The organism is Mesonia aquimarina (assembly GCF_003667275.1).
Taxonomy (GTDB): Bacteria; Bacteroidota; Bacteroidia; order Flavobacteriales; family Flavobacteriaceae; genus Mesonia; species Mesonia aquimarina.
Window position 1 is genome coordinate 1 of the sequence record NZ_RCNV01000003.1, and the last position, 57,671, is coordinate 57,671.

49 protein-coding genes and 1 pseudogene (1 of these 50 running past the window's edge) are annotated in these 57,671 nt (G+C 32.5%); 29 read left to right on the plus strand and 21 right to left on the minus strand.

Annotation, left to right across the window (positions count from 1 at the left end; all coding sequences use genetic code 11):
- Both D9R05_RS15685 and D9R05_RS15690 read right to left on the minus strand, forming a co-directional pair.
- Positions 1–502: pseudogene (locus D9R05_RS15685) on the minus strand (DUF11 domain-containing protein); the annotation flags it as partial.
- Positions 445–6,144, minus strand: coding sequence for a PKD domain-containing protein (locus tag D9R05_RS15690; protein WP_121666229.1), 5,700 nt, complete (start codon positions 6,142–6,144; stop codon positions 445–447). The gene D9R05_RS15690 and the pseudogene D9R05_RS15685, both read right to left, overlap by 58 nt.
- A 332-nt stretch (positions 6,145–6,476) precedes the next feature.
- Here D9R05_RS15690 and asnB point away from each other — a divergent pair, with 332 nt between their 5' ends.
- Both asnB and D9R05_RS05410 read left to right on the plus strand, forming a co-directional pair.
- Positions 6,477–8,165 (plus strand): asparagine synthase B, encoded by a 1,689-nt coding sequence (gene asnB / locus D9R05_RS05405; protein WP_121666230.1) that lies wholly within the window; start codon positions 6,477–6,479, stop codon positions 8,163–8,165.
- Between the two features lie 131 nt (positions 8,166–8,296).
- Complete coding sequence (locus D9R05_RS05410) at positions 8,297–8,830, plus strand: hypothetical protein (protein WP_121666231.1); 534 nt, start codon at positions 8,297–8,299, stop codon at positions 8,828–8,830.
- Here the strand turns inward: D9R05_RS05410 and D9R05_RS05415 are convergent.
- The 5 genes from D9R05_RS05415 to D9R05_RS05435 form a co-directional block, all read right to left on the minus strand.
- Positions 8,815–9,657, minus strand: a complete 843-nt coding sequence (locus D9R05_RS05415) for a CvfB family protein (RefSeq protein WP_121666232.1) — start codon at positions 9,655–9,657, stop codon at positions 8,815–8,817. The two genes, D9R05_RS05410 and D9R05_RS05415, sit on opposite strands and share 16 nt — an antisense overlap.
- Positions 9,658–9,801: 144 nt before the next feature.
- On the minus strand, positions 9,802–10,140 hold the full coding sequence (locus D9R05_RS05420) for a DUF2853 family protein (protein ID WP_121666233.1): 339 nt from the start codon (positions 10,138–10,140) through the stop codon (positions 9,802–9,804).
- A 117-nt stretch (positions 10,141–10,257) separates the two neighbouring features.
- Positions 10,258–11,997 (minus strand): 2-succinyl-5-enolpyruvyl-6-hydroxy-3-cyclohexene-1-carboxylic-acid synthase, encoded by a 1,740-nt coding sequence (gene menD / locus D9R05_RS05425; protein ID WP_121666234.1) that lies wholly within the window; start codon positions 11,995–11,997, stop codon positions 10,258–10,260.
- A 291-nt stretch (positions 11,998–12,288) separates the two neighbouring features.
- Positions 12,289–13,407, minus strand: a complete 1,119-nt coding sequence (locus tag D9R05_RS05430; protein ID WP_121666235.1) for a chorismate-binding protein — start codon at positions 13,405–13,407, stop codon at positions 12,289–12,291.
- Positions 13,408–13,833 carry a PaaI family thioesterase gene (locus tag D9R05_RS05435; RefSeq protein ID WP_121666236.1) on the minus strand — a complete coding sequence of 142 codons (426 nt, stop codon included), beginning with the start codon at positions 13,831–13,833 and terminating at the stop codon, positions 13,408–13,410.
- Between the two features lie 74 nt (positions 13,834–13,907).
- On the opposite strand from D9R05_RS05435, the gene D9R05_RS05440 reads away from it, so the two are divergent.
- Entirely contained in the window at positions 13,908–14,558 is a 651-nt protein-coding gene (locus D9R05_RS05440) for an alpha/beta hydrolase (RefSeq protein WP_121666237.1), read from the plus strand.
- A gap of 187 nt (positions 14,559–14,745) precedes the next feature.
- Here the strand turns inward: D9R05_RS05440 and mazG are convergent, their stop codons facing one another.
- The 5 genes from mazG to ruvX form a co-directional block, all read right to left on the minus strand.
- Positions 14,746–15,519 carry a nucleoside triphosphate pyrophosphohydrolase gene (mazG, locus tag D9R05_RS05445; RefSeq protein ID WP_121666238.1) on the minus strand — a complete coding sequence of 258 codons (774 nt, stop codon included), beginning with the start codon at positions 15,517–15,519 and terminating at the stop codon, positions 14,746–14,748.
- A gap of 264 nt (positions 15,520–15,783) precedes the next feature.
- Entirely contained in the window at positions 15,784–16,215 is a 432-nt protein-coding gene (locus tag D9R05_RS05450) for a DUF5606 family protein (RefSeq protein WP_121666239.1), read from the minus strand.
- Positions 16,216–16,269: 54 nt separating this feature from the next.
- Positions 16,270–16,860, minus strand: coding sequence for a peptide deformylase (def, locus tag D9R05_RS05455; protein ID WP_121666240.1), 591 nt, complete (start codon positions 16,858–16,860; stop codon positions 16,270–16,272).
- 66 nt (positions 16,861–16,926) lie between these two features.
- Positions 16,927–17,277 carry a four helix bundle protein gene (locus D9R05_RS05460; protein ID WP_121666241.1) on the minus strand — a complete coding sequence of 117 codons (351 nt, stop codon included), beginning with the start codon at positions 17,275–17,277 and terminating at the stop codon, positions 16,927–16,929.
- A 30-nt stretch (positions 17,278–17,307) separates the two neighbouring features.
- A complete protein-coding gene (gene ruvX / locus D9R05_RS05465) occupies positions 17,308–17,715 on the minus strand; it encodes a Holliday junction resolvase RuvX (RefSeq protein WP_121666242.1) in 408 nt (135 codons plus the stop codon).
- Between the two features lie 86 nt (positions 17,716–17,801).
- On the opposite strand from ruvX, the gene D9R05_RS05470 reads away from it, so the two are divergent.
- Genes D9R05_RS05470 through D9R05_RS05480 form a run of 3 tightly spaced genes read left to right on the plus strand, consistent with a single transcriptional unit; the run spans position 17,802 to position 20,604 of the window.
- Entirely contained in the window at positions 17,802–18,617 is an 816-nt protein-coding gene (locus D9R05_RS05470) for a 2,3,4,5-tetrahydropyridine-2,6-dicarboxylate N-succinyltransferase (protein WP_121666243.1), read from the plus strand.
- A gap of 4 nt (positions 18,618–18,621) precedes the next feature.
- Positions 18,622–19,698: a glycosyltransferase family 9 protein gene (locus D9R05_RS05475; protein WP_121666244.1), complete on the plus strand. Its 1,077-nt coding sequence runs from the start codon at positions 18,622–18,624 to the stop codon at positions 19,696–19,698.
- Between the two features lie 42 nt (positions 19,699–19,740).
- The gene (locus D9R05_RS05480; protein WP_121666501.1) at positions 19,741–20,604 is read left to right on the plus strand and encodes an ATP-grasp fold amidoligase family protein; all 864 of its coding nucleotides are present in this window, start codon (positions 19,741–19,743) and stop codon (positions 20,602–20,604) included.
- Here D9R05_RS05480 and D9R05_RS05485 read toward each other — a convergent pair.
- Positions 20,594–21,430, minus strand: a complete 837-nt coding sequence (locus tag D9R05_RS05485) for a glycosyltransferase family 2 protein (protein ID WP_121666245.1) — start codon at positions 21,428–21,430, stop codon at positions 20,594–20,596. The two genes, D9R05_RS05480 and D9R05_RS05485, sit on opposite strands and share 11 nt — an antisense overlap.
- A gap of 199 nt (positions 21,431–21,629) precedes the next feature.
- Here D9R05_RS05485 and D9R05_RS05490 point away from each other — a divergent pair, with 199 nt between their 5' ends.
- On the plus strand, positions 21,630–22,385 hold the full coding sequence (locus tag D9R05_RS05490) for a glycosyltransferase family 2 protein (RefSeq protein WP_121666246.1): 756 nt from the start codon (positions 21,630–21,632) through the stop codon (positions 22,383–22,385).
- Here the strand turns inward: D9R05_RS05490 and D9R05_RS05495 are convergent.
- Entirely contained in the window at positions 22,365–23,000 is a 636-nt protein-coding gene (locus D9R05_RS05495) for a Yip1 family protein (protein WP_121666247.1), read from the minus strand. The genes D9R05_RS05490 and D9R05_RS05495 overlap by 21 nt on opposite strands.
- On the minus strand, positions 22,988–23,746 hold the full coding sequence (locus D9R05_RS05500; RefSeq protein WP_121666248.1) for a lipopolysaccharide kinase InaA family protein: 759 nt from the start codon (positions 23,744–23,746) through the stop codon (positions 22,988–22,990). The genes D9R05_RS05495 and D9R05_RS05500 overlap by 13 nt, the downstream gene beginning before the upstream one ends.
- A 101-nt stretch (positions 23,747–23,847) precedes the next feature.
- Here D9R05_RS05500 and D9R05_RS05505 point away from each other — a divergent pair, with 101 nt between their 5' ends.
- Positions 23,848–24,996 (plus strand): CDP-glycerol glycerophosphotransferase family protein, encoded by a 1,149-nt coding sequence (locus D9R05_RS05505; RefSeq protein ID WP_121666249.1) that lies wholly within the window; start codon positions 23,848–23,850, stop codon positions 24,994–24,996.
- Positions 24,997–24,998: 2 nt separating this feature from the next.
- On the opposite strand, the gene D9R05_RS05510 is transcribed toward D9R05_RS05505, so the two are convergent.
- Positions 24,999–25,826 (minus strand): glycosyltransferase family 2 protein, encoded by an 828-nt coding sequence (locus tag D9R05_RS05510; RefSeq protein ID WP_240462941.1) that lies wholly within the window; start codon positions 25,824–25,826, stop codon positions 24,999–25,001.
- Positions 25,827–25,922: 96 nt separating this feature from the next.
- On the opposite strand from D9R05_RS05510, the gene D9R05_RS05515 reads away from it, so the two are divergent.
- The 6 genes from D9R05_RS05515 to D9R05_RS05540 all read left to right on the plus strand — a co-directional run bounded on the left by D9R05_RS05515 (position 25,923) and on the right by D9R05_RS05540 (position 31,582).
- Complete coding sequence (locus D9R05_RS05515; RefSeq protein ID WP_121666250.1) at positions 25,923–26,831, plus strand: polysaccharide pyruvyl transferase family protein; 909 nt, start codon at positions 25,923–25,925, stop codon at positions 26,829–26,831.
- A gap of 1 nt (position 26,832) precedes the next feature.
- Positions 26,833–27,393 carry an L-threonylcarbamoyladenylate synthase gene (locus D9R05_RS05520; RefSeq protein WP_121666251.1) on the plus strand — a complete coding sequence of 187 codons (561 nt, stop codon included), beginning with the start codon at positions 26,833–26,835 and terminating at the stop codon, positions 27,391–27,393.
- A gap of 1 nt (position 27,394) precedes the next feature.
- Positions 27,395–28,825: a CCA tRNA nucleotidyltransferase gene (locus tag D9R05_RS05525; protein ID WP_121666252.1), complete on the plus strand. Its 1,431-nt coding sequence runs from the start codon at positions 27,395–27,397 to the stop codon at positions 28,823–28,825.
- A 12-nt stretch (positions 28,826–28,837) separates the two neighbouring features.
- Complete coding sequence (locus D9R05_RS05530; protein ID WP_121666253.1) at positions 28,838–29,860, plus strand: COX15/CtaA family protein; 1,023 nt, start codon at positions 28,838–28,840, stop codon at positions 29,858–29,860.
- 29 nt (positions 29,861–29,889) lie between these two features.
- Positions 29,890–30,405 carry an IS1096 element passenger TnpR family protein gene (locus D9R05_RS05535; protein WP_121666503.1) on the plus strand — a complete coding sequence of 172 codons (516 nt, stop codon included), beginning with the start codon at positions 29,890–29,892 and terminating at the stop codon, positions 30,403–30,405.
- Between the two features lie 118 nt (positions 30,406–30,523).
- The gene (locus D9R05_RS05540; protein ID WP_121666254.1) at positions 30,524–31,582 is read left to right on the plus strand and encodes a nucleoid-associated protein; all 1,059 of its coding nucleotides are present in this window, start codon (positions 30,524–30,526) and stop codon (positions 31,580–31,582) included.
- A 239-nt stretch (positions 31,583–31,821) separates the two neighbouring features.
- Here the strand turns inward: D9R05_RS05540 and D9R05_RS05550 are convergent, their stop codons facing one another.
- Positions 31,822–32,889, minus strand: coding sequence for a hypothetical protein (locus D9R05_RS05550; protein ID WP_121666256.1), 1,068 nt, complete (start codon positions 32,887–32,889; stop codon positions 31,822–31,824).
- Between the two features lie 92 nt (positions 32,890–32,981).
- Here D9R05_RS05550 and D9R05_RS05555 point away from each other — a divergent pair, with 92 nt between their 5' ends.
- The 6 genes from D9R05_RS05555 to uvrB all read left to right on the plus strand — a co-directional run bounded on the left by D9R05_RS05555 (position 32,982) and on the right by uvrB (position 44,773).
- Positions 32,982–33,890, plus strand: a complete 909-nt coding sequence (locus D9R05_RS05555) for an ABC transporter ATP-binding protein (protein WP_121666257.1) — start codon at positions 32,982–32,984, stop codon at positions 33,888–33,890.
- A 3-nt stretch (positions 33,891–33,893) separates the two neighbouring features.
- Entirely contained in the window at positions 33,894–34,733 is an 840-nt protein-coding gene (locus tag D9R05_RS05560) for an ABC transporter permease (RefSeq protein WP_121666258.1), read from the plus strand.
- A gap of 34 nt (positions 34,734–34,767) precedes the next feature.
- Positions 34,768–37,629: a T9SS type B sorting domain-containing protein gene (locus D9R05_RS05565; RefSeq protein ID WP_121666259.1), complete on the plus strand. Its 2,862-nt coding sequence runs from the start codon at positions 34,768–34,770 to the stop codon at positions 37,627–37,629.
- Between the two features lie 43 nt (positions 37,630–37,672).
- A complete protein-coding gene (locus tag D9R05_RS05570) occupies positions 37,673–40,072 on the plus strand; it encodes a gliding motility-associated C-terminal domain-containing protein (RefSeq protein ID WP_121666260.1) in 2,400 nt (799 codons plus the stop codon).
- A 165-nt stretch (positions 40,073–40,237) separates the two neighbouring features.
- Complete coding sequence (locus tag D9R05_RS05575; protein WP_121666261.1) at positions 40,238–42,646, plus strand: T9SS type B sorting domain-containing protein; 2,409 nt, start codon at positions 40,238–40,240, stop codon at positions 42,644–42,646.
- Between the two features lie 120 nt (positions 42,647–42,766).
- Complete coding sequence (uvrB, locus tag D9R05_RS05580; RefSeq protein ID WP_121666262.1) at positions 42,767–44,773, plus strand: excinuclease ABC subunit UvrB; 2,007 nt, start codon at positions 42,767–42,769, stop codon at positions 44,771–44,773.
- 52 nt (positions 44,774–44,825) lie between these two features.
- On the opposite strand, the gene D9R05_RS05585 is transcribed toward uvrB, so the two are convergent.
- A complete protein-coding gene (locus D9R05_RS05585; RefSeq protein ID WP_121666263.1) occupies positions 44,826–45,269 on the minus strand; it encodes an Hsp20/alpha crystallin family protein in 444 nt (147 codons plus the stop codon).
- 201 nt (positions 45,270–45,470) lie between these two features.
- Here D9R05_RS05585 and D9R05_RS05590 point away from each other — a divergent pair, with 201 nt between their 5' ends.
- Genes D9R05_RS05590 through D9R05_RS05605 form a run of 4 tightly spaced genes read left to right on the plus strand, consistent with a single transcriptional unit; the run spans position 45,471 to position 48,023 of the window.
- Positions 45,471–46,766 (plus strand): DUF2254 domain-containing protein, encoded by a 1,296-nt coding sequence (locus D9R05_RS05590; RefSeq protein ID WP_121666264.1) that lies wholly within the window; start codon positions 45,471–45,473, stop codon positions 46,764–46,766.
- Positions 46,767–46,804: 38 nt separating this feature from the next.
- On the plus strand, positions 46,805–47,062 hold the full coding sequence (locus tag D9R05_RS05595; RefSeq protein ID WP_121666504.1) for a DUF1456 family protein: 258 nt from the start codon (positions 46,805–46,807) through the stop codon (positions 47,060–47,062).
- Between the two features lie 6 nt (positions 47,063–47,068).
- Positions 47,069–47,761 (plus strand): phosphoadenylyl-sulfate reductase, encoded by a 693-nt coding sequence (locus D9R05_RS05600; RefSeq protein WP_121666265.1) that lies wholly within the window; start codon positions 47,069–47,071, stop codon positions 47,759–47,761.
- A gap of 19 nt (positions 47,762–47,780) precedes the next feature.
- Positions 47,781–48,023: a PLD nuclease N-terminal domain-containing protein gene (locus tag D9R05_RS05605; RefSeq protein WP_121666266.1), complete on the plus strand. Its 243-nt coding sequence runs from the start codon at positions 47,781–47,783 to the stop codon at positions 48,021–48,023.
- 73 nt (positions 48,024–48,096) lie between these two features.
- On the opposite strand, the gene sucC is transcribed toward D9R05_RS05605, so the two are convergent.
- Complete coding sequence (gene sucC / locus D9R05_RS05610) at positions 48,097–49,290, minus strand: ADP-forming succinate--CoA ligase subunit beta (RefSeq protein ID WP_121666267.1); 1,194 nt, start codon at positions 49,288–49,290, stop codon at positions 48,097–48,099.
- Positions 49,291–49,440: 150 nt separating this feature from the next.
- Here sucC and D9R05_RS05615 point away from each other — a divergent pair, with 150 nt between their 5' ends.
- The 3 genes from D9R05_RS05615 (at position 49,441) to yidC (ending at position 53,353) form a co-directional block, all read left to right on the plus strand.
- Complete coding sequence (locus tag D9R05_RS05615) at positions 49,441–49,680, plus strand: DUF3820 family protein (protein ID WP_121666268.1); 240 nt, start codon at positions 49,441–49,443, stop codon at positions 49,678–49,680.
- A gap of 103 nt (positions 49,681–49,783) precedes the next feature.
- Complete coding sequence (locus D9R05_RS05620; protein WP_121666269.1) at positions 49,784–51,409, plus strand: CTP synthase; 1,626 nt, start codon at positions 49,784–49,786, stop codon at positions 51,407–51,409.
- Positions 51,410–51,496: 87 nt separating this feature from the next.
- On the plus strand, positions 51,497–53,353 hold the full coding sequence (gene yidC, locus D9R05_RS05625) for a membrane protein insertase YidC (RefSeq protein ID WP_121666270.1): 1,857 nt from the start codon (positions 51,497–51,499) through the stop codon (positions 53,351–53,353).
- 77 nt (positions 53,354–53,430) lie between these two features.
- Here yidC and D9R05_RS05630 read toward each other — a convergent pair whose 3' ends face one another.
- Positions 53,431–54,456 (minus strand): BamA/TamA family outer membrane protein, encoded by a 1,026-nt coding sequence (locus tag D9R05_RS05630; RefSeq protein WP_205589272.1) that lies wholly within the window; start codon positions 54,454–54,456, stop codon positions 53,431–53,433.
- A gap of 360 nt (positions 54,457–54,816) precedes the next feature.
- The gene (locus tag D9R05_RS05635; protein ID WP_162984911.1) at positions 54,817–56,235 is read right to left on the minus strand and encodes a fasciclin domain-containing protein; all 1,419 of its coding nucleotides are present in this window, start codon (positions 56,233–56,235) and stop codon (positions 54,817–54,819) included.
- 60 nt (positions 56,236–56,295) lie between these two features.
- Between D9R05_RS05635 and D9R05_RS05640 the strand changes: the two genes are divergently transcribed.
- Entirely contained in the window at positions 56,296–56,973 is a 678-nt protein-coding gene (locus D9R05_RS05640; protein ID WP_121666272.1) for a toxin-antitoxin system YwqK family antitoxin, read from the plus strand.
- Between the two features lie 65 nt (positions 56,974–57,038).
- Positions 57,039–57,671: the 5' portion of a tRNA 2-thiouridine(34) synthase MnmA gene (mnmA, locus tag D9R05_RS05645; protein ID WP_121666506.1), read on the plus strand. Its footprint extends 561 nt past the window's final position; 633 of the gene's 1,194 nt are visible here — the first part of the coding sequence; its start codon is at positions 57,039–57,041; its stop codon lies beyond the right edge, outside the window.

The window sequence follows — 57,671 nt, forward strand, 5'->3', positions numbered from 1 at the left end:
CTGTAACGGTCAACTGCAAGCTTTCTGTAACGCCACTACCCACTGTTCCTACCGTCCAAATACCACTCGACTGATCGTAGTTCCCTAAGGTCGCACTCGATAATAAATAACTGTAACCACTCGGTAAAATATCTTCTACCAATACACCACTAGCAGCTTGAGGACCAACATTGCTTACACTAATGGAAAACGTGATCTGACTACCGATTAAAGGCGTAGTATTGCCTCCCACTACACTTTTACTTAACTCTAAATCTGCTGATGGAGCGATCGGAGTCGTACTTGCACTGGCATAATCATCCTCACTCGCATCACCATTGTCCGGGGTACTGTCTGGATCTGCCAAATCACTCGCACTTACCTCCGCTATGTTTGTATAATTGCCAGAAGTTTCAACTAAAACATCAATCAGCAATGTTTCAGAGCTTGTTGCTGCTAAAGTTCCTACATTCCAAATCCCTGTATTTTCATCGTATGTCCCTGCTGAGGAACTAAATAAAATAAAATAAAATCATATCCATCAGGTAATAAATCAGTTACTTCTACACCTGTAACATTTATTAAGGAAGAATTTGTTATTGTTATTTCAAAGGTTACTTCCGTACCTATAACAGGCGAAGTATCCCCGTCTACTACTATTTTAGTCAACGATAAATCAACAGATGGAGAAATAAAGGTAACTAATGCACTATCTTCATCATCTTCACTTTGATCCCCATCATCATTATCAGGAGTACTATCTACATCTAATAAATCACTTGATATAATTTGTGCTGTGTTTAAATAATTTCCTGTAGAATTTATTATAGCATCAAAAGTGATACTTAAAGAACTTCCACTTCCTATAGTTAAATTAGACCATAATATTGTACTACTAGCTGTATCATAACTACCTGAATTAGAAACTGAACCAGGAACTAATGAATAACCAGAAGGTAAATAATCTTCTATTGAGACACCAGTAGCATTACCTGAGCCCAGATTGTCAACTGTTAAAGTAAAAGTAACCTGATCTCCAGTAGTTCCTGAAACAGGTGAAACCGTTTTTAATAATTCTAAATCAACTGTTTCTAGTGTAACTGAGGCATTATCTTCATCATCCTCACTTTGATCTCCATCGTCATTATCTGGAGTACTATCAGGATCCGTTTGATCTACTTCTATTATTTCTGCTATATTAAAATAATCTCCCGATGAATTTACTGTTGCTGTTATGGTTAAAGAAACAGAATTTCCATTAGCTAAATTATTAATAGTCCAGTTTCCAGTGGAACTATCATAAGTACCACCTCCATTATCACTTTGATAAGTATATCCGCTAGGTAATTGATCTAATACAGAAATATTACTTGCATCATCCGGACCTGCATTAATTACTTCTAACGTAAACACTACAGTATCACCAATACTCACTAAACTAGGACTAACTGTCTTACTTAAACTTAAATCAGCTTGCTGAATTGTAACTGCAGCACTATCTTCATCATCTTCACTTTGATCTCCATCATCGTTATTTGGAGTACTGTCTAAATCTACTTGATCTGACTCTATTATTTGTGCGGTATTAATATAACTTCCCGTTGAATTTACAACCGCATCAAAAGTCAATGTTATAGAATTTCCATTATTAATATTTAAATTAGACCATGTTATTGATAAGTCACCTATGTTATAAACACCATTATTACTTACCGATCCTGGTACTAAGGTAAAACCATCAGGTATTTCATCTTTAACAGAAACACCTGTTGCATCTGTACCGCCAGCTTCAGCGTCATTATTAAAAACATCTATTGAAAAGGTAACTACATCTCCTACATTAACCGAAGAAGAAGACACAGTTTTAATTAATTCTAAATCTGAAATAGATTTAATTTCAATGATTACAACATCTGTATCACTTATACAATTACCATTTGATATCTCCCATTGAAAAGTATAAATTCCTGTCGTTGTTCCTGAAACTTGAGTTGTGGGATCTGTTTCATCAGCAAAAGCAACAGTTGTTGGCCCAGATAATTGGTTCCATTCTCCTTTTCCTATAGTTGGCATATTTCCCGCTAAAATAACGGGAGAAAATTCTGATAGAACTTGATTAGGTCCAGCGTCTGCTAAAGAAGGCTCATCAAAAACTTCAATTTGCATTGTATCCTGAGATGAACAGCCGTCATCATTAACTGTAGTTGCTGTCCATGTAAATTCATACACACCAGAGATTAAACCAAATACCGTCGTGTTTTCATCATTAGGCGAAGCTATATTTGCCGTATTGGGACCAGAAGTCTGCATCCAAGTACCTAAACCATCACTTAGCGGAACAGCTGCCAACGTAGTTTGCGTTTCATCGCACAATTCCTGATTCGGCCCCGCATCTGCATTAGAAGGAGGATCATCATTAAAAGTAATAGAAACTGTATCTATAGAAGGTTCACACAACGATGGATTTGTAAATGGCCCATTTGATACCGTCCAAGTTAATATGTAAGTTCCTAGTGTAGTTATATTAGATAAAGTAGTTTGAGGATTATTAGGATTATCAATTACTACATTTCCTCCTGAAGGGTCATCGCTTGGAGTAGCAAAAGACCAAGTTCCTATTCCCGCTGTAGGTGCTACGGCATTTGTTTGGTATGTTAATTGGCAAGCTACATTATCATCTGCTCCTGCATCTGCAATACTTGGAGCTTCAAAAACTGTTACTCGAACTACATCTGATAAATCTCGACAAGAATCACTTGAAAAAACCCATTCAAAAACATATAAACCAGGAACATCTAAACCTGAAACTTGAGTGTTTTCGTTATTTACATTATTAATATTAGCATTGCTTCCCGATGGTTCATATAAAATTTGCCATTCTGCATTATCTACATCTACAGGTGGTGAATTTCCATCTAAAGTAATTGTTCCTCCTACATCATCTGTACAAATTATTTGATCTGGTCCAGCATTTGGGTTTATACTCGCTCCAGAATTAATTGTTATTTCAACTACATCAGAAGTTGATGAACAATTATTACCTGAAGAAAACATAAAGGCATCTGTTGTATATGTAAACTCATATGTATTTCCCGGAACAACAGTTGCATTTGCAATATAATTATTGGACGGTGATTGTGTTATGGTTACACCAGTAGTCGAACCAGCTGTTTGTGTCCAAGTTCCAGTTGAGTTTTCGTTACCTATTAATTGAACATTCTCTACATCACAATAAGTTTGATCATTACCTGCTGTTGCCGGCGCCCAAACCTCAACCTGCATTTCATCAAAAGACGGTGAACAAAGCGGATTACCTTTACTTGTAATAGTCCATCTAAATGTATAAGTACCCGAAACCAAGCCTGAAATACTTGTATTAGGATCTGTTGTATCTAAAATTTCTGGAACATTAGGAGCTCCTGAAACTACTGTCCATTTCCCTGTTTCTATATTAGAGTTATAAGAATTTCCGTTCAATGTTGTCGTTGTAGCATTACAGACTTCTTGATCTATATTGGCATCTGCAGTAATTGGAGGAATTCCTACGATAATTCTAACCTCATCTGTTGCAGATGAACAATCGCCAGATTCTACCAACCATTCGAAAATATAAACCCCACTATATAAAAAATCAACTGTAGCATCAGGATCATTAAGGTCACTAAAAGTATAGCCCCCCACACCTGAAACTAAAGACCAGGTTCCTGTAGATCCGGTAGATAACGTTGCATTCATTATTATTTGATCTCCACAAATAGTTTGATCTGGACCTGCATTTGCTGTTGCATCATTTGCAATAGTAACAAGTACATCATCTGAAGTTGGCGTAGTACATCCAGCTGCTATATTTCTTGCAATTGTCCAAGTAAAGAGATATTCACCGTCGCTTGGTACTGTTGCTGTGGTATTTGGATCATTAACATTTATAAAAGTAACTCCAGTACTAGGAGTCACCGTCCACGTCCCAGTTTCAATGAGTGTAGAAGCATTACCTGATAAATTAACTGTAGTTGTTCCAGAAGGTAAACACTGATCTGTACCTGCGTCTGCAACTGTTGGGCTGTTATTATTATTTGTAGTAATAGTAATATCATCTTGCGTTGGTACACTACAACCTGATGAACCTGGAAATGTATAATCAATCGTCCACCGTAATGTATAGTTACTGGAAGCTTGCGAAAAACCTGTTGCTAATGCATTTGGATCATTAACATCAGAAAAGGTAATAGTTGTTGGCCCTGAAACTTGCGACCATTCTCCAAATTCTCCAGCTTGAGGTACATTTGCATTTAAATTTACAGGGGCATCTATACAAACAGTTTGATCTGACCCAGCATTTGCCGAAGTAATTGATGAAGACGAAACATTAATTTGAACGGTATCTATAGAGATTGGACATTTTGTACCTGCACCTTTTGTAATATACTGAAACACATAGCTCCCTGAAATTAGACCAGTAGCAGTGGTATTTTGTTGAAAAGGATTTGTAATAGTTGCGTTATTGGGCCCACTAAGCTGACTCCATACAGCACCTCCTGAAGAGGTTGAAACTCCTGATAAAGTTCCTGTTGTAACTCCACAAGCCAAATTTTCGTCTGATCCTGCATTAGAAGGGGTTGCTGCATCTGATACAAAAACCGTAATACTATCAAATCCATTAGAGCATCCAGCGGGTAAAGAACCATTTTCTACTCTTGCAAAATTAATTACATAAATACCTCCAACAGTTAAATCTATATTTAATTCATTACCAACATTCATAATTCCTGTAGGAAATGGACCTAAAGGTGAACTAGCTGGACCGCTCAAAATTTTATACTTATTGGATCCGCTTCCTGTAGTTTCTAATGGAATTGTAAAATTAGTTTGATTACATTCTCCAAAAAAGTTATTCCCTTGATTTGCAACAATTGTTCTATTTGTAGATTTATATTCTACTGTGTAGTCTTTAGAAAATGAACAGCCTGTATTTGCATTTTCTAACGTATAACGAAATGTATAAGGATCATTTGAATTACTCAAGTTTGTAATTAAAGTCGAGGAATTATTTGGTGTTTGTATAGAACCAGGAGGTAAAGTCCCTCCTCCGATCTGTGTCCATTCAACTGTTTCTCCTGCAAATGAAGGCGCATCGCCCGTTAAAGTCACTTGAGTAATACTGGTATCGCATAAAAAAATGTTTTCATCTCCTCCCAAAGTTGTAACATCCTGAGTCGCTGCTGGAACATTAACAGTTATTTCGTCTGAACCTGAAGCACAAGGACCTGTAACCGTCCATCTAAAAACATAAGAACCTTCTTCTAAATTAGATACATTTGTATTATTACTACTCGAATTATTTATAGTTGGTGTACTAGGACCGCTTACAAACTCCCATACGCCTATTTGTCCATTTAACCCACACCCTCCGTACGTTCCATTTAAGGAAGTAGATTGCGTTGTAGTGTAACAGTTTCCTAAATTAATATCATTTCCAGCACTAACTGGAGTTACTCCACCATAATTTGTAATATCTATTTCTGAACTTGAACTACAAAATTCTCCAGGAGCATATTCTGCACTTTCAATTACCCAAGCTATTGTAGTAGTGCCACAACTTGTAGGCGGTAAATCTAATGTTGTTACTGAAGAATTAGGTAAATCTATAGTTAAACCTGCATCATTAGACGATACGATTTCCCAATGACCCACTTCTCCAGAATTTTGAGGCGTGTTACCTGAAACTACAATCCCTCCAGATGTATCAGAACAAGAAGAAACATCAACCCCAGCGTCTGCCATGGTAATAGGTTCTACTACCACTGTTTTATCCTGAAAAGTTTCAACTCCATCGCCACAAATAGCAGAATATCTAAAAACATAGGTATTACCACCTATATAACCCGAAACTGTAGTTGTCGGAGAATTTGGTGAATCTATAATTACACTGGGGCCAGAAATTTGTGACCATTCTACATCCCCTATTATTGGAGATGGATTATTACCATCTAAAATTAAATCATCATTTTGACAGATATTTATATTCAATACACCTGCATTAACAACACAGTTTTGAGCTTGCGATTGTACTGAAAAAAATAATAATACTGATAAAAAGAGAAACAGAAAACGTTTTCCTCTAATAAAAAATAAAAAATTATAGGTTGGTAGGTAGTGGTTATCCATATAGTAAAAGGAATTATCTCATTACACTTTACTTTAAAAACTTTAACAATAACATCTAAATTATTATATAAAATTGATATATTAAGTTAAATTTAATAAAAATTAATATCATTATAACATCAAACATATGTTAATATTAAAAATTAATATCATTTAATTAACATTTTAATAACATAAAAAATTATTGAGAATTACCAGTTCCCCATAATTACACTATATCTATTTTTTTAATCATTTAAACTAAAAAGCAATAGTTTTTTTAGAAATAAATTATTATTTAACGAATATTACTCCAGTATTTAAGAAATAATATAATCTAAAAACTTAGAGCTGTGTGTGGAATTGTTTGTGCCTTTGATTTAAAAGAAGAAGAAAAGCTTTTAAGACCTAAACTATTAAAGCTTTCAAAAAAAATTAGACATCGTGGTCCTGACTGGAGTGGTATTTTTAGTAATAAAAAAGCGATTCTAGCGCACGAAAGATTAGCTATTGTAGATCCCGCTTCTGGTAAGCAACCTCTTCTCAATGAAAATAAAAATTTAGTTCTTGCAGCAAACGGGGAAATCTATAATCATAATGAGTTAAGAAAACATATTCGCAGAAATTATTCCTTTCAGACAAAATCTGACTGCGAAATAATTTTAGCACTATATGAAGAAAAAGGTACAGATTTTTTAGATGACTTAAATGGAATATTTGGTTTTGCACTATATGATATTGAAAAAGATGATTACATCATTGCACGTGACCACATGGGAATTATCCCTCTTTATATTGGCTGGGATAAAAATGGAACTTTTTATGTGGCATCAGAATTAAAAGCACTTGAAGGTACTTGCACTAAAATAGAACTTTTTCCTCCTGGACATTATATGACTAAAAATTCTGATGGTTTTGTACGCTGTTACAAACGAGATTGGATGGATTATGAAAATATTAAAAATAATGAAACTAATATAGAGGAGCTTCAGCAAGCCTTGGAAGCTTCAGTAAAAAGACAATTAATGTCTGATGTTCCTTATGGAGTTTTACTTTCTGGAGGGCTGGATTCTTCAATCACTTCAGCTATTGCAAAAATATACTCACAAAAAAGAATAGAGGAAAACAACAATAGTGATGCTTGGTGGCCACAATTACACTCTTTTGCTATTGGCTTGGAAGGATCGCCAGATTTAGCAGCAGCAGAAAAAGTTGCTAAGCATTTAAAAACTATTCATCACGAAATTAAATTTACAATTCAAGAAGGTATAGATGCTATTAGAGATGTTATTTACCATTTAGAAACCTACGATGTAACTACTATTCGAGCTTCTACACCAATGTATTTAATGGCGCGCGTTATTAAATCCATGGGTATTAAAATGGTTTTAAGTGGTGAAGGTAGCGACGAGATTTTTGGCGGATATTTATACTTTCATAAAGCTCCAAGTGCTGAAGAGTTTCATAAAGAAACCGTAAGAAAACTCGATAAATTGCATATGTATGATTGTCTGAGAGCTAATAAATCTCTAGCTGCTTGGGGAATTGAAGGACGTGTTCCATTTCTTGATAAAGAATTTATGGATGTCGCTATGCGATTGAATCCAAAAGATAAAATGATTACTCCAGAACGCATGGAAAAATGGGTTTTACGCAAAGCTTTTGAAAACTATCTACCGGAAAGTGTAGCGTGGAGACAAAAGGAACAATTTTCGGATGGTGTTGGTTATAGTTGGATTGACACTTTAAAAGAAATGGTGAACGAAAAAGTAACCGATGAACAACTGGAAAATGCACACTACAGATTTCCTATTCAACCCCCAATGAGTAAGGAGGAATATTACTACAGAAATATTTTTGAAGAGCATTTTCCGAGCGATGCTGCAGCCAAAAGTGTGCCATCGGTTAAGTCGGTTGCTTGTAGTTCACCTATTGCATTAGAATGGGATGAAAGTTTTAAAAACTTAAATGACCCTTCAGGTAGAGCAGTTGCTAATGTGCACTCTGCTGCCTATGAAAAAAAACAAACAGTTAAAAGTTAATTTCTATTGAATGTTTTTTTAGAATTAAAAGTATGAGAATTTTAAAAAAAATCTCATACTTTTTTATTTATGAATATTGAATAATTTTCTAGCATAATATTTGATACTTTTGAAAAGAATCATTTTTTATTATGAAAATTATACTTCTAAAGCTTTTGCTGTTATTATTTTGTGCCTCACTTCAAGCACAAGAATTTCCTAATTTTCATTTTGAAAACACTCAGCGCGAAGTTAATGAACGGTTTTACAGAAGGCAACTGCCAAGCTTAACTCCAATTACTTTTGCACCGCAAACCGGTAACTTCAATTTACCTTACGTTAATATTTATGCAGATCCGCGTTCAAAAGATTTAAACATGGCTCAGATTGCTCAAACACGATTACTTCAAAAACAACAGCAAACTGTAAATATGGAATTTCCTAATAGACAATTGGCACAAATAAGAGAAACTACAGAAGTTTTTTTTGATCCTACAAATTTCTCTAATCGAACAAATAATAACCTAAACTATTACAATAAAAAAACTCCTGACGGCGGAATTAAAAATGAAGTTTACGAAGACAATCGCCAACCCTTTATAAATCCGTTTTACAGAAGTTATAATTCGCCATATTATTACCGAAGAAATTCAACTTCGGGTTCTGGTTTTTATTTTACGAGATAAATTCCGTCTTTTTCAATTGTAATATGACGCTTTTTGTAAAGTGTTCCTATAGCTTTTTTAAAGCTTTTCTTACTCATTTCAAGTTTCTGTTTAATTTCTTCCGGTGAAGATTTATCTGTTAATGGTAAAAAACCATCTTGCATTTGCAACTCGTTCATAATTGCGTCGGCATTTGGTTCTATACTTCTGTAACCGGGACGTTGAAGTGTAATATCAATTTTATTATCGGTTCTGGTTTTCTTAACCCATCCGGTTAATTTATCGCCGGTTTTTAAATCTTGAAAAACATCGTCGTGATACACTAAACCTTGATGCAATTCATTCACAATTAAATTAAACCCAATATCAGTTTTATTGGTCACAATTAAATCTACTTCTTCGTAAGGTTCTACTGTTAACTCTGCATTGGTAAGAAAGTGATTAACTTTACTCGACGCAACTAAACGCTGACTATCTTCATCTAAATAGCAAAAAATAAGATACCACTCGCCTTCTTTCATTTTATAAGCTTGTTCTTTAAACGGAACAAACAAATGTTTTTCTAAACCCCAATCTAAAAATGCACCAATATTTGAAACTTCAGCACATTTTAAAAAAGCAAATTCATCTAACTTAACATAAGGCGTTAGAGTTGTAGCAACAGGACGTTCGTCATGATCTAAATAAACAAAAACTTCAAGTTTATCGCCAATCTCAAAATTTTCAGGTTTATATTTATTGGGTAGTAAAACTTCATTTTCTTTATCGCCACTATCATCTTTTAAAAATAAACCCGGTGGTGTATCTCTATCTATTTCTAAAATATGGTATTCTCCAATGCTAAGCATAATAACTATTTAAGCTGCAAAGATACGTTCTTTTTAAGCATAAAAAAGCTCGAAAAGAAAAGAAATCCGTTACGGTCATTACATCATGTGCAATCATTCTTTTTCTCCTCGAGCTTGAGCGGTTGCCCCTTGGGTTTCAAAAAACTATTTAAACAACTGCTCCTTATTGTAGTGTTTAGTTAATAAATAGTACACTACGACTCTATATTTATTTCGATTAGATTTTCCATATTTTTCCAAAACTTGATTAATTGCTCGGTTTAATTCATCGGAATCTTCTAAGCCTAATTTTCCTACTAAGAAGTTTTTACGAATTGTTTTCCATTCTTCTTTATCTGAAGAGGAAACTAAGGAAGCATCTCTGTTATGAATTGAAGGCCCCATACTTTCTGCTATTTTTCGAAGCAAATCGATATCGGGATTATCTTCCATATCTTTTACATCGGCAATATATTTTCCTACTAATTCGTCTAATGTACTCATAATAAAATTTTATTCGGTTAATTAATTTACTCCTAAGTTAACTGAATAAATACTGATAAAATGTTAGGAATTAGTGAAATAACAAAAGTTTAAGGAAGATTCTTAAATATTTTAAAATTATTCCTTATTCAAAATATAGCGGAAGTAATTTTTTAAATACCTATCGTTTTCTTCCCGTGGCGTAAAAATTTCCAAAATTTTTGGTCGCTCGCTTTCAGTATAAAATTCTTCCAAATTCGTTTTTAAACTTTCTTCATTTTCCGCAGTTTGATATTCAAAATTATACATAGCTGCTAAATGTTTTGCGTTGAGCTGATGAACGGTTTCAAAATATTGACTGAAATATTGCGCATCTTTTGCTCCCGGAAGAATTCTAAAAATTCCGCCACCTTGATTATTAATAATGATAATTCTAAATGATTTCGGAATATAATTATTCCACAACGCGTTGCTATCGTAAAAGAAACTCAAATCGCCGGTAATTAAAGTCGTCGGCAAATTAGCTTTTACTGAAGCACCAACTGCGGTTGAAGAACTCCCATCGATTCCACTTGTGCCGCGGTTACAATAAACCTCTAAAGAGGGATGCAATCTAAATAATTGCGCATACCGCACAATGCTGCTATTCGACAAATGCAAAACTTGCTTTTCGGGCATTTTGGCTAAAATATGAAGAAAAGCTTTTAAATCGCAAAACGGAATTTCTTCCATATATTTTTCATGATGAATATCGCGTTGCGCATTCACTTCCAGCCATTTTTCTTGATAATCACTTTTCGATGCTTTTATTAACGTGGAAAACTTGCTAAAAAATTCATTCGCATTTACATCAAAATGTTTATTCAAACAGAAAAACGTATTTAATGCTTTTTTAGAATCGACGTGCCAATGGTGTTTTGGTTGATAATTTCGTAAAAATGCTTTTATTTTTTTTGAAATAATCATTCCGCCAAACGTTAATAAAATATCGGGTTGCAAATTTTGAAACTCCTCTTCCCTATTTTCAGAATTTTCTATCGGCGCGATTATTTTATCGATTCGGGTTATAAATTTTTCGTGATGTAAATTTGAAGTCGTTTCCGTCATCACCAAAACCGAAGGATCTTCCGCTAAAAAATCTAAATACTTTTGTTCTACAGAACTTGGTTTATTTACACCGACGAGCACTAATTTTCTTTTCGCGTTATTCCAAATTTCAGCATAGAATTGTATAGCTTTTTCCGTAGTAGTTTTTGCTTCTCGAATCGGTTCTATTTGTAGCGGAGAAACAGTCGGCTTTTCTATTAAATTATACAAAGGCTCGTAAAAAGGAGCATTTATATGAACCGGTCCATTTTGCTCAATCGCGGTATTTAAAGCTAAATTTATTTCACGTTCGTTATGTTTTTGCGCTTCAAATTGTTTCTGCTTTAATTTTTCATCTAGCGGAAATGCATCTAGCACCAATTCTGAATATAAATTTGCGGAATATAAAATATGATTCTCAAACACATTTTTCTGTCGAATTGTTTGACCATCGCCAATATCAATACGCTCTACCGGTCGATCTGCCGAAATAACCACTAACGGAATATCGCTATAAAAAGCTTCTGAGATTGCCGGGTAATAATTCAACAATGCGCTTCCTGAAGTACAACAAAGTGCCACCGGTTTTTGCAATTGTTGCGCCAATCCTAACGCAAAAAAAGCTGCTGAACGCTCGTCTACAATGCTATAAGCTTCAATTTCAGGATGATTTGAAAAACTAATCGTTAAGGGAGCATTTCGAGAACCGGGAGAAATTACTACATGATTAATTTCTTTTGCTAAACATAATAAAGTGATACTTTGCGCAAGCGGAATGCTGGAATATTGCATAAAAACTGTTGAATTTTATCTCACAAAAATACGGTTAAAAACTTAATTTGTCGATGTGCTGATTTGGTGATTTGAAAAAATTGAATTGAATATCCATAATTATTTGTAATGGCTGCCGTCACCCTGAACTTGATTCAGTGGTCGCATCAGTAAGTTTTTTAATTTTGCTTAAAGATGAGATGCTGAATCAAGTTCAGCATGACATTTTCACAACAAGCATATGAAAATTTAAGTGTTGGCTAACAAGTAAAGTTCACTTTTTATCTCATTAACTCTTTACCTCTCAAAAAGCTAAAGTACTTTTTGCATCGTTTCCGCTTTTTTTACAGTTTCTTCCCATTCTGCCGTTGGCTTAGAACTTGCTGTAATTCCGCCACCAACATAAACAATTACTTTTTTCTCTAAGATTTGCATACATCGTAAATTCACATATAAATTAGTTTGATTTTGCACTAAATTATACGCTGAATTTTCTACGTTTCTGCGTCTCGGATTTCTGGTTTTTTCAACTTTTTTATTTAATTCGCCTAAATAACCGGTATAAAAACTTCGGTCATAATTTTCTTCGGCTTTTATAAAGTTTTTTGCATCCTCTTTTGGCAAACCGCAAACCGCCGGTGTTGGATGTAATTTTCGAACAATTTCTCCTAAAAATTCTTGCTGAAAAATTCCACTAATCGATGTTTTTAAATGCAGCACATTTCCGGCTTGATGCGTTTGCACCTCGCCGATAATTAATTTTTCAATTCCGTTAACCGATTCTAAGTCTGCTTGAATAGATTCGGTTACCAAAGCTTGTTCTTCTTTTTCTTTCTCGCCCCATTCAACATTCAAACTTCCTTCAAAAGCTTTTGTTCCAGCCAACGCCATGGTTTGAAATCGATTTTGTTCGGTTTTTAATAAAGTTTCAGGTGTTGCGCCCAACCACAAACCAACGCTAGGATGATACCATACATACACAAAAGCTGTCGGGTATTTTTTTAATAAACGTTTAAAATAATTGATTGAATTGGTTGCCGTTATAATTTGTTCAGCTCTGGAAAGTACCACTTTTTTTAGGTCTGTATTTTTGATTTTTTCAATTCCTTTGCTGACTAATTTTTCGTGAAACGTTTTCTCCTGTAGAGTTGATTGAAATAATTTTGTCTCAGTATTTTCTTCAACTTCGATTTCTGAGCTTTCAGTTGAAATAATTTCCGCGGAAGCGCTATCAAAAAAAACTGTTTTCTTAGAAGAATCGAACGGTGAAAAAATAAATCCTTTTTGTTTGAAATCATCTAAAAACTCTAAAACTGAATTTTCTTGTAACTGCGCCAAAACTTCAATTTGATTAGGATGACGATACGCCACAAACGGAAGTTTTTCTTGAAGCTGAGCTTGTATTTTTTCGAAAAAATCTAGGCTATTCATCTATTTATTTTTAGGAAGTGCGATGGTGGTTAATTTTACAGCAGAAATTAAATTCTCGTGGATATCACGAATTTTAATATCCCAAACTTGTGTAGTTTTTCCTTTGTGCAAAAATTCTGCTTTTGCAAAAACTTCTCCGCTAGCAATACTTTTTACATGATTGGCAGAAATTTCAATTCCGCGGATGTAAAAATGCTCGCCATCTAAAAAAATAAAACTTGCTGCGCTGCCTACGCTTTCTGCCAAAGCGACCATCGCGCCGCCATGTAAAACGCCATCGGGTTGATGAACTTTTGGTGTAACCGGCATTTTTGCGATTAAAAAATCATCGCCAACATCTATAAATTCAATTTCGAGGGTTTCCATCATCGTGTTTTTACACATCTTGGCACAACCCGCTAAAATTTCTTCTTTGGTATATTTCATAACATTTTATTTCCTTTTTTAGCCACAAGATTTTACCTTCGTTGGCAATTGTAAAAATACAAAAACCGAACTATATGGCTTCCGTAGAAAAGCAAGTTTCTTACACGACCACAAATTCTTATTCCACCAGAAATGAGCTCACCGAAAACACCAAAAATGTTTGGATTTGCTGCCACGGATTGGGTTATTTAAGTCGGTATTTTATTCATTATTTTGCCCAACTTGATAAAGAAGAAAATTACATAATTGCTCCACAAGCACCGGCAAAATATTACCAAAAATCAGATTTTAAACACGTAGGTGCTAGTTGGTTAACAAAAGAAGACACGCAACAGGAAACCAAGAATGTGCTGACTTATTTAGATGCGGTTTTAGCTGCTGAAAAAATTGGCGATGATAAACGGATTATTTTGTTAGGCTATTCACAAGGTGTTTCTGTAGCAATGCGTTGGATGGCTTCTAGAAAATTAAATATTGATACGCTAGTTATCCATTCCGGTGGAATTCCGAAAGAACTAGTTGCTGAAGATTTTTCATTTGTAAATAAAACACAAGTAAAATTAATCTACGGAACCAATGATGAATACCTTAACGAAGAACGAATTAAACAAGAAACCGCTAGAGCGGTAGAATTATTCGGAAAAGAACGCCTTGAAATTATTCCATTTGAAGGAAAACACGAAGTAAGCCGAGAATTGATTAAGAAAATAGCTTTTAGCTTTTAGCTTTTAGCTTTTAGCTTTTAGCTTTTAGCTTTTAGCTTTTAGCAAAAATGAAGAAATTGTCTTGGAAGAAAAATTAAATACTGGAAACTTATTAACTTTTTCATTCTTTCACTTCTTCACTCTTTCTCTTTTTAAATTATTAGCTTTTCAACTCATTTTCAAATTAACACATTTTCAAATCGTCAAATTATCTTTTCTTCGCTTCTTCCCAGAAAACATCCATTTCTTCTAGCGTCATGTCACTAAGTGGTTTTTGCTTTTCTTTTGCTTTTTGTTCTAAATACTGAAAACGTGAAATGAATTTTTTATTGGTGCGTTCCAAAGCATTTTCTGGATTTACACCTAAAAAACGCGCGTAATTAATCATGGAAAAAAGTACGTCGCCAAATTCGGCTTCTATTTTTTCTTGGTTTTGTTCGTTTATTTCTTGCTGTAACTCATCGAGTTCTTCTTTTACTTTCTCAAAAACTTGCTGTGGTTCTTCCCAATCGAAACCAACGCCGGCAACTTTATCTTGAATTCTGCTGGATTTTACCAAAGCTGGTAACGAACGCGGAACGCCTTCTAAGACACTTTTTTTGCCTTCTTTCAATTTTAAATTTTCCCAATTCTTTTTTACATCTTCTTCATTTTCAACTTTTACATCGCCGTAAATATGCGGATGGCGATCGATAAGTTTATCGCAAATGGAATTGGCTACATCGGCAATATCGAAGGCTTTTTTTTCGCTTCCGATTTTTGAATAAAAAACAAGGTGTAATAAAACATCGCCGAGTTCTTTTTTTACTTCTTCTAAATCGTTGTCGAGAATTGCATCGCCGAGTTCGTAGGTTTCTTCGATGGTTAAATAACGAAGCGTTTCCATGGTTTGTTTACGATCCCATGGGCATTGTTCGCGGAGTTCGTCCATTATAGTGAGTAATCTATCGAAGGCTTTTAATTGTTCTTGACGTGGATTCATTACAGCTAATTTTAAGAGCTAAAAATACAATTTTTTTATGGGCTAAAAGTTTTGATAAAAAGGAGTTGAAAGTTGGAAGTTGGAAAACTAAAAATTTATTAGAAGATTCTAGCGTTAGGGATTGAGCGCGTGTTTGAGCTCTTTTAAAATTTTTGCCTTAGCAAGAATTTTAAAAAGCGAGTAGCGAAAGCCCGACCCTTGTGGTAACGCACAAAAAAGCCCTGTAAAATTACAAGGCTTGATTTATGTGAAAATTATAAGCTTTTATTCTTCTTCTGAAGAGCTTTCTACTTTTTCTTCTTCTTTTGGTGCAGAAAAATCTGTTTTTCCGGCTTTTGCCAAAATGTTATACCATTGAAAAACTTTTTTAATATCGCTAGCGTAAACGCGATCTTCGTCATATTCTGGCAATACTTCAGAAAAGTACTCTTCTAATTTATTTTTAGATTCTTTGTGGCTGATCGCTTCTTTGCCATCTTCTTTTTCTGAAATATTCTGAAAAACTTCGCGTAACGGAACTTCTTCGGTATAGGTGTACATTGCAATTTCGCTTAACATACTTACATTATGACGAACATTGACAGAGATTTTCTTTCCGTCTGCTAAAGATTCTGCTACAAAACCACCACGGGTTTGTGCTTTTAACTCATATAAACCTGGTTTGCCAGAAATGGCTAATATTTTTTCTAAACTCATTTTTTCTTTTTTTAGGATCGCAAATATCTAATCTCTTGGTTTATTTACAAAAGATTAACGGGTTTTTTTAGCTTTTGGGAAACGCATTCTATAGTCTATGCGAATTTCGCCTTTAGCTATTTTCTGTAATTTACTTTTTATTAATCGTTTTTTAAGGGTAGAAAGTTTATCGGTAAATAAAATTCCTTCTATGTGATCGTATTCATGCTGAATTACACGAGCTGCGAGTCCGTCGTAAGTTTCTGTTTTTTTATTGAAATCTTCATCAACATATTCGATAGTAATTTCGGGTTTTCTAAAAACGTCCTCTCTTACATCCGGAATACTTAAACAACCTTCATTAAATGCCCATTCGTCTCCTTTTTCCTCAATAATTTGTGGATTTATAAAGGCTTTTTTCAAACTTTTTAGTTGTTTGCGCTCTTCATCGGTTAAGTCTTCATCTTCAGCAAAGGGAGAAGCATCAACTAAAAATAAACGAATAGATCTGCCAATTTGCGGCGCAGCTAAACCAACACCATGAGCATTATACATGGTTTCCCACATATTATCTATTAATTCTTGAAGTTTCGGAAAATCTTCAGGAATGTCTTTTGCTTTTTTCTTTAAAACAGGATCGCCGTAAGCGACTATAGGTAAAATCATTTTAACTTTTAAGGTTTAAGGTTTAAGGTTTACTGTATAATTTATATCTAGTAAATTTTATTTTAATTAACGTTTAACTGTTTTCTGAGCTGTTTTTCTTGATGCTATAAAAATTGATGTGAGTTCTTTAGCTTCATTTAAAATATTCTCACAATTTATTATCAAATTTTCATCTTTTGCAAATTCTATCCAAAAAATACACTCATCTGCTTCTTCTATAACAATACTAAGTTTTGAAATAAAACCTTTTTTAGTTTGAGCAAGAGACGCAGCTCTGTAATTTGCCGCTACAGATGTGCAACATCTAATGAGCTGTTTTTTTATATGAAATCCCAAATCAGTATTGGGGAAATCTATAGACAATTTCACACATTGATGAGCAAATTTTTTATTTCTCGTTTTTAAATCATTTTTCAAACTCAATAATCCTTACTCATTAAACATTAATCATTTATACAAATAGGTTTGCAAAATAATGGTTGCGCTTATTTCATCTACTAAAGCTTTATTTCTTCTTTTTTTCTTTTTCATTCCGCTATCAATCATGGTTTGCACTGCCATTTTAGAAGTAAAACGTTCATCGACGCGTTCTATTTTTTGATGTGGAAATTTTTCAGTAAAATCGGTTAAAAATAATTGAATGGCTTCTTCACTTTGCGAAGGAGCTCCGTCTTTTTGTTTGGGCTCTCCTACTAAAACCAATTCTACATTTTCTTCAACAAAATAGTTGGCTAAAAAATCTAGCAGTTCTGGAGTATTTACAGTAGTTAAACCGGAAGCAATTAGCTGTAATTCATCGGTTACCGCTACACCGGTACGTTTAGTTCCAAAATCTAAGGCTAGAATTCTTGCCATAATTCATTTTTTTGCAAATGTAACACTTCTATTAGTATTGATACAATATTTATACGGAAGCCTTATATTTGCGCAAAAATTAAGCCATGCAAGAATTAAAAAATATAATTTTAGAAGCTTGGGAGAACCGAGATTTATTAAAAAAAGAAGAAGTACAACAAAGCATTAGAAAAGTAATTTCATTAATTGATGCCGGAGAATTACGCTGTGCAGAACCAACAGAAAATGGTTGGCAAGTAAATGAATGGGTAAAAAAAGGAGTAGTACTTTATTTCCCTATTCAGAAAATGGAAACTTTAGAAGCCGGTATTTTTGAATATCATGATAAAATGCCGCTAAAAAAAGGCTATAAAGAAAAAGGAATTAGAGTAGTACCAAATGCTGTTGCTCGCCACGGAGCTTACATTTCTAGCGGAGTTATTATGATGCCGAGCTATGTAAATATTGGCGCCTATGTAGATGAAGGCACGATGGTAGATACTTGGGCAACCGTTGGTAGTTGTGCACAAATTGGTAAAAACGTTCACCTTTCTGGTGGTGTTGGTATTGGTGGTGTATTAGAGCCTTTACAAGCTGCTCCGGTAATTATTGAAGATAATGCTTTTTTAGGATCTAGATCTATTGTTGTTGAAGGAGTTCGTGTAGAGAAAGAAGCGGTTTTAGGAGCAAATGTTGTGTTAACGGCTTCTACAAAAATCATTGATGTAACTGGTGATGAGCCAAAAGAGATGAAAGGAATTGTGCCTGCGCGTTCGGTGGTTATTCCTGGAAGTTATATCAAAAAATTTCCTGCAGGAGAATTTAATGTTCCTTGCGCATTAATCATCGGAAAACGGAAAGAGAGTACCAATAAAAAAACTTCGTTAAACGACGCTTTACGAACTTATGATGTAGCAATTTAATATTATGAAAATACTTGTAATTCAGCAGAAAATGATTGGCGACGTGCTTACGTCTTCTATTTTATGCGAAGCGATTAAGCAACAAAATCCTTCTGCTGAATTGCATTATTTAATTAACAACCATACAATTCCTGTTGTAGAACATAATCCGTTTATAGATAAACTTGTTCTTTTTACTCCTGAAATTGAAAAAAGTAAACTGAAATTTTTCAACTTTCTAAAAAAAATTAAGCGAGAAAAATATGATGCGGTTATTGATATTTATGGAAAACTAAGCAGTGCATTGATTACAGCTTTTTCTGGTGCTAAAATTAAAGTAGGTTATCAAAAAAAGAAATACGCACGCTTTTTATATTCGCATAAGATCGCTATTCAACTTAATAGAAATCAGTCGGTTGCTTTGGCTTATGAAAATCGATTAAATTTATTGAAACCCATTTTAGGTGAAAAAGAAATAGATTATAAGATTCAGCCGAAAATTTATATCACCAAATCAGAAAAAGAAGAAATTTTATCTATTACAGAAAATAAAAATATAGACTTAAAACATAATTCTTATATAATGATTAATGTTCTAGGGAGCGAGCCTTCTAAAACTTATCCGTTAAAAAACATGGCTGCTTTATTAGATGAAATTGCGGAGAATTTTCCTGATCTTCATTTTTTATTTAATTATATTCCGAAGCAAAAAAAAGACGTAGAAAAAATATTATCGTATTGTAAAACGGAAACTAAAAATCAGATATCGCCTTTTTATGCACCAAGTTTACGTCAATTTATCGTATTAACTTCTTTCTGCAAAATGGTTATTGGTAACGAAGGTGGCGCAATTAATATGGGAAAAGCATTAAATTTACCTACTTTTGCTATCTTTTCTCCATGGATTAGAAAAGAAACTTGGGGAGCCGCGCAAAAAGATAGTATTAATAAAACTGTTCATTTAAAGGATTTTAAACCCAATCTTTTTAAAAATTATGATCAGAAAGTGTTTAAGAAAAATTCTTTAGAACTCTATAAAGCTTTTAAACCCGAATTAATTAAATTAAATTTGATAGCGTTTATAAAAAAGAATAAAAGTTAATTAATGGGATTAAAGAAAATTCTTTACGGTATTATTAAAAAAATGAAATTTCTGCCTCCGGAAATTTACATGAAATACTACTATGAATATTATACCGGAAGAAAACTTAATCTTGAAAACCCAACAGAATTTAACGAGAAAATTCAGTGGTTAAAAGTTTATTATCACCCACCTATTTTAACCCAGTTAGTAGATAAATATAAGGTTAGAGATTACGTTAAAGAAAAAGTAGGTGCAGAATATTTAAACGATCTTCTTGCGGTGTACGATAAAGCATCTGATGTAAATTTTGAGGAGCTTCCGGAGAAGTTTGTAATTAAAGGTGTTCATGGTTTTCACTTTAATTTAATTGTAAAGGACAAGAAAAAGTTAAACATAAAGAAAGCTAAATTTCTACTTCATAAATGGATGCAAAAAAACCAATATTATAGAGGCGGTTTAGAGTGGGCTTACAAACACGTTCCGCAGCGCCTTATTGCTGAAAAATTTCTTGAAGAAATTGGAAAAAAAGTTATAAACGACTATAAATTTTTCTGTTTTAACGGTTCACCCAAATTTGTACAAATTGATGTAGAAAGGGGTATTAATGATCAACGTGCTTTTTATGATCTTGATTGGAATAAATTGGAGTTCTACAACAAAGAAAACACCGTTTATGAAGGCGAAATTAAACAACCGGAAAATTTTGAAGAAATGCTTAGAATAGCAAAAAAATTAGCTGATAAATTTCCGTTTGTCCGTGTAGATCTATACAATATAAATGGTAAAATATTATTTGGAGAAATGACCTTTTACCCTTCAGATGGAAGAAAACTATTTTACCCTGAAAAGTATAACAAAATTTTAGGTGATTATATTGAATTACCCAAACTAGCTAATGGTAAAAAAGAAATTACTAAGCTTTAGCTTCTCGTTTCTCTATTCCAAAATTTGTCCAAGTTTTATTTTCATTTTTTGTTTCGGCTCTAATCGCTAAATTTTTATCGATAGATTTTTGGGTTTTATAGCCCCGAGGGTGATCTAGATGAACACAAATTGCAGAGTAACGAATTTGTTTAGATTTTACACCTCTGTTCATTAAACGCTCACCCAATTCTCTATCTTGCCCTCCGTATTGCATACGTTCATCAAAGCCATTAATAGCTAAAATATCAGATTTCCATCCACTTGCATTATGTCCATTCCAGCTTGCATTTGTTGGTGTAACCGAATTTAGCAGTTTTTGTGTAAATCCTTTAGCTGTTAATTTTCTGTTTTTAAAAGAAGAAGGCAACCCATTTTTTTTCAACCAAGCTAAATCAAAACATTCTTGAGAAACTATTGTCTCTTTATTTATTGATTTTGATATATCCATAGGAAGCATAAAATAACCTCCTGATAAAAAATAGCCTTTTTCTCGTTGCTCAATATGGCTAGATATAAAATCATTTCTAGGAATGCAATCGCCGTCGCTCATCAATATGTAATCTGCTTTACAAGCTACAACAGCCTTATTTAAAATTCTAGATTTTTGAAAACCATCATCCTCCTGCCAAATATGTTGTATGGGGTAAGAAACCTCTTTTTGTAATCGCTCAATCAAATCAAAAGTCGGCTTTTTAGAACCATCATCAGCAATTACCAATTCAAAATTTTTATACGTCTGGCAATCATAACCCCAGAGTACTTTTTCTAACCATTCTTCTGAATTGTAGGTACTTATTATTACCGAAATCTGGATACTTTCTTTCAATTTTTTCTATTTGCTAGGTTAACATAACATCAGCAAAAATAACTATTTTTACCAAGGTGATTTATAATAGTAAAAAAAAGTTAAAAATTTACCGCAACCTTTTCAAGAAAAACACATCTTTATTATGTAGTATCTTTTGTTTGCTATAAATTTGTCGTTTTATTCTACAGAAATTTAATAAAAATATAATTAAAAGAAGTTGGAAAAACTTACAGCGCTAATACCTACCGGAAATGAAATTCACAATATTGAAGAAGTTATCGCTTCTGTAGATTTTGCCGATGAAATTTTAGTGGTAGATAGTTTTAGTACTGATGGCACTTTTGAAAAAGCAAAAGAACTTGCTGATAAAGTTTTACAAAGAGAATTTGATTATCCTTCAGCACAAAAAAATTGGGCAATTCCGCAAGCAAAACACGATTGGGTTTTATTAGTTGATGCAGATGAACGTGTCACTTCTTCCTTAAAAGAAGAAATTCTTAATGTTTTAAAAAATCCGCCCACAGATATTGCTGGCTACTGGATTGGCAGACAGAATTATTTTATGAATAAACCGATAAATCATAGCGGTTGGAAAAATGATAAAGTAATACGTTTATTTAAAAAAGATGAATGCCAATACAATAACAAAAGAGTACACGAAGAAATTATTACCGAAGGAAATTTAGGTAAACTAACCCATAAATTTATACACTACACCTATACCAGTTTTGATAATCATATTGAAAAGGTAAACAAATATGCTTGGTGGCGTGCTTTAGATTACAAAGATAAAGTTGGCAAATTAACAGCTTATCATTTTATCATAAAACCTTTTTGGGGATTCTTTAAACACTACATTATGCAAAGCGGTTTTAGAGATGGAATTCCCGGGTTAACCATCGCCTTTCTTAGATCCTATTCTATTTTTACGCGCTACTTGAAAATTTGGTTATTAAGAAAAGGTATTAAATAAATTAAACAACGCGAATAACAGCACTATAATTATAATAAATGCTATAGCAGGCATTAAAAGATTTACTATAGATTTTAACGTACTAAAGTTTTGAATGATTTTTATTCCTTTGATAAAAATAACGAGCGACCAAAAGTTTAAAACAAAGTAAACTACTAAAAAAGCTGAATAAAGCCACTCATACCAAGTTTCATCTGTTTCAATTTCTGAGGAAAAGATATCATTTCCAAAAATAAAAAGGCTTAGTAATAGTAGAAAAAGGCCTACGATTGCAGGAATAAAAGACCAAGATAATACAAATCGAAAATCGTTATCTTCGGCTTTACCTCCAATCCATTTTCCGGTAACACTTAATAAAGCAGAGAAAATATAAAATGAAATAACTCCTACAACTGTACCAATTAAAGATCTGATAAATAAAATATTATATAAAGAAGATTCATCTCCCACATTTTTATCTACAGCTTTATAAAAAGAATAAGCAATTGCACCTAAAAGCATTAATAAACCAGCGTTATATTTTGATTTATGCATCAACATATAACGAAGCGTTTTACTTGGCTGGAACCAAATATTCTTTAAAATCTGATTATTCTTGACTTCTAACTCTTCCAAAACTTAAGGCTTTTTTTTAGACGTTTTTTTCGGTAAAATTTTTCTTGAAATTCTGAAGTGTATTGCCACATTTTCTGGTAAATCTCTTCTTGAGGCTTATTTATTAAACGTGCATATTCTTTACTCATTATGGCAACAATTTTTTTACTAGAAGTTAGTCTAGCAAAATTTTTAATTCGCTCATCTAAACTTAAATTTTTAAAATTCATTCGATTTAAATCTACCAAATAAAACTTATAATCTCCATTATTCAATTTTATAAGTGTATTTCCAGGTGAATGATCTAAAAATAAGACCTTATTCTCGTGAAGTTTAAAAGTAAAGCGTGTAAAAGCACGCAAAATTTCTTCGTGGTTAGGGTAATTAAAGTCCTTTGTAAGTTCCCGGTAGGTTATATCTGCTTGTAAATGTTCGCTTACATAAAAACTGTCTTTAAAAAATAAAAAACTTGAATTTTCAAAATAAGCAATAGGCTGTGGTGTTCCAATATTTAAGGATTGTAACTTTTCAGCATATTCAAAAGAGCGTTGCGCTTTGCTTTTTCTGAAAAAGCGATAAGCAATTTGATTTATTAGATTGGGTATTTTAAACGATTTTACGTTTATTACAATATCACCTACATCGTAAGTTTTTATGGTATTTCTACTTCCGCCGTAAATATTTTCACCCTTAACTTCAAAGTCTTTAATAATATTAATGATCTCTGACTTATGGGCGCTGGAAGTTTCTGAAAAAACTATCTTCATTCGACAAAATTACAATTAAAATAAGAATATTAGTATTTTTCTAAATATTTAGTAACCTTGCAAACTTCTTAAACTAACAACTAGTTTTCAAAATTTTTAAAATGGCCAAAGTGTATAATTTTGCTTTTATTTTTTTAGATGAAATTCATCATATCAATCATTTTATTACAGTTGCAATAGAATTATCTAAACATCACAATGTTAGCATTATCACCTATCCTGGCAAGCATGAGTATTTAAAAAATAAGTTAACAGAATTAGACGGAAACCGAGTAAAAGTTGAAAAATTAAAAACGCTTGCTTTTAGAGCTTTTACCGATAAATTAAAAAAGAGGCCGCTTCCTAGAAAAGGTTTTTGGATGAAAAAAAACAAAAATTATATCTTAAATAATTTTGATGCTATAATTTTTACAGATTACATTCATCACAAACTACTTAAATACAGAGGCAACAAAGAGAAACCAAAATTTATTAAATTTCCTCATGGTGCTCCGGGAAGAGGCTATAGCTATAATAAGGAACAACTAGATTTTGATTTTCAATTGTTATTTGGCTCTTTTCATTATGACCAATATAAAAACTTAAATTTATTAGGAGAAAACCCTGAAATTATTGGCTACCCGAAAATAGATGCGGTTAAGAATATTGGAAACAAAAAATTATTCAATAATAACAATCCGGTTGTACTTTACAATCCGCATTTTACAAGTTCACTCACCTCCTGGCATGAAAAAGGACTTAAAATCTTAAAGTTTTTTTATAAAAATGCAGATAACTATAATTTGATTTTCGCTCCTCATCTTCATCTTTTTCAAGAAGAAAAAGGAAAAGCAAATCCAGAAGATATTCCTGAAAAATATTTAAATGCAGAAAATATTTTTATTGATTTAGGTAGTCAAGAAAGTGTTGATATGACCTATACCAAACTAGCAGACATTTATTTAGGTGATGTTTCTAGTCAAGTTTTTGAGTTTATCATAAATCCAAGACCCTGTATATTTATGAATCATAAAAAAATTGATTATAAAGCTGATATAAATTACAGGTTTTGGCAATTTGGGCAAGTTGTTTCAAAAGTGAAGAAATTAAAAAAAGCACTTAAAAAAGCACCAATTAAATTTGAGAAAAAATATAAGGAAATTCAAGAAAAAACAATGCTCGAAAACTTTTATACAGAAAACAATTCAACTCCATCTGAAAGGGCTGCAAAAAAAATTACAAATTTCTTAGATAAAGAATTACCGCAATAAATTTACTTCTTATCAGAAAGGTATTTATCTAGTCCGTTTTTACACCAAACTAGCTTTTTGTCAATTGCTTCTTGTTGAATGCTTTCGTTTATATTTAATCTTGACTTTTCTTTTACCAAATGCCAAATATGGTAAATAATTCCGCCATAACGTATGCGTTTCCCTTTCACTCCATTATTTAATAATCTAACAGCCATTTCAGAATCTTCTCTCCCCCATCCGGTCATATCTTCATTATAACCATTTATAGCAACAATATCTTTTTTCCAATAAGAAAGATTACAGCCTCTCAACTTCTTAGAAAGTGTGCTTGAAGGTTTATATAGTTTCTGAAAAAATGGAATATGTAAATTTCTAGTTTTGTTTTTAATTAACGTATTTCCGTATTCAAACAAAACCTTTTTATTATTAAAAATCTCTTCTAAAGATTCCTGTTTTATATTGACTCTACTCCCAAACAAATAGGTATTCTTAGATGCATTTTTTATATGATCTTCAACAAATTTGGGATGCATAATGCAGTCTCCATCCAGCTGAATAATATAATCTCCAATAGCTTGAGCTAAGGCTTTATTGAGAATCACGGTTCTTCTAAAACCATCATCTTCATGCCAAAGATGTTTAATAGGTAGGTCTTCATTTTCTTTAAAACCCTCAACTACTTTTCTGGTAGGTGACCCAGAACCGTCATCAGCTATAATAATTTCATCAGGCATGCGAGTTTGCTTTTCTAAACTCTTCAGCACTAACTCTAAAGCTTCTGGCCAGTTATAGGTTGTGATAATTAGACTAACTTTCAATGCAAAGGATTTATTTAAAATTATGCCCATACAAATATATTTAATTATTTTTGTCTGCCTAACTATACTTCCATCTCTGTTACTTTAAAATATTAAGTCGTCGATGAAATTAATATTGATATTTAAATGAAAAAGAAAATCGGTAAAATATTTCCCATCATAGATAGTGATCAACGAAAAAAAATGGTAGAAGATAAAATACTTAATTCTACTCAAAAAAATGATGGAGTTGTAAATATTCACCGCTATAATCTTAACAATGTTGGAGACCTTTTTTGTGGTCCGCACCATTATTTTAAAGAGCTAGAAAATTCACACCTAGATATTTTAGGGTTTCGAAAAATTTCAAAAAAAAAGAGAATAGAATGGAGTGAAAAAATCAGTACAAACTCAGTGATTATTGGCGGTGGTGGATTATTAAATATTCGCCATTTCGAAAGACAAATGCGACTTTTTGAACAACTCAAAGCAAAAGGAAAAAAAACAGTACTATGGGGAGTAGGCCATAATGATCCTAAATTAAAACAAATAGGCAACCCAAAAAAATACAATGTAGATATAGATAACTTTGGTTTAGTTGGTACTAGAGATTATAGCATGCCTAACGAATATGTACCATGTGTTAGTTGTTTACACCCAATTTTTGACAAAGAATACAAAGAGACTCGAGAAACAGGTATAATTATTACAAATTCTAGTTTAAAAGACAATTCTATTCTTGAAAAATTTAAAAATTACCCTTCAACATCTAATACAACTACTTTATCAGAAATGATAAGTTTTATTGGCAGCTCTGCTACTGTTGTAACCGATAGCTATCATGCCATGTACTGGGCAATTTTGTTAGGAAAAAAGACAATTGCAATTCCCGCTACTTCTAAATTTTACGATTTTAAATACAAAACGGTAATTTCTAGCTATGAAAATTTTGAAGAAGATTTGCATAAAGCACAATCTTATAGCGGAGTTTTAGAAGAATGCAGAGAAATAAATTTAAAATTTGCAGAAAAAGTTTTTGACTATCTAAACATATAATATGAAAGACGAAATAAACAATTGCCTTACCACTTTAAAAAAAGGCGGACTCATCCTCTACCCGACCGATACCGTTTGGGGAATTGGCTGCGACGCAACTAATGCGGACGCTATTGATAAAATTTTTGCCCTAAAAAAACGTGCTGAAAGCAAATCGATGATTTGTTTGGTTTCGGATTTTAAAATGCTGAATCAATATGTTGAGGAAATTCCTGAAGTGGCTTACGATATTTTAAAATACGCTGCAAAACCAACTACAATTATTTATGACGATCCCATTCGTGTAGCAGAAAACTTAATTGCTGAAGATAATACCCTAGCAATACGTGTAACCAAAGATAAATTTTGTAATCAGTTGTTGCGTAAATTCAAACGGCCTATTGTTTCTACTTCGGCAAACATTAGCGGAAAACCAACACCTAAATCTTTTCAGCAAATAAGTCCCGAAATTTTAAAAGGAGTAGACTATGTTGTAAATTTGCAGCCGTCTAAAAAAAGCGCAAAACCATCTACCATTATTAAATTAGGCTTAGACGGAAAAGTGCAAATTATCAGAAAATAAAATGCCCGAAGCAAAAAATTATAAAGAAGCCTTATCGCATAAAATTTTTGAATACATAAGCAAAGCTGCAGATAACTTACAAATTGAAACCTATGCTATTGGTGGGTTTGTAAGAGATTTTTTTCTACAACGCGGAACCGCTAAAGATATAGATATTGTAGCTGTAGGAAGCGGAATTGAACTTGCCAAAGAAGTTTCTAGACTTTTACCTCATCAACCAAAAGTACAAGTTTTTAAAACCTACGGAACTGCCATGTTGCGTGCTTTTGATGCTGAAATTGAATTTGTTGGTGCCCGTAAAGAATCCTATTCTGAAGAAAGTAGAAATCCCAATGTAGAAAGAGGTACATTAAAAGATGACCAAAATAGACGTGATTTTACGATAAATGCATTGGCACTTCAATTGAATAAAAACAACTTCGGAAAATTACTGGATCCCTTTAATGGTTTAGAAGATTTAAAACAACAGATCATAAAAACACCGCTAGATCCAGATATCACTTATTCTGATGACCCATTGCGGATGATGCGTGCTATAAGATTTGCAACGCAATTAGGCTTTAAAATAGAAAACGAATCGTTAGCAGCTATCACAAAAAATCATAAGCGAATTAAAATTATTTCGCGTGAACGTATTGTAGAAGAAATTCATAAAATTTTATTAGCTGAAAAACCTTCAATTGGTTTTGGGTTACTCAGAAAAACAAAATTGTTACCGCTTATCTTACCCGAATTATCTGATTTACAAGGTATCGATGAAAAAGAAGGTCAACGTCATAAAGATAATTTTTGGCATACCTTAGAGGTTGTTGATAATATTTCAGAAAACACTGATGATCTTTGGCTTCGTTGGGCTGCTCTACTTCACGATATTGGTAAAGCACCAACAAAAAAATTCGATAAAAAAATTGGTTGGACTTTTCATACGCACGAATTTGTAGGAGCAAAAATGGTGTTCAATTTATTTAAGCGATTAAAAATGCCATTGAATGAAAAAATGAAATTTGTTCAGAAAATGGTTTTCATGAGTTCACGTCCTATTGTAATTGCTGAAGATCACGTTACCGATTCTGCAGTTAGACGCTTAATTTTTGATGCAGGCGATTATATTGAAGATTTAATGACACTTTGTGAAGCCGACATTACTACTAAAAATCCTAAACGCTATAAAAAATACCACAATAATTTTAAAATAGTTCGTCAAAAACTTAAAGAAGTTGAAGAACGCGATCATATTCGTAATTTTCAACCACCAGTTTCTGGAGAAGAAATTATGGAAACCTTCAATATAAAACCTTCCAAAGAAATTGGTATCATAAAAAATGCTATTAAAGAAGCTATTTTAGAAGGAGAAATCCCGAATGAATACCAAGCTGCTCAACAATTTATGCTCAAAAAAGGAAAACAATTAGGGCTTAAAACAGACAATTAATAAGCTTAGAAAATGTTTAGAAAAACAGTAAAATTATCGCTCATCTTAGTTTATCTAGTCATTATTGCTGGTGCAGTAGTTAGAATGACCGGCAGTGGAATGGGTTGCCCGGACTGGCCAAAATGCTTTGGACATTTTATTCCGCCAACAGAAAGAGCGCAATTGGAGTGGCATCCAAATCAAAACTTCCATAAAGGGCAAGTTATTATTGTAAATGAAACGCTTCAAGTAGCCATAGAAGAATTTACTTCTGGTAAAAAGTTTAACAAAACTCACTGGCAATTATACGCTAAACACGATTATGCGGTATTTAATGCTACGCATACTTGGGTAGAGTACATTAATCGATTATTTGGTGCTTTAGCCGGATTGGCTGTTTTAATTATGGCTATCTTTTCTTTTTGGAAATGGAAAAAAAATAAGAAAATCACTTTACTTTCTTGGTTAAGTGTTTTTTTGATGGGCTTTCAAGCTTGGCTTGGTGCAACCGTGGTTTATTCTGTTTTAGCTCCTGTTAGAATTACGTTGCATATGGTTGTTGCCTTGCTAATTGTTGCTTTATTATTATATATTTTACACTTAGCTTCTCAAAAATCAAGTACAAAAAAATACCAGTCATTTTTTTCTAAGCTACTTTTTTTTAGTGTAATTGTCACCTTAATTCAAGTGATTCTAGGAACTGAAGTTCGACAATTTATAGACGAACAAATTAAAAGCATAGGCTACCAAAAAGAATTATGGCTTCAAAATCCTGAAATTCAGTTTTACATTCATCGTAGTTTTTCTATTTTAGTTTTTGCACTAAATGCTTTTTTATGGCAAAAAAATCGTCAATTGCATTTAGGTTACCGTCTTTTAAATTGGGTGATGCTATTTATAATTCTTGAAATACTTACAGGAATATTAATGAATTATGTAGATTTTCCTTTCGCATCGCAAGCCATGCACTTAGTTCTAGCTTCGTTATTATTCGGAATTCAGTTTTATTTAGTTTTACAAAGTAGAAAAGCCAAAATTCAGTTGAAAAAATCCTAACTTTGCAGCCCTAAAATTTCAATGATATGATGATTTATAAATTTCGAATAGTACTCGATACATTAGAAGATGTTTTTAGAGATATTGAAATAGAAGAAGAAGCAACCTTAGAAGATTTTCATAACGCTATAACGCAAGCTTTTGGTTTTGATGGTACCGAAATGGCTTCTTTTTATATTAGTGATAATGAATGGAATCAAGGAGAAGAAATTGTGCTTTTTGATATGAGCGAAGGTCAAAATTCTGTTAGAATGATGAATGAAACTACGCTTGATACGGTAGTTTCTCAAGACCAAACAAAGCTTATTTATGTGTACGATTTCTTTAGCATGTGGACATTTTATGTTGAATTAGCCGATATGGTTGAACCTGAAGATGGTCGCGATTATCCTAATTTAATGTATTCTCACGGGCAGTTACCGGATAGCCCACCAGATAAAAATTTTGAAGCTGAACAAGATGATGAACTCAGCAATGATTATGGAGAAGAAGATGTTGACTTTGAAAATCTAGATGATATTGATTTTGACCAACACTGGAATTAATATTTTTTTTGCATTAGGGATAGTAATGAAAATCCCGCAGTGGCTTTTTTGCCACGAGGAATTGTAATGAATAGCCCGACCCGCAGGGAAATGCCCAACTTAACTTAAGACTTAGATTATGATAAATTTATATGCTGCCCAAATTGAATCGCTTTCTATACATCGTGTAGGAAACAAAACTAAAAATGAAGGTATCTTTCTTTCTGAAAATCCCTACCAGTTAAATGATGAAATGCACGCTTTATTGAAGGAGTATTTCTTAAAATCGTTTAGAGAAAAGGAAGAAAATTATTATCAATTTGTGCACGAAGCAGATTTAGAGTTTCACGAGCTTTATAATTTATCTAGCGCTATTTTTGAAAATCCGGCTGAAATTCATCAGCATTCAAAAAAAATCGCGCAACATTTATTTGATCAAGCAAAACACCCGCACATAAAAAGTGGAGAAGTTTATGTGGTCTATTTTGAAAATTTAATGCTGAATAACGAACGTGTTGACGGTATCGGGATTTTTAAATCTGAATTAAAACATGATTTTTTACAGTTTGATGAAAAGGGAGAAGATTTAGAAGCTATTTTACAACAAGGTGTAAATTTGAACAAACTTGATAAGGGCGCGTTGATTTTTAATAGCAATAAAGAGGAAGGCTATAGAGTTTTATCGGTAGACTCTAATAAATACGATACAAAATATTGGCTAGAGCAATTTTTAGGGGTAGATATTTTTGCTGATGAAAATTTCAATACAAAGAGTTACTTAAAATTTTGTCAGAACTTTGCAAAAGATGTGGTTTTACCAGCAGAAGATAAACAACAAGAAGTAATGTTTATGAACCGTGCGGTAAACCATTTTGCTAAAAACGACAATTTTGAAGAAAGTAATTTTTTAAATGAAGTGGTAGAAAATCCGGAGCTGATTCCTGAGTTTCAAAACTATAAAACCGAAAAAGCACCAAAATATAAAATTGAAGATTTAACGCAATTTCCGGTTTCTAATACAGCAGTTAGCGCAGCCCGAAAAAAGATAAAAAGTATCATTAATTTAGATACAAACGTGCAAATAAAAATGGATTTTATTAATCCAGATAGTGCTGAAAAGTTCATTGAAAAAGGCTGGGATGAAGAACGCCAAATGTATTATTATTTGGTATATTTTAATAAAGAAGAAAAAAATTAAATTAATTCAGGATTCTTTATTTTGAATTATTAATTATGGAAAAAAGTGTAAGATTTTTATTCGGTTTGGGATTGTCGCTATTAATTATAGTAATGGGGTTTCACATAGTTAAAATTTCTGAAACACTATTTGAAAAAATAATCGGCTTTGCCAATATTTTTCTTTTTAGCAGTATAATAATTTGGGCGATCTTTAGAATTCTTAAAAACGCACTAAAGAATGTTAAGTGATTTTTCAAATTAAAACTCCATTCTTTCTTTTGTATTAGTGTCAACATAATTACGTTTCACAAAATCGAGAGCGGTTTTTAAAATATTCCCCATTGTTTTGGCACGTTTAAAACGAATATCTTTAGAAAAAGCAACCAAATCTCTTTTTAAGGTTCTTACATTTTCATTGGTAGAAACGTGATCATTTATCATACATCTTATTAATTCTCGGTAGCGTTTTTGCGAAGATATTAATCGTTTTGCCACTTGCGAACGTTCTTCCCTCCTATACTGATCTATAGAAGAATGCTCTAGTTTTTTAGTGACCAATTGTACCATTTCAAAATTCTCTTTAAAAAATTGAGGTCGGTAAACTTTTAAATTCCCTTCAAAACATTGCTGATCAAAATCTATAGCTCTAATTTGGTAAGCCACGTGATCAAAATCGTGTGTTGGTATAATTACGTAATTATAAGAACGCATATCTCCTAAAAGTCGTAAAGTACAACGCTCATTGAATTTAACAAACTGTTTTGCGATCTGAATTTTTGCGCGTTCATCACATTCCGGTAAATGCTCTTTTATAAAAACATCACCGGGTATTCCCGCAATATGTTCTTCAATTAACGTGTCTTTATAAATTAAAAAGTTGATTCGGTGCGGCGATAAAATATGTTCAAATTCTAGTCCGTAAATTCGAGAAGCATCAGCTTTTTTCACATAAAAATAAGTAAAACTATCATTTAAAATATTTCTAATTTTCACCCGAAAAGGTTTAGAATTTCCAAACGTGCAGTAATCTATAGCATCAACATTTAGGTACTGAAAAGAATCATCGCTACCATCAGAGTGCAAAATTGTATAAACTCTTTTTAAGCTATTGTCTATTTCAGTACGTTCGTGATCTGGATAATAGCAGCGCACCCAAAGCGTATCTTCATCGTGCCGATCATAAACCACAATAGAACCGGAAAAACGTAGCAAATCATCATAGAAAACAGGAATTTTTGTATTTCTATTATATTTTGCCAAATACTTGGTCAGCCTTTCATTAATAGGAAAGGTTGGTTTTTTTTGCGACATTAATTTTTCTTCCATGCATCTGCTTTTTTCAAAAATAATATTCTCTAAGCATTTTTCTTGTAACAAAACGTTAACTTGATCGTCGTACTGATAAAACCAAGCTTATTTTGAAAACAATTCTTACGCTCAACAAGATTACAAAAAAATTTGGTCCTATTACAGCGGTAAACAATTTATCATTTACCATTGAGAAAGGACACGTATACGGAATTTTGGGTCCTAATGGAAGTGGAAAATCTACTACTCTAGGAATGGTTTTAAATGTCGTGAATAAAACCAGTGGCGATTTTCACTGGTTTGACGGTTCTGAATCTACACATGAAGCTTTAAAAAAAGTAGGCGCCATTATTGAACGCCCAAATTTTTATCCATATATGACTGCCAAGCAAAACCTTAACTTGGTTTGCAAAATAAAAAATGTCACCAATGTAAAAATTGAAGAAAAATTGGACTTAGTAGGTTTGCTAGACAGGAAAGATAGTAAGTTCAGAACTTTTTCTTTGGGGATGAAACAACGCCTAGCCATTGCTTCTGCTTTATTGAACGATCCTGAGATCTTAATTTTAGACGAACCTACTAATGGTTTAGATCCGCAGGGAATTCATCAAATACGTGAAATCATTCGAAAAATCGCATCGATGGGAACAACTATTTTGTTGGCTTCGCATTTACTAGATGAAGTAGAAAAAGTATGTTCTCATGTAATTATTATCAGAAAAGGCGAAAAACTTTACGATGGTAAAGTTGATGAAATGAACTCGAATCACGGTTATTTTGAATTGAAAGCAGAAAACACAGAACAACTCCACTCCTATTTAACCAATAACCAGCAATTTGATAAAATTAAGATAGACGATGAAAGTGGTTTACTAATCGCCTTTCCTTCGCAAGAATTAGCGGCACATGAGTTTAATAAAAAACTTATTGCAGAAGGAATTGTGCTTTCGCATTTAGTAAAAAGACGTGAAAGTTTAGAACAACAATTTTTAGAATTAACCAATCAAAAAAGCGAATAAATTATGCTAAGATTACTCAATATAGAATTTCATAAACTAAAGTATAGTCGATCTACGTTAATTTTTAGTGCTATTTATCTAGTTTTATTCTGTTTTTTAGCGCTTTTTGCTTCTATACATTTTGAATTTGGAAATGTGGATTTTCAGTTAGCCGATCAGGGAATTTTCAACTTCCCATACATCTGGCATTTTAACGCCTATTTTGCCTCTTTCCTTAAAATATTTTTAGCTATTGTAATTGTTTCTATGATTTCTAATGAATATAGCAACAGAACAATTAAGCAAAACTTAATAGATGGCATGAGCAAAAAGGAATTTTTGCTCTCAAAAATTTATACTGTCGTAGCATTTGCTTTAACTTCTACAGTAGTTTTATTTGTTGTTTCCTTAGTTTTAGGACTAATTTTTTCTGACTATAATGAGTTTTCTATCATCTTTTCTGAGCTTGAATATTTAATCGCCTATTTTGTTAAACTCTTAGGTTTTTTCGCATTTTGTATGTTTTTAGGTGTTCTAATAAAACGTTCCGCATTTGCTTTAGGACTATTATTCATCTGGTGGATTGCAGAAAGTATAATTATTAATGTACTCCGATTTGTTATTTTTAAAGACGGCGAATTAACCGCAAAATTCAGTCAGTTTTTACCGCTAGAATCGATGGCAAATTTGGTAAAACAACCATTTAGCAGGTTAAGTTTGGTAAAATCTGCCCAAAATCAAATGGGAACCGACATTTTAAGTAATGACTACATTATTCATTGGTACCAACTTTTAATTGTATTAATCTGGGTAACAGTTTTCTTTTACGCTTCATATACATTACTTAAAAAGCGAGATTTGTAAAGTATAATCGTTATTTTTGAGAAAATAACTCTTTATGAATTGGAAGTTTTTATTACTACTTCTTTTTACTCCACTTTTGAGTAATGCGCAAGGCGAAGCAAACAATTGGTATTTTGGTAGTGGAGCGGGGGTTACTTTTAACACTTCACCTCCTTCCGCGCTAACTGATGGCCAATTAAATACTTCAGAAGGATGCTCAGTTATGTCAGATGCCAGTGGGAATCTATTATTCTATACCGATGGAAGAACGATTTGGAATAAAAACCATCAAATAATGAGCAATGCTGATTATTTTGCTGGCAATGGGCTTTTAGGAGATCCCTCTAGTACCTCTAGCGGATTAATTGTACCACACCCCAGTAATCCTGACTTATTTTATGTTTTTACTGTAGATGAACCTCATCACGATAATGCTTCAAGCTATCCAAATCAAGGTCCCGGTACAGCTAATGGGGAATATTCTGATGTTCCGGGTAGCAGTGTCCCTCAAGATGATGATGGTTATAATAATGGATTAAACTATTCAATTGTAGATATGTCTTTGGAAGGAGGATTGGGAAATGTAATTCCTTCAGAAAAAAATATGCCTTTAATTACGTATTCTTCTTTTGATAGTGAAGAAATAAAGTTTAAGTGTTCAGAAAAAATAACGGCTGTAAAAAGTAATGATTGTAGTTCTATTTGGATTATCACCCACTTTACTGACTCTTTTTATGCTTTTAAAATTGATGACAATGGTCTTAATACAAACCCTGTTATCTCGCAGACTGGACCTAACATTAGTGTTGATTCTTACAGAAGATCTGCAATAGGATATATGAAAGCTTCTACTAATGGAGAGAAAATTTTAATAGCACACAATACCAAATCTTACAATCCTGATACTGGTGAAAATGCTGAAAATGGAGGAGTTTATTTAGCAGATTTTAATGATATCACGGGAATCATTTCAAACCATATCACTTTAATCAATAATGTTTCTGCTTATGGAGTTGAGTTCTCTTTACAAACCAAGAAAGCTTATGCTACATTAAAAGAAAATTCTTACACTAAAATATATCAGTGGGATTTAGAAAGTAACAATATAGCAAATTCACTGAGCCCAGTAAATTTATTAAACACAAATGAAGTAGAAGAAGCTACAGCATTACAATTAGCTCCGAATGGAAAAATTTATCACGCTGATATTGGTAGGGCAATGTTAAATGTGATAAATAATCCAGAAGCTAATGCCGCTAATGTAAATTATGGAACTACTGTTACTAATGGAGCAATAAACCTGCAGGGAAGAAACGCAAATTTTGGACTCCCACCTTTTATACAATCTACATTTACTTCTAAAATCAACATTATAAATAATTCAGAAGAAATAGTTACCAAATTAAGTTTATGCGAAGATGAAGCAATTACGCTTGAGTACGATCAAATTAGTGGAGCAAGTTACTCTTGGAAAAACAATGGTACTAATATAAATAATACAACAAACTCATTACAGGTAATCGCTCCTAACACAGCAAATTTACCTGTTACGGAAAATTATACGTTAACCGTTGATTTAAATGATGGATCTTGCCCATTAATAGGAACAGCCGAAATTACGTTTTATTCGTATCCAAAAGCAGAAGATTTTACACTCAGTCAATGTGCTATTGAAGGGGTTGAAGAATCATCTTTCTTTAACTTAAAAGATGCTAATGAAGCTATCACTAACACTGGAGAAAATATAGAAATAAGTTACTACCGCTCACAGGAAGAAGCAATGCAGGCTGTTAACTCGATTGATAATCCAGAAACTTTTGAAAGTAATGCAAATCCTCAAGTTTTAACCGTAAGAGTGACAAATACACAATCTGACTGTACCTCTTTTGTTTCATTAACATTGATTACCAGAGAAAGTGATTTAAGCACACAAAATTTAGCTATTTGTGCAACTGATAATAATGAATTTACAATCTTTGATTTAAATCAAATAACAGCTATTTTTAAAGAAAATAATCCAAACTTTGAAGTAGCTTATTATTTAAATGAAATAGATAGTTTTCTAGAACAAAATGAAATCGAAAATATAAGTAATTTTGAAAACACTTCTCCAATTGAACAAACTATTTATGCTCGTGTAGAAAATGATAATTCTTGTGTTGGAATTGCTCCTGTAAATTTAGAAGTTCTTCCTTTGGTAAATATTGGTGAAGATAAAACAATTACCTATTGCTTAGAAAATTTACCTAATTCAATAAAAATTAACTCAGGGATACCTGATGCTGAAAAAAATAATTACACTTATTTTTGGGAACCTTCAGAAAAAACTACTGAAACAATAGAAACCAACGAAATTATTACGCATAAAGTCACGGCTACTAATAAAAATACCGGTTGCTCTGCAACCAGAACTATAGAAATAATTCCATCTAACAAAGCTGATTTTAAAGTAATTATTGATGACTTTAAAAGTAACAATTCCATTCGAATAAGTTTATCAGAAGAAAGCAAAGGAGATTATGAATTTTCTTTAGACAACCAGTTTTCCGGTTATCAAGACAGTAATTTTTTTCAGAATATCACTCCTGGCACACATACAGTATACGTTAGAGATAAAAATGGATGCGGTATTAGTGCTAAAAATATTGTGATTTTGGGAGTTAGAAAGTTTTTTACTCCAAACAATGACGGCTATAATGACTATTGGAATATCATAGGAAAAGACTTTAAAAATATTTCAGAAATCAAGGTGACTATCTTTGATAGATTTGGTAAATTACTGAATACTTTTAATGGTAATCACCGTGGCTGGGATGGAACTTATAATGGAAAACCACTACCCTCGAATGATTACTGGTACACCGTAAAATTAAAAAACGGTAAAACTGTAAAAGGAAATTTTACATTAAAGCGATAACTGATAATTTTTTCTTAAATTTATGAAAATTATCCTTTTTTAAATGAAAAAAATTTTACTCCTAATTTCCTTTTTTTGTTTTTTTCATAATTTTGGACAAGATCTCTCGCTTTACGATCAATTTAATGGTCGCTATGATTATACAGCTATAGGTAACACTTTAAACCCATCTGAAAATGGCGCTTTTGCAAATTGCGTTATCAACACACAATCAGATGCAAACTTAACTTTATCAGCCAGTCAAACCGTTGAAGCCGCTTATTTGTATTGGGCAGGAACAGGAACAGGAGATTTTCAAGTAAATCTTAACAACCAACCCCTTTCAGCTGATAGAACTTTTAATTTTACTTTAGATTCTACCAGAGATTTTTTTGCTGCCTTTAAAGACATTACAAATATAGTTACAACAACAGGAAACGGTAATTACACGTTATCAGATTTAGATTTAACAAATGTAATCAACACTAGTAATTATTGTCAAACAGGAACTACATTTGGCGGTTGGGCAATTATTATTATATACGAAGATACGAGTTTACCTCTTAATCAAGTTAATGTTTATGATGGTCTTCAAAGCGTTTCAATCCTTAACACTTCAATAACTATCAATCTAAATAATTTAAATGTAATTGATAATCAAGGAGCTAAAATTGGTTTTCTTGCCTGGGAAGGAGATCAAGGTATATCTAATAATGAATCCTTGAGAATTAATGGAAATATTCTAAGTAATCCACCATTAAATCCAGCCGATAATGCATTTAATGGCACCAATAGCTTTACCAATAGTAATGATCTATATAATATGGATTTAGATGTTTATGATATAGAGAATAATATAAACATAGGTGATACATCTGCTCAAATATTATTAACATCTGGTGACGGAATAAGTAGTAGTGATTTGGTTATGGTCAATAATGTTGTTACAGTACTTAACACAGAACTCCCAGAACCTTCTCCTGAGATTGATGATGTTTTAGTAGAATGTCAATCTAGAGAAATTGAGGTGGATTATACCATATATAATACCAATGCTACTGACTTTTTACCTGCTAATACGTTAATCAGTTTTTTTGCAAACAATCAATTATTAGGGCAAACCAATACTCAAAACGATATTCCGATTGATGGCTCTGAAAGTGGACAAATTACTTTACAAATCCCAGCTAACATTCCTGATAACTTTAATTTGAATATGTCAGTGAATATTGATGGAAATGGTGATCCAATTATTACAGAAATTGATCCTTCTAATAATTTTGATGATCTACAAGTACAATTATTAGATATTTATATTGAAAATCCGCCCGAAGATTTAGAGCAATGTGATGATCTAACTAATGATGGAGTCGCTTTCTTTGATCTGACCATTAATCAACATCTAGCCATCGGTAATCAAACCAATGTAGAGGTAAGTTTTCATCATAGTCAAACCGATGCAGAAAATAATATTGATCCAATTGATGATCCCAGCAATTACGAAAATCAAAATGTTCCAGAAGGAATCTATCTACGATTAACTTCTACTATTGATTCCGATTGTTATATTATTGAGTCCTTTATCTTGGATATCTTCTTCACTCCTGTGGCTGAACAACCTGAGGATTTAGAAGTTTGTAATGAAAATCCAGAGGGTAAAAACGCTACATTCAATTTAACTGAAAATAACCCCATCATAATTGATAATCAACCTAATTCTTCTGTGCGATTTTACACTTCAGAAATTGATGCAGAAAACAATAAAAACAGCATTGTAAATCCAACAGATTTTCAAAACACCACAAGTCCTCAGAGAATTTATGTGCGTTTATTTAATGCAAATCATCCAGAGTGTTTTACCACAACCAGTTTTTTAATTGATGTAAAAGATGTAAATGTAAGTAGCATTGACGGTTTTTTAAATTGTGATGAAGGATTTGATCAAGCTTTTTCCGATTTAACCGAAATTGAACAACAACTAAATTTATCAGCTTCAGAAGAAATTATAGGCTTTTACACTTCCTTAGAATACGCCTTTACCAATACAAATGCTATTACAAATTCCAGTAACTATAAAAATCAACAAAACCCTCAAAAAATTTACATTCGAGTAGATGATCTTAGTTCGGACGATTGTTACCGCGTAATTAGTTTTAATCTTTCTATAGAAAATTGCCCTCCATTTATTCCGGAAGCTTTTTCTCCCAATAATGACGGAGTAAATGACACTTTTGAAATTAGTGGATTATACGACATCTTCGAAAATTTTAACCTTAAAATTTATTCTAGATACGGAAACCTTATTTACGAAGCCAACAACACAATCCCCGCTTGGGACGGAACCAGTAATCGAGGTGTTTGGAATCAAGGAAAAGAGCTTCCCACGGGTACCTATTATTATATTTTAAATCTAAACGATCCGAATTTTAAAGTCTATAAAAGTTGGGTCTATTTGCATAGATAAATCTGAAAAATTCAATTAGTAAACTAACTTAGAGTATTACTACTTTTTGCGATACCAATAAAATTTATTTTTCTATTATCTGTAAAAGCCTTATATCTTTTCTTTAAACTTAAATGTTGTGAAAATTTTCTTAACTTTAAAAAGATAATTTTTCAATATGATTGAATGAAAAGATTTATACTTACATTTTTTTTATTACTCCTTTCTTTAAATTACCTATATAGCCAAGATGATCAAGAACTTTCTCTTTATAATCAGTTTAATGGAAATTATGATTATACTGCTATTGGAAACACAATGAATACCGCTGAAAATGAAACTAGTTCAGTTTGTGAAATACAAACCCAAAATTCAGCAAATTTAAACTTATCAGCTAACCAAAATATTACTGCTGCATATCTTTATTGGGCAGGGTCAGGAGAAGGAGATTTAAGTGTAAATTTAAATGATCAAGAAATTGAAGCTGAAAGAACATTTTTATATTATTTATCCATTACAAAAAGTTATTTTGCCGCTTTTGCTGATGTGACTGATCTTGTTACAGCAAACGGAAATGGAGAATATACACTTTCAGAATTTGATTTAACAGAAGTTATCACTACTGGTTATTGTGCAGGAGGAATTAATTTTGGCGGTTGGACAATAATTGTAGTTTATGAAGACAACTCTCTACCTTTAAATCAAGTAAATATTTATGACGGCTTTGAGTTGGTTCATTCAGGCAATACATCAGTAACTATTGATTTAGAAAACTTAAACGTAATTGATAACGAAGGAGCTAAAATTGGTTTTCTTGCTTGGGAAGGCGATAGTTCTTTAAATGTAGATGAAACACTTACCATCAACGGAAATGTCCTTAGTAACTCTATAAACCCTCCTAATAATGCTTTTAACGGAACTAACACCTTCACTAATAGTACTGATTTCTATAATATGGATTTAGATGTATATGACATTGAAGATTATATTTCACCTGGTGATAATTCCGCACAAATAATTTTAAATTCTGGTGATGGAGAACAAACAAGTGATATTGTTGCTATAAATAATATAGTGACAGTCTTAAATAGTCAATTACCAAATCCAAGCCCAGAAATTGATGATGTTTTAGTTGAATGTAATTCTAGAGAAATTGAGGTAGATTATACTATTTATAACACCAATGCGACTGACTTTTTACCTGCTAATACCTTAATCAGTTTTTTTGCAAATAATCAACTGATAGGCCAAACCAACACTCAAAACGACATTCCGATTGATGGTTCTGAAAACGGACAAATCACCCTACAAATTCCTGCTAATATTCCCGATAACTTTAACTTGAATATGTCGGTGAATATTGATGGAAATGGTGATCCGATTATTACGGAAATTAATCCTTCTAATAATTTTGATGATCTACAAGTACAATTATTAGATATTTATATTGAAAATCCGCCCGAAGATATAGAACAATGTGATGATCTAACTAATGATGGAGTCGCTTTCTTTGATCTGACCGTTAATGAAAATCTAGCCATCGGTAATCAAACCAATGTAGAGGTAAGTTTTCATCATAGTCAAACCGATGCAGAAAATAATATTGATCCAATTGATGATCCCAGCAATTACGAAAATCAAAATGTTCCAGAAGGAATCTATCTACGATTAACTTCTACTATTGATTCCGATTGTTATATTATTGAGTCCTTTATCTTGGATATCTTCTTCACTCCTGTGGCTGAACAACCTGAGGATTTAGAAGTTTGTAATGAAAATCCAGAGGGTAAAAACGCTACATTCAATTTAACTGAAAATAACCCCATCATAATTGATAATCAACCTAATTCTTCTGTGCGATTTTACACTTCAGAAATTGATGCAGAAAACAATAAAAACAGCATTGTAAATCCAACAGATTTTCAAAACACCACAAGTCCTCAGAGAATTTATGTGCGTTTATTTAATGCAAATCATCCAGAGTGTTTTACCACAACCAGTTTTTTAATTGATGTAAAAGATGTAAATGTAAGTAGCATTGACGGTTTTTTAAATTGTGATGAAGGATTTGATCAAGCTTTTTCCGATTTAACCGAAATTGAACAACAACTAAATTTATCAGCTTCAGAAGAAATTATAGGCTTTTACACTTCCTTAGAATACGCCTTTACCAATACAAATGCTATTACAAATTCCAGTAACTATAAAAATCAACAAAACCCTCAAAAAATTTACATTCGAGTAGATGATCTTAGTTCGGACGATTGTTACCGCGTAATTAGTTTTAATCTTTCTATAGAAAATTGCCCTCCATTTATTCCGGAAGCTTTTTCTCCCAATAATGACGGAGTAAATGACACTTTTGAAATTAGTGGATTATACGACATCTTCGAAAATTTTAACCTTAAAATTTATTCTAGATACGGAAACCTTATTTACGAAGCCAACAACACAATCCCCGCTTGGGACGGAACCAGTAATCGAGGTGTTTGGAATCAAGGAAAAGAGCTTCCCACGGGTACCTATTATTATATTTTAAATCTAAACGATCCGAATTTTAAAGTCTATAAAAGTTGGGTCTATTTGCATAGATAGATTTTAAGTAATTTACTCAAGATAATTTAAGGGACATTTTACATAATTATACTGGGAATTCTGTAATTTTAAAACTTGAAAAACAGTTTTTTATAACTGTAAATCAAAGAAAGAAATTGCATGAAATTTTCAATAAACTCTTCATTTAAACCAACTGGCGACCAACCGGAAGCAATTAGACAATTGGTTGAAGGAATTACTACCGAAGAAAAACACCAAACTTTATTGGGTGTTACGGGATCAGGAAAAACTTTTACAATGGCTAATGTTATTGAAAAAGTTGAACGACCGACTTTAGTTTTAGCTCATAATAAAACCTTAGCGGCACAATTATACAACGAGTTTAAAACATTCTTTCCTGATAATGCTGTAGAATATTTTGTTTCTTACTACGATTATTATCAGCCCGAAGCTTATATTCCTACTTCAGGAACATACATTGAAAAAGATTTATCTATTAATGATGAAATTGAAAAGCTTCGGCTTAGCACTACCTCTTCTCTACTCTCTGGACGTCGTGATATTATTGTGGTTGCTTCAGTGAGTTGCTTATACGGAATTGGAAACCCGGTAGAGTTTCAAAAAAATGTTATTTCAATTAAACGTGATCAAGAAATTTCACGAACAAAGTTACTACAACGCTTAGTACAAAGTTTATATTCAAGAACAGAAGCTGAGTTTCATCACGGTAATTTCAGAATAAAAGGTGATACGGTAGATGTTTTTCCGGGTTATGCAGATGATGCTTTCAGAATTCATTTTTTTGGTGATGAAATTGAAGAAATCGAAGCTTTTGATCCGCAAACTAATGAAGTTTTAGAAAAATACGATCGTCTAAATATTTACCCCGCAAACATGTTTGTTACATCTCCAGATGTATTGAATAATGCTATTGACCAAATTACATTAGATTTAGGAAAACAGATAAATTATTTTAAGGATATTGCTAAACCTTTAGAAGCAAAACGTCTTGAAGAACGAACCAATTTTGATCTTGAAATGATTAAAGAATTAGGCTATTGTTCTGGAATAGAAAATTATTCGCGTTACTTAGATGGTAGAAAACCCGGGAGTCGACCTTTCTGTTTGCTTGATTATTTTCCAGATGATTTTTTAATGATTGTTGATGAAAGTCATGTAACTATTCCACAAGTTGGCGCAATGTATGGAGGCGACCGTTCTCGAAAGGAAAACTTGGTAGAATATGGATTTAGACTTCCTGCCGCAATGGACAACCGCCCATTAAAGTTTGAAGAATTTGAAACGCTGCAAAACCAAGTAGTTTATGTAAGCGCAACACCAGCAGATTACGAACTTCAGCAAAGTGGTGGTGTTTATGTAGAGCAAGTTATTAGACCAACAGGATTGTTAGATCCGGTAATTGAGGTGAGACCAAGTTTAAATCAAATAGATGATTTAATTGAAGAAATTCAAGTGCGAGTAGAAAAAGATCAGCGAACTTTGGTTACTACGTTAACCAAAAGAATGGCGGAAGAACTCACCAAATATTTAAGCAGAATAGATATTCGTTGCCGCTATATTCATAGCGATATTGATACTTTGGAGCGCGTTGAAATTATGCAAGATTTACGTCGCGGATTATTTGATGTTTTAGTAGGTGTAAATTTATTACGTGAAGGTTTAGATTTACCTGAAGTTTCTTTGGTAGCAATTTTAGATGCCGATAAAGAAGGATTTCTAAGAAGCAATCGTTCGCTTACGCAAACTATTGGAAGAGCTGCACGACATCTAGAAGGAAAAGCGATTATGTATGCTGATAAAATTACAAATAGCATGCAAAAGACAATTGATGAAACCGAATATAGACGTGAAAAGCAAATTGCTTATAATAAGAAACATAATATAACGCCAACTGCTTTAAATAAATCTTTAGATAATACACTCGCCGGAAAAAAACCGGAACCTTATACTTTTGAAGCAGCTCCAAGTCTACAAGCTGCTGAAGACGAAGTTACTTATTATAACGAAAATCAACTAGAAGATAGAATTCGAGAAATACGGAAACAGATGGAAAAAGCTGCTAAAGATCTTGATTTTATGGCGGCTGCAAAATTTAGAGATGAATTAAAAATGCTTCAAGAAAAACTGAAGGAGAAAAAAGTATAAAAATAGCCCGAAAAAATCGGGCTACTTTTTTAACTAATCAAATTTAATTCACCTATGAAATTTCAATCATTCGTTTAGCTTGTACTTTTGCTTCTTCCTTTTTTGGAAGTGTGATTAACAAAACTCCATTTTCATAAGAAGCAGAAATTTTAGTATTATCTATAAATTCTGGTAGACTAAATGCTCTCTTAAAAGTACTGTAGCTAAATTCTCTACGAGTGAATTTTCCATTTTCTTCATCCTTTTTTTCTTTTTTTTCTTCAGAAGAAATAGTTAGTACATCATTATCTAACTCAATATCAAAATCTTCTTTTGTTTTTCCCGGTGCAGCTACTTCAACTGAAAAATTATCATCACTTTCTTTAATATTTACTGCCGGAATACTCACGCCAATATTATTTACATTAGATGTACCGCCCAACCAATCTGTTTTAAACATATCATCAAAAATTGAAGGTAACCAATTGTCTGCTGTTGTTCTTTTTACTAAGCTCATAATTTTATGTTTTAAAGTTATTTATTCAAATTTTCATCTTCATAAAATCAAATTAAGTACCATTAATTAAAATATGACTTTTTGTCTTGTTTTAATGAAAAGATAGTGACTTTTTGTCGTTAAGTAAATAATAAACTTTTGTTAAGCCTAGCAAAAGCATCAATTTAAAAGTTACTTTAGTGAGATAAGTTTAAAATTTTCATGAAAGCACTTTACAATAAATTATCAAGCTTTTTCCATACAGTGGAAGGGAAAATTGCTTTTTATCCTGCTTTATTAAGTTTTATAGGCTTCAATTTTGCTATGGTCATGCTCTATTTAGAAAAGCAAGGAATCTCAGCTTTTATAGTAGAACATGTTCCAGAATTAGTCATAAATAATCCTGACACTGCAAAAACCTTATTAAGTTTTTTAACCGGAGGAATTATTTCTATAATGGTATTTAGTTTCTCCATGGTAATGGTTCTACTAAATCAGGCTTCAAGTAATTTCTCACCACGTGTTTTACCGGGTTTAATTTCTAATAGAAATCATCAATATGTTTTAGGAATTTATCTTGCCACAATTCTCTATAATACGTTTACGTTAGTGGGAATTAATCCAAAAGAAGATGCAGAATATCAATTACCGGGTTTTTCTGTTCTTGTAGGAATTATTCTTACCGTGGTTTGTTTTGCCGCTTTTTTATATTTTATTCACAGTATTTCTCAAGCTATTCAAGTCAATAATATTTTAGATAATATATTCCGAAAAGCGAAAAATAGACTTGTACAGTTAGTTGAAAAAGAGAATAAAAACACTCCTAGTTTTCCTGAGACAGATGACTGGGTAAGTTATTATAGTACTGAAACCGGATATTTTCAGAAATTTGCGGCTAGCAATCTTATTGATTTATGTTTAGAACATGAGCTTCAGATAAAAATTCTCCCTATTCAAGGAGTTTTTGTATTAAAAGGAATTCCGATTATAAAAGTCAATAAAGAGATTGATGAAGAATTACAGAAAAAAATTCTATCCAATTTCAATTTTGCAAGAAGTGAATTTGTTGAAGATAATTACGCATTAGCTTTTAAGCAAATTACAGAAATAGGCATGAAAGCAATGTCTCCAGGAATTAATGATCCCGGAACTGCGATAAATACCATAGATTATTTAACTGAACTATTTGCGCTTCGTCTGCAAAAAAATGATGATAGTGTAATTACACAAGATGAAAAATCACTAATTTTTATTACAACGGTAAATTTTCCAGAACTTCTATATCAAGTTATGGTTTCCTATAGAACCTATTGCAAAAACGATATGTCCTGCATTCAAAAATTATTTATTATGCTGAAGTATTTATTACTTCAAAAAACAACTAATAAAAAATATCATAACGCTTTAATTGAAGAAGCTTCACTACTTTATGGAGACGTAAAAAATACTCTTACCAACAATACAGATTTAGCACGAGTAGAAAAGCTTTACAATTCTCTTCCTACCGAAAAACAATAAAATTTAATTCCGTAAATTTGAAGCTTACAAAAAAAACTATGGCTTTAAGTAACAACGATATTTTCAAAAAATTACGTGTCGCTCATAAATTACGAGACGACGATATTATTAAAATTTTTACTTTGGTAGATTTTAAAGTAACCAAAAGCGAATTGGGTTCAATTTTCAGAAAAGAAGACCACCCAAAATATGTAGAATGCGGCGATCAATTTTTACGAAATTTTTTAAACGGACTTATTATTCATCTGAGAGGTCCAATGCCTCCAAAAAAAAACAAACCAAAACAGAAAGAATAACCTTTTATGGATGAATTAGTAGTTAAGAAGAAAACACTTTCTAAAGAAAAGATAAATCAACTAAACCAAAAATATAACAAACTAAATTTACATCAAAGAATTAAAGCGCTCTACGATGATTTTGAAACTGAAGAGATTATGCTTACAAGCTCTTTTGCGGCAACTTCTGCGTTTTTATTAAAATTATTTTCTGATGTTAACAAAGATCAGAAAGTATTTTTTATAGACACCGGTTATCATTTTGATGAAACTATACACTATAAAAAAGAGCTTCAAAAAAAGTACGGGCTCAATGTGAAATCTATTAGCGCATTAAAAGAAGAACACGAGTTTACTACTAAAGATAAAACTTGGCAAAAAAATCCGGATTTCTGTTGCTCGATTAATAAAGTGCAGCCTTTAGAAACTATTAAAAAGAAGTATAACGTGTGGGTTTCTGGATTAATGGAATGGCAAAGTGACCATCGTGCATCTTTGAATATTTTTGAAGAACGCGGTGAAATTTTAAAATTCTATCCACTTTTAGACGTCAGCAAAAAAGAACGTGATGAGTATATTGAAAAGCACCAACTTCCCTTTCATCCATTAGTTTCAAAAGGATATCATTCTATTGGCTGTAAACACTGTACCGTTCCAGGAGAAGACCGAAGCGGAAGATGGAATAATAATCCAAAAACTGAATGTGGTTTGCATTTATAATAGACTTTTATAATAAGATATGATTCAAGCTTTATTTATCATGCTCGTTTTTGGCTCAACAATCATTTGGTTTTGGGCTATCATAGATATTACAAGATGTAGGTTTAAAAAACCTGGAATGAGAACTGTCTGGCTTTTTTCTGTACTATTTTTCCCTCTATTAGGCTCCATTTTATATTTTATTTTGAAGAAAAAATACACAACAAAGAAGCCAAGAAAGTTTCAGCCAAATTTTCATCGAATTACTGAAAAAGCAATGTAATCTTCATGAACAAATAAAAAAAGCCGTTCAAAAATTTTGAACGGCTTTTTTATATATTAAAACTGAAAACTTTTTATGACAGTACTTTTTGTACTTTATCTGCTGCTTCTTTAAATTGAACAGCACTTTCAACATTAAGTCCGCTGTTATCAATTAACTCTTTTGCAACATCTGCATTAGTTCCTTGTAAACGAACAATAATTGGCACATTAATAGCATCGCCCATATTTTTATAAGCATCTACAACTCCTTGCGCTACACGATCGCAACGAACAATACCTCCAAAAATATTAATTAGGATAGCTTCAACTTTATCGTCTTTTAAAATTAAACGAAAAGCTTCTTCAACACGTTTAGCATCTGCAGTACCTCCAACGTCTAAGAAATTTGCTGGCTCTCCACCGGCGTGTTTAATTAAATCCATTGTTGCCATTGCAAGCCCAGCTCCATTTACCATACAACCAACATTTCCGTCAAGATCTACATAGCTTAAGCCAGCTTTTCTTGCTTCAACTTCTGTTGCATTTTCTTCACGCTCATCACGCATTGCTGCGTAGTCTTTGTGACGGAATAAAGCATTATCATCTAAAGTAACTTTAGCATCTACTGCCATTATTTTATCGTCACTGGTTTTTAAAACCGGGTTAATTTCAAATAAAGAAGAATCAGATTTTTCGTAAGCTGTATATAAAGCAGTAACAAATTTTGTCATCTCCTTAAATGCCGCTCCAGATAAACCTAAATTAAATGCAACTTTTCTTGCTTGAAAAGGTAAGATTCCTGTTCCCGGATCTATCTCTTCTGTAAAAATTAAATGAGGAGTTTCTTCGGCAACAGTTTCAATATCCATTCCACCTTCGGTAGAATACATAATCATATTTTTTCCTGTAGAACGATTTAATAAAACCGACATGTAATATTCTTCAGGCTCGCTGTCTCCAGGATAGTATACATCTTCTGTAATTAATACCTGATTAACTTTTTTACCTTCAGCAGAAGTTTGCGGAGTTACCAATTGCATACCAATAATCTCATTAGCAATCTTTTCTACTTCTTGTAGGTTTTTGGCTAATTTTACACCACCACCTTTTCCGCGTCCACCAGCATGAACCTGGGCTTTAACTACGTGCCATCCAGTTCCGGTTTCTTCGGTTAATTTCTTTGCTGCTTCTACAGCTTCTTCAGCAGTGTTTGCTACAATTCCTCGTTGAATTCTAACGCCAAAGCTATTTAATATTTCCTTTCCTTGATATTCGTGTAAATTCATAATCAGGTTTTTCTTCTAGTTTTAGAACGACAAAAGTAAGAAATGTAAAAGTTAGTACCAATATTTTTTTACCAAAGAAAACTTAAAAGCTTTATCATTAGTTTTTTGAAGTTATTTTTTAATTTTTTATTTATACTATATTTGTCCATCATGAATGGAATCAAACAAAAAGACCTCATTAAACTTGCTTATGCAAAAATGTATTTTGGTAAATATAAAGATTGGTACTTGACCGATATCCCTGAACCATATTACATTTGGTTTCAACAAAAAGGATTTCCTCCGGGAAAAACTGGAGAACAAATGAAAGCCATGCTTGAACTGAAAATAAATGGTTTAGAAGGCCTTTTAAAGAAGATTAGAAAAACATATCCAGCTCCTCAAAAATAAACTTTTCATATTTCTTCTACAATTTATAGGATTTGCCGCTGAAAATAAATTGTTATTTGTACTTTTGCGCTCCGTATAGACAATAATAAAAAGGACCCAAAAAATGGCCAATACCAAGTACATTTTTGTTACAGGTGGTGTTTCTTCGTCTCTCGGGAAAGGAATTATCGCAGCTTCATTAGCAAAACTTCTTCAAGCGCGTGGTTATAAAACCACCATTCAGAAATTAGATCCATATATAAATGTAGATCCTGGAACGCTAAACCCTTATGAACATGGAGAGTGTTTTGTAACGGAAGATGGTGCAGAAACAGATTTGGATCTTGGACATTATGAGCGCTTTTTAAATGTAAATACATCGCAAGCCAACAACGTTACTACCGGTAGAATTTACCAAAGTGTTATTGAAAAAGAACGCCGCGGTGAATTTTTAGGTAAAACGGTACAAGTTGTTCCGCATATTACCAACGAAATTAAAGAACGAATCCAAATTTTAGGAAGAAGTGGCGATTATGATATTGTTATTACTGAAATTGGGGGAACCGTTGGTGATATTGAATCTTTACCTTATATAGAATCTGTTAGACAATTAAAATGGGAATTAGGCGAAGACAACGCTTTAGTTATTCATTTAACCTTGGTTCCATATTTATCTGCTGCTAAAGAATTAAAAACAAAACCAACTCAGCATAGTGTAAAAACTTTAATGGAAAGTGGTATTAGTGCTGATATCTTGGTTTGTAGAACAGAACACGAACTGAGTCAAGATTTACGTGAAAAACTTGCATTATTCTGCAACGTAAAAAAGGAAGCCGTAATTCAGTCTATTGATGCTTCTACTATTTACGATGTACCAAACCACATGCTAAAAGAAGGTTTAGATACTATAACCTTAAAAAAATTAGCACTTCCAGATGAAGATAAACCAGATCTTACACAGTGGAATGCTTTTTTAGAGCGTCATAAAAACCCGAAAGCTGAAGTAACAATTGGTCTCGTTGGAAAATATGTAGAATTACAAGATTCTTACAAATCAATTTTAGAAAGCTTTATTCACGCAGGAGCAGAAAATGAAGTAAAAGTAAATATCCGCAGTATTCATTCTGAGTTTATAAATGCAAAAAATGCTGATCCTAAGATTGAAGATTTAGACGGTATTTTAGTAGCACCAGGTTTTGGAGAACGCGGAATCAAAGGAAAAATTGCAGCCGTAAATTACGCTAGAGAAAATAACTTACCATTTTTTGGTATCTGTTTAGGAATGCAAATGGCAGTTATAGAATACGCCAGAAACGTCTTAAAAATTGAAGATGCCAATTCTACCGAAATGGACGACGGTACCGAAAACCCAGTGATTGACATTATGGAAAGTCAAAAAAATATCACGCAAATGGGAGGCACTATGCGTCTTGGCGCTTGGGATTGCGATCTAAAAGAAGGTAGCTTAATTCATAAAGTTTACGGAAAAACTACTATTAGCGAACGTCATAGACATCGTTATGAATACAATAGTAAATACCAAGAACAATTAGAGAAAGCCGGTATGATGAGCTCTGGTATAAATCCACAAACCGGATTGGTAGAAGCAGTAGAAATCCCTTCTCACCCTTGGTTTGTTGGGGTTCAATATCATCCTGAATATAAAAGTACCGTAGCTACACCGCATCCTTTATTTATTGGTTTTGTAAAAGCGGCTAAAGAATTTTCAAAAAAACGAGCAAAAAAATAAATGCCAACTTGGCACAAAAAATAGTCTGGTGATGTTTTTGACATCACTTTTCTATTCATAAGAAAACAGTGCACTAGATTATTATATATGGAAAACAAAAAATTAGATCTTAATTCTATAATCGGTTTTGTATTGATTGCCGCTATTTTAGCTTGGATGTTATATAACAGTCAAGAAAATCAGCCGCAAGAAAATGAAAACCTAGATGCTAAAAATAATACTGAACAAATTGATGCAGAGCTTCAAAAAACAACTTCTACAAGTGTAGAGGAAAATAATGTTTCTGGAAATGACTCGCTTCAATTAGCTAAAGCACAATCAGAATTAGGTGCTTTTGGTTACTCAGCAACGCTTCCTTCGGCAAAAGAAAACACCACTACCCTAGAAAATGATGTTTTAAAATTAGTCATCAGTAATAAAGGTGGACAAATTGTTGAAGCGCGTTTAAAGAAGTTTAAGACTTACGATTCTATTCCGGTTTATCTTATTAAAGATCAAAATGCTTCGTTCAATATCAATTTTACAACTAATGATAACCGAACGCTAAACACTAAAGATCTTTATTTTGAACCTTCGCTTACAGAAAACGGAAATGCACTTTCTATGAAGTTGAAAGTAGCAGAAGATGAATATTTAGAATATTATTATAAGCTGGAGCCAAACGATTATATGGTTGACTTTCAACTGCGTTCACAAGGTTTAAACGGTGTTATTAGTCAAAATAATAAAATTAATTTAGACTGGCGCATTAAGGGATATCGCCACGCTAAAAGTATTACCTATGAAAATAAATATACTGAAATTTTATGGGAATATGAAAGTGATAAAGTAGATTATACCGGTGGAAGTGAATTAGACGAGGACAGCGATGAAGAAATAAGCTGGGTGGCTTTTAAACAACATTTTTTCACTTCAGTATTATTAACAGATTCACCTTTTGAACGCGGTACATTTATTTCTAAAAACTTGGTTGAAGATGAAGAAATTGATACCGTTTATACCAAAGAATTTGCAACTACCCTTCCTTTGAAATTAAAAGGAGGTGAAATAAACGAAAGTCTAGATTGGTATTACGGACCAACCGATTATAAAGTCCTAAATGAGTATGAGCGAAATTTAGATGAAATTGTTCCTTTAGGTTGGGGTATTTTTGGCTGGATTAACGAGTTTTTCATCATTCCTTTTTATAACTTATTAAGCGGATTTTTACCCGCAGGAATTGCAATTATTTTCTTAACTATTTCAATTAAAATATTGCTTTCTCCTGTACAATACAAGCAATATGTATCACAAGCAAAAATGAAGGTGCTTCGTCCAGAGATTAATGAGCTGAACGAAAAGTACAAAGATAATGCTATGAAAAAGCAGCAAGAAACTATGAAGCTGTACAGCAAAGCTGGAGCAAGTCCTATGAGTGGTTGTATTCCTGCTTTGGCACAGATTCCTGTTTTTTATGCACTGTTCAATTTTTTCCCAAGTGCGTTTGATATTCGACAAAAAAGCTTCCTTTGGGCAGACGATTTATCAAGTTATGATGTAATTGCTGAATTGCCGTTTCATATTCCTTTCTATGGAGATCACGTGAGTTTATTTCCTATTTTGGCCTCTATTGCTATCTTTATTTATATGACGATGACAACGGGACAAAATATGCAAACAAGCCAACCGGGAATGCCGAATATGAAATTTATCATGTATCTTTCTCCTTTATTTATGCTGGTTTTTTTCAATAATTTTGCCAGTGGTTTATCTTTATATTATTTTACCTCTAACTTAATTACCATTGGTATTATGTTGATGATTAAAAACTTTATTATTGATGAAGATAAAATTCATGCAAAAATTGAAGCCAATAAAAAGAAACCTAAGAAAAAAGGGAAGTTTGCTAAAAAATTCCAAGAAATGATGGATGAAGCTGAAAAGCAAAAAAATGCTAAAAAGTAAATTTATTCCTTATAGAATTTAATAAAAAAAGCTCCAGAAAATTCTGGAGCTTTTTTTTATTTCAAGTAAATTCTAATTTAATTTCTATTATTCCATGCAGTACCAAAAACTATATACCAACCAAAATCATTATTAGACCAAGCAACATCTACACCTGCTCTTAGCTTAAATTTTCGTGCTAATAAATACCGAAAACCAGTACCGTAATTATATACTAATTTAGATTCATCAAAACTTATATTCTCTGTAGGAGCTTTTGCCAGTCCTCCAAAAAACACACTACTCCATCTTGGTTTCCAATCATAACGTTGTTCTGTTTCAAGAACATAGGTTTGTTTGCCCTGATACTTTGCTAAAGGAACCCCTCTAAGGTTAATGGCCGGTTTCATAAAAAATGGAGCTTCACCAAATTGCAAATTACTTTCAAAACGAAATCCTGAAACCCATTTTGGAGTAAATTGAAAATACTGGAAAACTCCAACATGAACATTCTCAAAATTATAATCACTTCCTGTCCATTTCTCACTTACTCTAAAATCTGATGTAATATACAATCCTTTATTAGGTGTAAAAACATTATCGCGCTTATCATATTCTAAATTAACACCCAAACTACTTATGTTGTCTGTAAAATCAACACGATCTTCAAAATCAGGAAAACGTGTTTGTTCAAAATCCGGATTAATTTTATTATATAAGTAAAAATACTCAAGTCCTAAGTACAGTTCTGTTTGTGCAATTTGTCTTAACAATACGGCAAACGCGCCAGAAATATTAAAATTAAATCCAAAATCTTTTTCTCCTACTACGGGCAGCTCTCTATAAAAATTCATGTTTACATTTCCATGGACAACGCCTACTCTATATTTTAAATGATGTTTAGGTAAAGAAGCTATACGGATGGCGCCAAAACCCCAAGTTTTATTTGCAGTGTAACCTACAAAACCCATGGTTATATCTGGAGGTATATATTTTTCTTCTTCAGCTTTATTAGGTTTTATAAAAATTGGCGTAAAAACAACACCTAAATCTCCTAAAGCTGGTTCTGTAATAAGTTGAGCTACCGGTAAAAAACCATTATAGTCGATTAAAAAACTGCTCATATCAAATTTACCATCGACTGGATCTTTAAAAACTTTAAGATTAAATTTTGAAGGTGAAGTTTTTATTGAATCATTTTGTGCGGAAATTATTATAGGAATTAAAAAAATAAAGATTGTTAAGTAAACAAGCGTTTTACTTTTAAAAGTTGGTAAGTAAGTTATTTTGCACCTCAAAACTTAACATTTAGTAAAACCTTTCTCATAAGTTAAACAACATTAAAAATGTTATGAAGAAACAAATAACAATACTATTTTAAAGTCGTATAAACACCTATAAACCTAAGGTTTAAACATGTAACTACTTCCCTAAGATACAATTTTATAAAATAAAAATAAAGCTTTTGTTCATAAGCTATTTATTTAGGGTAACAAAACACTTTTTAAACCGTGTAAAATTCCATTAGTCGCTTGTCCATTTAAAGGAGAAATTTTAGCAGATCGACTATTCATATCAACTAAGGTGGAATCTGATGCATTTAATTGTACTGTAGCACCTAAACTTTCTAAACTTGTATTGGTGAAATTATCACTAATTAAACTAGTTTCTTTTATGATGTGCAGATTTAAAATATTGGTTAAACTATCTTGTGGAATAGTGGCTAAATCTGCCGTTTGATTATCTGGATATAATTCCAATAAAAGTTCTTCAAACGCATTATCATCAGGACCAAAAACAGTGTATGGAGCTTCAGTAGCACCTATATCTTCTTCACTTAACCGATCTATATAATTCTGCATGGCTTGATCATCTCTATTAAGTGCTTCTGTAAAAGTATTCATATTTGAATTAGCACCTATAAAAGTTGCTAAACTTGGTAATTCAACTATATTATCTGTTACATGAATTACGCCATTTATCGCTACAATATCAGGAATTACAACTTGTGCAGATCCATTAACAATTAAACCTAATTGTGTATTAAAATATGCATCAATAGGATTATCATTTCCGGTATAATTTTCTGTTGCTTGCGTTGCGCCGAAACCGGTTTCAAAATCGGTTGAAATTTGCAAACCTTCCAAAAAATGATTGCGATAAATATTATCTAAACGATCAACATCATTCGAAGTATTCTGTAAAAAATCATCTATCGCATTTTGATTTGGCACAAAAATGCTAGTATAAGTTGATGTATCGGTTAAAATAGTTTCAAAATCAGTGGTGATATCAGCTTCTGTAATAGCATTATAAAAAGTGGTCAGATTTTCGTCGGCAAGCAAAAATGTTTTTAAATTAGGTTGTTTTAGTACTTTATCAATTTCATGAAAAACACCATTATCAACTTCAATATCGGCATTGGTTATTTTTGTTTCACCGTTAAAAATAGGCTCATCTATAGCGTCAACAAATAGACTCATATTTATGGTTACACTATCATTTACCGGAACGGTAGCTAAAGTTTTTAAATAACCAGTAGAAAAATTATCCTTAAAATTTAAACTTTCTAAAAGATGATTAGAAACCAATTGTAATGCTTGTTCTTGAGACATATCGCCAATACTATCAAACTGGGTTTCTTGCAAGAAAACTTCCATAGCGGTATTTGGTGGCGCAAAAAAAGTATAGGTCCCGGCATTACCATTTAGTCGTCCATTTAAACCTGCCTGATCTACCGCTTGAGCAAATAATGAATATTGGTCATTATTATTTAAATAATCAACAATAGAGTTAGTTCCTTCAATTACATTCCCATTATCATCATCGTCAGAACATGCCAAAAAAACAAAAAGCGGTAAGATTATTGCCAGAAAAGTTATGCGTTTTAAAATAAATTTCATCATTTAGTGTTTTATTTGCTAAAATAAAGCTTAAATCAACAGATTAAAAAATTAAACTCCATGTTTCTACAAAAACTAAACGGCTTCTTTTTATTATTTATTTTAATCACTTCGGCTAGTTTTTCTCAAACTGAAAAAACCAATCAGTTTGATAATCAAGGAAAACGCCACGGAAAATGGATGAAAAAATATGAAGGCACAGATCAAATTCGCTACGAAGGTGAATTTAAACACGGACAAGAAATAGGAACTTTTAAGTTTTATAAGCCAAAAAGTAAAGATCAACCTACAGCTACCAAAACATATTTTTCTGATAAAGAAGGTATACTTGTAAAATTTTTTACTAAAAAAGGAGAACTCGTAAGTGAAGGAATGATGGAAAATAAAAAACGAGAAGGAACTTGGAAATATTACTTTAAAGATGGCGAGTTGATGATGAAAGAAACCTATAATAAAGACAAGCTAAACGGTTGGAAAATTGTTTATTTCCCAAATGGAGAAATAACAGAAAAAAAAGCTTTTAAAAATGGCGTTGCTCATGGTGAAAATTTTATTTATGCAAAAAATGGTCAACTAATTCAGTATTACAATTATAAAAACGGAAAATTAGACGGACCTACAAAAACCTATAATGCCAACGGAGAATTAATTTCTAAAGGAAATTACTCAAAAGGAAAACGTTCAGGAGAATGGCGCTATTATAATAATGACCAACTAAAAGAAATAGAAGAATATTAGAACGTAAGCAAAGGCTATAAACTGCGACAAATTCGTTAATTTTGCACCTACAAAAAATTAAAGTTGTGAGTAAAAAACGCGTGGTTGTTGGTTTAAGTGGCGGGGTAGATTCTAGTGTGACGGCCTATTTATTAAAAGAAAAAGGTTACGAAGTTATTGGTTTGTTTATGAAAAACTGGCACGATGACTCTGTTACTATTAGTGATGAATGCCCATGGCTAGACGACAGCAACGATGCGATGCTTGTTGCTGATAAATTAAATATTCCCTTTCAAACAGTAGATCTAAGTGAACAATACAAGGAGCGTATTGTAGACTATATGTTTAATGAATACGAACGTGGAAGGACTCCAAATCCAGATGTACTTTGTAATCGTGAAATTAAATTTGATGTTTTTATGAAAATTGCCCTTTCTCTGGGAGCAGATTTTGTAGCAACGGGTCATTATTGTAGAAAAGGAATTATAGAAAAAGATGGCAAAAAAATTTATCAATTATTAGCCGGAGAAGATAAAAATAAAGATCAATCCTATTTTTTATGTCAACTTTCTCAAGAGCAATTGTCAAAAACACTATTTCCTATTGGTGAACTTCAAAAAAGTGAAGTTAGAAAAATTGCTGCAGAACAAAATCTAGTAACTGCTGGTAAAAAAGATTCGCAAGGACTTTGCTTTATCGGAAAAGTTAGACTTCCAGAT

Excerpts from the sequence above, each read along its gene's own strand:
- D9R05_RS05415 (WP_121666232.1), bottom strand. The coding sequence starts at position 9,657 with ATGCTTAGCATTGGAGAATACCATATTTTAGAAATAGATAGAGATACA.
- D9R05_RS05565 (WP_121666259.1), top strand. The coding sequence starts at position 34,768 with ATGAATTGGAAGTTTTTATTACTACTTCTTTTTACTCCACTTTTGAGT.
- D9R05_RS05420 (WP_121666233.1), bottom strand. The coding sequence starts at position 10,140 with ATGAGTACATTAGACGAATTAGTAGGAAAATATATTGCCGATGTAAAA.
- D9R05_RS05595 (WP_121666504.1), top strand. The coding sequence starts at position 46,805 with ATGGCTTTAAGTAACAACGATATTTTCAAAAAATTACGTGTCGCTCAT.
- D9R05_RS05600 (WP_121666265.1), top strand. The coding sequence starts at position 47,069 with ATGGATGAATTAGTAGTTAAGAAGAAAACACTTTCTAAAGAAAAGATA.
- def (WP_121666240.1), bottom strand. The coding sequence starts at position 16,860 with ATGATTTTACCTATAGTCGCTTACGGCGATCCTGTTTTAAAGAAAAAA.
- D9R05_RS05430 (WP_121666235.1), bottom strand. The coding sequence starts at position 13,407 with ATGAATAGCCTAGATTTTTTCGAAAAAATACAAGCTCAGCTTCAAGAA.
- D9R05_RS05475 (WP_121666244.1), top strand. The coding sequence starts at position 18,622 with ATGAAAATACTTGTAATTCAGCAGAAAATGATTGGCGACGTGCTTACG.
- menD (WP_121666234.1), bottom strand. The coding sequence starts at position 11,997 with ATGCAATATTCCAGCATTCCGCTTGCGCAAAGTATCACTTTATTATGT.
- D9R05_RS15690 (WP_121666229.1), bottom strand. The coding sequence starts at position 6,144 with ATGGATAACCACTACCTACCAACCTATAATTTTTTATTTTTTATTAGA.
- mazG (WP_121666238.1), bottom strand. The coding sequence starts at position 15,519 with ATGAATCCACGTCAAGAACAATTAAAAGCCTTCGATAGATTACTCACT.
- D9R05_RS05590 (WP_121666264.1), top strand. The coding sequence starts at position 45,471 with ATGAAAGCACTTTACAATAAATTATCAAGCTTTTTCCATACAGTGGAA.
- D9R05_RS05630 (WP_205589272.1), bottom strand. The coding sequence starts at position 54,456 with ATGAGCAGTTTTTTAATCGACTATAATGGTTTTTTACCGGTAGCTCAA.
- D9R05_RS05615 (WP_121666268.1), top strand. The coding sequence starts at position 49,441 with ATGAATGGAATCAAACAAAAAGACCTCATTAAACTTGCTTATGCAAAA.
- D9R05_RS05520 (WP_121666251.1), top strand. The coding sequence starts at position 26,833 with ATGAAAGACGAAATAAACAATTGCCTTACCACTTTAAAAAAAGGCGGA.
- D9R05_RS05570 (WP_121666260.1), top strand. The coding sequence starts at position 37,673 with ATGAAAAAAATTTTACTCCTAATTTCCTTTTTTTGTTTTTTTCATAAT.
- D9R05_RS05470 (WP_121666243.1), top strand. The coding sequence starts at position 17,802 with ATGCAAGAATTAAAAAATATAATTTTAGAAGCTTGGGAGAACCGAGAT.
- D9R05_RS05535 (WP_121666503.1), top strand. The coding sequence starts at position 29,890 with ATGATTTATAAATTTCGAATAGTACTCGATACATTAGAAGATGTTTTT.
- D9R05_RS05410 (WP_121666231.1), top strand. The coding sequence starts at position 8,297 with ATGAAAATTATACTTCTAAAGCTTTTGCTGTTATTATTTTGTGCCTCA.
- D9R05_RS05620 (WP_121666269.1), top strand. The coding sequence starts at position 49,784 with ATGGCCAATACCAAGTACATTTTTGTTACAGGTGGTGTTTCTTCGTCT.
- D9R05_RS05530 (WP_121666253.1), top strand. The coding sequence starts at position 28,838 with ATGTTTAGAAAAACAGTAAAATTATCGCTCATCTTAGTTTATCTAGTC.
- D9R05_RS05585 (WP_121666263.1), bottom strand. The coding sequence starts at position 45,269 with ATGAGCTTAGTAAAAAGAACAACAGCAGACAATTGGTTACCTTCAATT.
- D9R05_RS05435 (WP_121666236.1), bottom strand. The coding sequence starts at position 13,833 with ATGAAATATACCAAAGAAGAAATTTTAGCGGGTTGTGCCAAGATGTGT.
- D9R05_RS05640 (WP_121666272.1), top strand. The coding sequence starts at position 56,296 with ATGTTTCTACAAAAACTAAACGGCTTCTTTTTATTATTTATTTTAATC.
- D9R05_RS05605 (WP_121666266.1), top strand. The coding sequence starts at position 47,781 with ATGATTCAAGCTTTATTTATCATGCTCGTTTTTGGCTCAACAATCATT.
- D9R05_RS05510 (WP_240462941.1), bottom strand. The coding sequence starts at position 25,826 with ATGGGCATAATTTTAAATAAATCCTTTGCATTGAAAGTTAGTCTAATT.
- D9R05_RS05480 (WP_121666501.1), top strand. The coding sequence starts at position 19,741 with ATGAAATTTCTGCCTCCGGAAATTTACATGAAATACTACTATGAATAT.
- D9R05_RS05515 (WP_121666250.1), top strand. The coding sequence starts at position 25,923 with ATGAAAAAGAAAATCGGTAAAATATTTCCCATCATAGATAGTGATCAA.
- D9R05_RS05550 (WP_121666256.1), bottom strand. The coding sequence starts at position 32,889 with ATGGAAGAAAAATTAATGTCGCAAAAAAAACCAACCTTTCCTATTAAT.
- D9R05_RS05525 (WP_121666252.1), top strand. The coding sequence starts at position 27,395 with ATGCCCGAAGCAAAAAATTATAAAGAAGCCTTATCGCATAAAATTTTT.
- D9R05_RS05540 (WP_121666254.1), top strand. The coding sequence starts at position 30,524 with ATGATAAATTTATATGCTGCCCAAATTGAATCGCTTTCTATACATCGT.
- D9R05_RS05450 (WP_121666239.1), bottom strand. The coding sequence starts at position 16,215 with ATGAGTTTAGAAAAAATATTAGCCATTTCTGGCAAACCAGGTTTATAT.
- sucC (WP_121666267.1), bottom strand. The coding sequence starts at position 49,290 with ATGAATTTACACGAATATCAAGGAAAGGAAATATTAAATAGCTTTGGC.
- D9R05_RS05440 (WP_121666237.1), top strand. The coding sequence starts at position 13,908 with ATGGCTTCCGTAGAAAAGCAAGTTTCTTACACGACCACAAATTCTTAT.
- ruvX (WP_121666242.1), bottom strand. The coding sequence starts at position 17,715 with ATGGCAAGAATTCTAGCCTTAGATTTTGGAACTAAACGTACCGGTGTA.
- uvrB (WP_121666262.1), top strand. The coding sequence starts at position 42,767 with ATGAAATTTTCAATAAACTCTTCATTTAAACCAACTGGCGACCAACCG.
- D9R05_RS05505 (WP_121666249.1), top strand. The coding sequence starts at position 23,848 with ATGGCCAAAGTGTATAATTTTGCTTTTATTTTTTTAGATGAAATTCAT.
- D9R05_RS05575 (WP_121666261.1), top strand. The coding sequence starts at position 40,238 with ATGAAAAGATTTATACTTACATTTTTTTTATTACTCCTTTCTTTAAAT.
- D9R05_RS05635 (WP_162984911.1), bottom strand. The coding sequence starts at position 56,235 with ATGAAATTTATTTTAAAACGCATAACTTTTCTGGCAATAATCTTACCG.
- D9R05_RS05500 (WP_121666248.1), bottom strand. The coding sequence starts at position 23,746 with ATGAAGATAGTTTTTTCAGAAACTTCCAGCGCCCATAAGTCAGAGATC.
- yidC (WP_121666270.1), top strand. The coding sequence starts at position 51,497 with ATGGAAAACAAAAAATTAGATCTTAATTCTATAATCGGTTTTGTATTG.
- D9R05_RS05560 (WP_121666258.1), top strand. The coding sequence starts at position 33,894 with ATGCTAAGATTACTCAATATAGAATTTCATAAACTAAAGTATAGTCGA.